The sequence below is a fragment of the Psychromonas marina genome, assembly GCF_030161115.1.
Classification (GTDB): Bacteria; Pseudomonadota; Gammaproteobacteria; order Enterobacterales; family Psychromonadaceae; genus Psychromonas; species Psychromonas marina.
Genome location: NZ_BSPQ01000002.1, coordinates 387,003 through 444,673, shown reverse-complemented (window position 1 = coordinate 444,673; position 57,671 = coordinate 387,003). Strand labels below are relative to the sequence as shown.

Below are 57,671 nucleotides of genomic sequence, written 5' to 3'. Positions count from 1 at the left end.
TTTAAAATGATCAATATCGATAATGATTAAACTAATGGACGCTTTTGATTCGATGACCTCTTGCCACTTTCCTTTTAAAAATGAGTCATAAAATCTTCTATTGGGAAGACCCGTTAACGGGTCTAAATTAGCGTTTTTACTTAATAGGTTATTGGCGACTTGCAGTTTGGTTTCGACATCTTTTCTGCGCATTATCTCCATCACAGAAAATTGCAGCAGTTTATATCTTGTTCTCGCTAACAATGCACTAATAAAGGAGCCTATGATCATTGTAAAAACAAAATGCGTAAAAGCAGGGTCTGAAGTCAAATTAAAAAACCAGACAATCGCTAACCATGAGCAATTAATAAAAATGAGAAAAATCAGAAAGGCACGTATTGAGAAACCTACCGCGGACAGTGCGACACAAATAAACAGTACATTAGTGCTCTGAAGTAAATCCGTTGTCAGTACCAAGTGCAAAAAAGTATTCGCGATGGCTAAAATAGCCATGGTACAAATAACAACGACAATATTCTTTTCTGATAACTGTTGGTCTTTGTGCCTTACATAAACAGAACAGAGCATAAAAATAATAGCTGAAATACCAGAGATAAGACTCATCGACCATTGATGGGGAGGTGGAACAAAAAAAGGATGAGCGCAGGCCAAAATAGCATAAAAGCAAAACAGCGCCTTCGAAAAAGAAGGTAATGTTTTTCGCATCTGTTTTTGGTGTTCCCGAAAAAACAACTCATTAAAATTATGCAAAAACAGCTCTCCTTAGCGATTATTTGCTAGTTTATTATTTAAAATTAACATGCTACTAACATCGCAATATAATATGTTTCAACCTAACGGTATTTTTAAAGCATTTAAAAACGAAGTATTAATATTGATTAAAGCGCTTTCATTGCAGGTAGTTAATAAAGCGAGCAACTAAATGCATTTTTAAACGCTGATCAAATATCAAAATAGTTTTATTGTTCACACAAGCAATTGAAAAATCAAGCTAATTTACATAACCTTATAAAAATAGTAGTTAATACTTGTTCAAGTAGACTAAAATGAAGAATTATGATGTTGAGGGACGGAACTTAAGCCAATGCATAAATTCCGTTTTTAAATCTTGTTATTCACGTAACATTCACGAAGGTTGGTCCGATCCAAAAGCAAATCGCTTGGCTTCAATAATCACATCGACTATTGAATAGGACAACATAATAAACGCAGAAATGGGGATACAGGAATAGAGTACCCACTGTTTAATTTGAAACGCAGTGGTTACCTGATGGGTTCTTAAGGTTAACTTTAGTGAATACCAAAATAATATAGCCATAAAGGTGGCAGAGATGAGCAGAATCACCAAAGTATAAAAATGCTTTAAACGTTCATTTTTAATACGCGGGCTTATCCAATCTCCAACTGAAAAATGAAGTTTTGCACACCACAACCCTGCTGCCCCATAAAAAACCAACGCAGCAAAACTGAGTTCGATAATCTCATCAAACCAATAAAAAGAGTTAATGGTCACCACGCTTTGAATTAAGTTAGCCATGCCATCCAAGCCATGGCCAAGTAAAAATTGAACAAAATCATTAATCAGGCGCAATGAAATATTAGCAATCAATAAAAGAGCCAGTACCGCAAACATGGTCATGGCGATATAACGAAGTATCCTTTGCACCCAAATATCAATCGTTTTTAGTAGAGTAATCATTACACTTCTCCCATCACAAGGTTTGGTAAAAACAGCGCAATATTGGGTACAAATGCAATCAGTAATGTGATTAAAAATATCATTAACAGGTAAGGCCATACGCGCTTAGCTAAGGCAGGCATGCCAACTTTTGCAAAACTATCTACGGCAAACAAACACATGCCAACGGGTGGTGTTAAGTTACCAATCATAATCAGTAATACCATCACCACACCAAAATTAACTAAATCAATGTCGAACATCGTCGCGATTGGCATGAACAATGGCAATGTAATCAGGAAGATAGCATTCCCTTCTAAAAATAATCCCATGGTCAATACGATACCGATAACAATCCACATCACAATCGACTGCGTCGCACCATAACCAACCAATGTTTCGATAATACTGTCTGGCAGTTTCTGATGGATAATTAACCAGCCAAAAAAGTTGGCTGCCGAGATAATAAATAATAGGCTCACCGATTGAGTAATAGATTTATAAATAATGCCAGGTACTTCTTTTAGTTTTAAATCTTTGTAGAAAAAACCCAACATTGCAGCGTATACACACACCACAACGGATGCTTCGGTGGGAGTGAAAAAACCACTCATAATGCCACCAACAATAATCACGGGCGCCATCAATGGCCAAAATGCACCATTAAATGCGGATAAGCGCTCTCTAAATGGGGCTTTACTTTCAGCACGAGGATAATTTTTACGTTTAGCAATAATGCCTAGCGCAATCATCATACCAAGAGCCATCATCACACCAGGGACAAAACCGGCTAAGAATAAACGCGCTACCGACACACTAGTAATTGAACCATAAAGTACAAAGGGGATACTCGGGGGAATAACCGGTCCAATGACCGAAGACGCAGCCACAAGTGTTGCAGAATCTGCAGGATCATAACCTTGGTCCACCATTGCTTTGTGTTCTATCTGCCCTAGGCCAGCCGCATCTGCAACCGCCGATCCAGACATACCCGAGAAAATAACACTAGCAACAATGTTAACCTGACCAATACCACCAGAAATATGCCCTACCATCGATTGTGCGAACCGGAAAATACGATCCGTAATACCGCCGGTATTCATTAGGTTTCCCGCCAAAATAAAAAATGGGATCGCCAATAATGTAAAACCTGTGGTGCCGTAATACATACGATGGGGCAGCATTGCTAAAAGGCGTGCATCACCAAGGCCAACAAAAAACATCACAGAAGTGAGTCCTATCGCAACCACAACAGGAACATTAATTAAAAGTAGGAAAATGAGAACGCCGAATATAGCTAAGGTCAACATAAGAGGCACCACCTGTTATAACGAAAGGTTTCGCCTTTAGAAGGCGAAACCAAGGGTAATGAAATATCTAAATCGTGGGTTTATTTAACCGACTCAGTCATCTCAATCCATTTATCGAAATTATCAACACCTACTTTCTTCTTAATTTGATCGTATGCAGGGCCCATCATTGCTTGGAAAGGTGCAAGATCAGGTTCATCAATTACAATACCTTTCGCACGCATATCTGCAATTTGTTTCACTTCTTCAGCGCGTGATAGTTTACGCATTAACAAACGTGCCGAGTCAGATTCTTCACGAACTATTTTTTGTTGTTCAGGTGTTAAACGACTCCAAGCATCTTTAGAAACAACATGCACCATTGAGCTATACAAGTAGTTGATAATTGAAATGTATTTTTGAGATTCATAGAGATTCAGATTGTAAATAACACCAATCGGATTCTCTTGACCATCAACAACACCTTGACGCATTGCCATAACAAGTTCACTAAACGAAATGGTTTGTACATTTGCACCTATCGCTTGCATCGCAGCTTGATAAGTCATTGCAGGTGGCGTTCGAATTTTTAAGCCTTTAATATCGGCAGGCGATAAAATAGGACGCACAGAGTTGGTTAACTGACGGAAGCCCCAATCCCAGCTAGATAAGTAAACAAGCCCTACTTTATCCAGTTCAGGCGCAGCCCATTCTTTAAAGGGACCATCTAAAACACGGTCAGCATGCTCTGCATTACTCAGTGAAAAAGGAATACTAACGGTGTCAAATAAAGGAACATGTTTCGCAAGTTGATCTTGTCCTGAAAGGCTCATATCAACCACGCCCATGATCACCTGTTCAAGGACTTCTGGTGGACTACCCAAGGCATTATTAGGGTACAGTTCAACCTCAACTTCCCCCTTAGTACGTGCTTCAACTTGTTTCGCAAACTGCATAGCAGCAATGTGGGATGGGTGGTTTTCAGATCCAAAGTGACCGAGTTTAAATTCAACAGCAGAATAAGCAGTAGATGCCCACGCCAAACATAATGCCGACGCTAAACCTTTTTTCAAACTAGAACGCATAGTTAACTCCTAATAGATTATAAGTTTTCTTGCTTTGTTTTGAATGTTTTAATAACTTAAAACATTCGAAATGCACATCTACTTGAAATAATAAACATGCAAATTTTGTAGTCTCTCCCTGCAGCAAAACAGCAATGCTAAAGGGATGGAATTTGTAAGTGGGAAACATAATCTCATGAATAAAAATCCACATTTACGATGCCCCACTGTTTTAAAAATATCATTACAACTAAACAAAAAACACTTCAAATATACTTTTAGGCATCATTAACCCGAAAAATGTAAAACTAGAAATAAAAATATATTCATGAAATAGGTAAATACAACTGAATAAAAATAAATCACAATTAACAGCATGTTAAATCAATTAACAACCACCCATAAACGCAAAGAAAGCCAACAAATACCTTACCCACAAGTAAATAAAACAAAAATAATGCTTACGAATTAATTAGAAACCCGTCTGTTGTATTACAATAATATAACAATAAAGAAACATAAAAATCGCAGTGTTAGCTCTCACTTTTTGTCTAAATTTCATACACAGCGATAACAAATGCCATAACTAAGACTCAAAACAATAAATTAACTAATATCAACAATGCGTCTATCGAATTCAATCACCATCCATTTTTGACGTAACTCAAATCCTGCAGATAAACCTTCCTTCAATAAACAAAAATCATACAAAAAAACAAACCCACAAACGATAATGGATATCACTTCGATTTGACTTGTGAGTATGTTTATTTCTATATAGTATGAAATAAAGAGGGTGACGCAGCCTCCTTTCATTTAATGACAACAACGGAGAAATACGATGAAAAATAAATCCACTCCCCACGGTCTAATTGAAGGTACCATTGTCGAACGTATTAATTGGACTGAGCGCCTGTTTAGCCTAAAAATGAAAGTAAATATATTACCTTTTAAAGCAGGACAATTTACTAAATTAGCCCTGCCAACAGAAACAGGCGAATGGCCTCGAAGAGCGTACTCACTTGTTAACGCACCTCACGATGAATTATTGGAATTTTTGTTAGTGACGGTACCCGATGGTGAATTATCGCCACGCCTAAGTACGTTACAGCAAGGCGATAGCATTTATGTCGGTGAGGATCCTGCCGGTTTCATGACGATAGATGAAATACCTGATACTGCCCGTGACCTCTGGATGTTATCAACGGGAACAGCAATTGGACCTTTTCTTTCAATGCTTGCAGATCCGCAATCGTTAACACACTTTGACCACTTAGTATTAGTGCATGCAGTACGTCAAGAAACTGAATTAGTTTATCGAGATCGTATTGCGGCGATACAAAAAAGACTGGGGCCACGTTTTCATTACATCCCCATCGTATCTCGTGAAACGGTCCCCTATGCACTAACGGGGAGAATCCCTGCCCTATTATCATCAAACGCGTTAGCAGAAGTCTGTAACGTGAAGCTAGATCCTTCACACAGTTTCTTTTTGATTTGTGGCAATCCAGAGATGGTACGAGATAGTCGAAAGACATTAGAAGAGATGGGGTATAGAAAACACTTACGCCGTCAGGCAGGACATTTTACCTCAGAGAATTACTGGTAAAAGTACCGAACAGACAAATAATATCCACTACCGGGCTCAATGCAGAGCCCAGACCAGAGTAAAACATAATGAACATACACCCTGAATACTTTATCTATGGTTTTGGTAACTGCATGGGTTGCGAACTAGCCAAAACACTGTGCGATAACAATGATAAGCAATATGTTTTTATTAACATTAAAGAAGATAAAAAAGCCAAGCAGTTATTAGGCAAGCTCAGTAAAAGCAGAGGTTGGAAAATGGGAGAGATCCAAATACCCGCTGTTTATAAACGATCGTTATTAACAGATGGTAATAGCTTTACCTTTGAGTACATTGGTAACCATCAAAGCCTGTAACAACTGTTCGATCATTAGCTTTTACGCAGAAAAATGCAACAGGCCAGACAAACGCACAGTCCTCGCTAATATTACGTATTATCCAGATCCATCAACAACACAGGTCAGTATCTATTCTCTTTTTCAACAACTGATGGTGCTTTTACTTTTTAGTGGAAAATAGGTCACTTTTTATTGTGAAATGAAAAACATATTTGACCACAGAGTCGCTACGCTTAGATGAAAATAGTTGGGCGACAAAAGAAATGATTAAATAGGATTGTGGTTCTACAGGTTAACGATAAGCATTTATGCTGCTCGTTAAAGCGCCCTTAACTTGATTATTAATTTTGATACAAGAACAACTTAACTTACCTCTGCACCGCTACAAGATAGGTAGTAGATAGCTAGTATATAGGTGCTAGATATGTCTGTTCTTATTTCGTTTACGCTCATTAAATGTGTTCATTTTGATCAACAGCACGAGCCGTAAATATAAATGGTTTAGGTAATGATCAAGCGATTGGCACAATAACCATCAATGATAAAACCGAAAAAGAGATGATGGCTACCCAACGAAATAGAGGACTTAATTCTGACATGTTATACTCCTACTTAAGAAAACTTAATGATATTGATTATCATTAAGTTTAGATTAATAAATACTAAAGAGCAACACTTATAGGCAATGTTTCAGTAATAAAAAGCCCTTCTTGTCGACCGTAAAATGAATACCATTCCATTATTCACTTAATACCTAGTTTAAAGACAATGAGCACAACTTAAAGAGTAACAAAGAGGAAGCAACACAACATTAACACCCTTCGTTGACGATAATTAACCCATATTCCGTTGTTGATACCGCACCTGTCCCACCGGGTTCACTGTAGCGAACATAACAACCGGTGTCCTCTGTCGTATCAAATCCAATTTTCACCCTAGAGCTATTACCCGAGACACAGCCTGTGCTGTAACAGACTTCAAGCTCTTCACTTATCTCAATTAAATCGAGGATATCGCCTGCATCAGATCCTTCTGCATAGGCCTCAGGATAGCCATATTTTAATTCCATTGACTGACCATTAATAATGACTTCAGGTAAATTGGATGATGAACTACGCGGATTTTTTTCAGCACCGACAATACTCGCCTTAAGTCTGGCATGATCAGCAGCTGTTCTGATTGATGCAGACAAACCATCTAATACAGCAATGCGTGCATCTGAAGATAGGTTAATAAATTTTGGTAACGCGACTGCTGAGAGTATGCCCAAAATAATAATAACAATGACCAACTCTATTAATGTAAAACCTTTTTGTTTAAACAATTCGATAACCTCATCAGATATTAATAACCGAGCAGAGAATAACTAACACCTCTTTCAGAGGCAATAAGACAGTGAGCTAAAATAGACAAAAACATGACCTAAGTAACTGTTTTATTTTTTGTTTAACACTCTTAATAGATATATGTTTACACCTTGAATATTTTATCGTTTTCATCTTGTTCAGGTGCTTCAAAAAAACCATCAAAAAATAACACATCTTTCTCTTCAATTTTAAAAGAATGTTGGTCGTCAGCTGCATTTCGTTTGCGGTTTCTTTCATGCCTGACAGCTAAAGGAATATCAAAGTAGTATTGATAAACTACTATCCCTTCATTTTCAAAAAAAGTGCGGATCTCTTTACGTGCCGATTTTTGCCAAAAACCCCAGTCTAAATAAACATCGATTCCTTCATTGATGAGTTTAATCGCTAAACGTTTTTGATATTCGCAACAGCCCGCATAACTGCTATCAAGCTGTTCTCTTGCTGGAACGTCACCAAAGACAGAAAGTTGAAGTTCATCAAGTGAGAGAAAGATTGCCCTTTGTTGTTTTTCCATTTTTCTCGCGTAGGTAGTTTTCCCACAGGCGACTTTTCCTATTAATAGGACAATTTTTCCAACGGTATTTGTTCGCGACATAATGGCAAGCACCTCTATTTATTGTTATCAGTGATGATACCGATTATAAAATTAAGGCAACGTGAACAGACAAACATTATTGACTTTAATAAGACACGAAACGCCCAGAAGCAAGGTTTGATAGCAGTACAATAAGTTTCGCGAGTAATTAATGAAGAAAAAATAATGCACCCTATTCGTTCTTTGAAAATGATGCGCTTATCAAACCAGTATGCTCAATCTAAAGCTATATCGACAAACCAAAGAGCGAATTCAGTGACTGTGTAGCAACAGGTATTGTCGATAATGCCCCGCCGACAAGAATCACATATAAACCGACTTTCACCATCATTGAAACGGGATTGCCTTCATTCGCCCTTTTACGAGTAAACCAAAGAACAATCGCCAAACACATCACAGCTTCTAGCAGCATCCCAGCGACAGGCGCGTTACTGTATAACGCAAACCCAATTGGTGCAGTGTCTGTACCAAATACGAAGTGTTCAAAACCAACGATAAAATCACACAGCTCATGAAAAACGATCAAGCCAACACACCATAATGCAACGACTGGTTTCTTTGTGATCCCCCAGACAACAAGGCCAAACAACACCGCCCAACCTATTACAGGGATAAGATCATGGCTGACAAACATATTGGTGGTTATTGTTGAAAATGATGCTTCAAAAAAATTAGGGGGATTAAAGCTCTCGATATTGACCGATATTAACAAAAGCATCAACACATCTAAAAATTGAGCAGCAAGTAAGAAAAGCCAAAAGCCGACACGTTGTTCCTTTCTCGTTAGCTCATAGGGTATAAGCGCCGTGGCATAATGTCCTGTTAGCATTATTTATCCTCTTGGGCGACTAGCCATATTAATGCAATAAAAAGTGGTACATATAAGCACCACAAAACAATCGTTGTTGGCATTGTGTTTTCCTAAAGTGATTTTAACGTTACTAGAGACCTTAGTAACAACGCCTATTTTGTCAAGGCGTCGCATCAATATAACGTCTGCTAGCCTTTGTTTTATAACACCTTAAAAGAGTGCCTAGAATATGGGTGTGTACAGGAGGGAGGAGTCTAGTCGCAAGTCACATAATATCCGCTTCATTAAACGGTTATACGCTTCCTTCTGATTCAACCACTAAAATTCTCGCTTCACCACGAGGATGCGCAACATGTTCAGTACCAATAGAAGCATAAAATATATCCCCTATTTCAAGCATCACTGATTGCTCAATACCATTTTTCTTAAATAACATATCAACGATGCCATCTAAAACAACAAACACCTCTTCGCCGTCATTTACATGCCATTTATATGGTTGATCGGTCCAATGTAGGCGCGTCGTAATGCCATTCATATTAGCGATATCTCTTGCGCCCCAAGCGCGTTCAGACTTAAACGCTTTACTTCTGATGATGTCCATATCATTTCCCAATTATAAAGAATAAAAATAATCCGCACTAAGCGGACAAAAAATTGTTGTTTAAATGTGTGTAACGCATCGAAACATAGCCACTGACTATTATTTACTCAACGCTATCTTTGCACCTAACGCGATTAAAATAGTGCCAGATACTCCCTCAAGGACTCTTGAGTATTTCAAGGCTTTGGGGCTGCTAAATAAAAACGATCCTAAACTGGCATAGAATAAGTTGCAACAGGTTGCCAACGCGCTAAATAATAAACCTAAGGTAAGTAAATCAGTTGTTGCATCCAGTGCATTTGGGTTAATAAACTGCGGCAGAAAAGCTAAAAAGAACATCGCAACTTTTGGATTTAACACACTAACAATGACACCTTGCTTGAAAACATTATGTTGTTTTGAATCTGTGTTTTCAATGCATATTTTCGATTGGTTTTTATAACAATTAAGCAGTGATTGAACACCAAGATAGAGCAAATAAATAGCGCCTAAATATTTTATAACCGTAAACAAAAATGCAGAACTTAAAATCAACGCAGATAGGCCAAAAACAGCCCCTAAGGTATGAATTAAATAACCAACACCCAGCCCCAATGACGCTTTAATGCCAGACTTCATCTTTCCTTTCATTGTGTTAGTCACAATATAAATCACATCAGGCCCAGGGATCAGGTTGATAGATAACGCAGCAATAACAAACAATATTAATGTATTCATTTCCATTATTAGTCGACTCCAGTAGGTATAACCTCCACATTAAGTGGATCATAATGATTGCTGCTAGTTGTATTAAACATCGACATAGAGCCAACCACCTATTCCGTTTAACTCACCCGTTAGAGGCTATTTCCCACTATACGTAGATCTTACCTTTCAGATATAACACACCTTTACCAGAAACAATAACCTGCTGCTCCGATACCACACATTTGAGCACGCCACCTCGCGTCGAAGCCTGATAAGCCAGTAAACTACTTTTATCTAACTTTTCAGCCCAATAGGGCGCTAATCCGGCGTGAATTGAACCCGTCACAGGATCTTCATCACCCCCGTTTGCAGGCCAAAAATAACGAGAAACGAAATCGTATTGACTAGACGCTGAAGTCACAACCACATCTAAGGGAGCAAGTTGCTTAAGTTGTTCAGAATCATAATTAACGTCGATGACATCTTGCTCACTGTTGAAGACGACAACATAAGCTTGTCTATTTTTTAATACTTCAACGGGTGCTTTAGACAGCCCTGCGAGTAATTGCGCAGGGACAACAGTGACTAAATCCGGCTTTTGAGATGGGAATGTCATTTCGATTTCACCTTGCTCGTTCAGTAAAACACGTAAACGCCCCACCTCGGTTGTAATAAATTCGATCTCTTTATTGAGCCCAAACTCATGAAACAATACATGAGCGGATGCCAATGTTGCATGACCACAAAAATCAATTTCAGTTAACGGTGAAAACCACCTAATTTCATATTGATTGCTACCGACACACTTCAAGAATGCAGTTTCAGAAAGATTATTCTCTGCAGCGATATTTTGCATTAAGGCATCAGAGAGCCAATCATTAACGGGAACAACTGCCGCTGAGTTTCCTTTAAATTGCTGATCTGTAAATGCATCAACAACGAATATATCCATTTCCAATGTGTAAACTCCTTTTACCTAATTAGTTAATGCCTAATACTTAATGCTTAATGCTTTGGCTAACATGTGTTAACAGAGCGAAAAAAAACAATAGCATTTCCTCTGAACGCTTTCTTGTATTCCTGACCTTAAAAACCAGCATTCTCTTGCTTGAGAAATTCGATCTCTTATTCGGTAGAGACACGACCTAAAATAACATTGCGATGTGGATAATGCCCAAATTGATCAATAAGGCTTTTGTGCTTATGCTCAAAATACAATCACCTCACTGAATGCATTTAATTATACCAATGGAATTTAATAGGTGATCAGAGTTTGCGTAGGAAAAATTATTACTAATAAGGCGTGAGTTGCAGGAGATAGTTGTTCTCACTTCAAAACTCACAACGCAGTTAGGGATAATTTTAACTAGCAAGAATGATCACTTTATTAATTCCTTTGGTATTAGTCAGCACACGCCATCAAAGCGACGCTTAGGCAAACAGGCTTTGCAGTAAAAACAATGCAAAAAATGTCACCAATTTAGTGAATGCCACCACCCAAATACAATCGATCATATCCGCATCTGTGGCTTTCATTAATAAATAAACAAATAAAATGATACCAAAAATCCAGCCAACTGTTGGTATCATCGCAACAACTGACACAATAGCCACAATCGCTAATAAAGGTTTCAGATCCGCTTTCACAAAAGAGAGCGAAGTTGCAACGTACATACACAATGAAGTGATGATCACGTCTATAAAAAAGATGATTGCATAGCTACCCACTTTCTATACTCCTAAGGTTCATGTTCATGTTCATGTTCATTGCAAAGCATAAAATCACTGTACCACTACAATAGTGATTAATAACGATGCTTTGCATTTAAAAGTTGTCATACCGTCTCGTTAAAACTACAAGCTACAGGTTCCTGCCTTAGCTAAATGACTCTTTAATACTTCTTCTTTCCCTATTTTTTCATCTACTGCTTGTAGACCTGCTCCCCCAACAAATGCCCCCATCTTTATGTATTGCTCTACAAAATAGAGTTGCCCACTTTCAGCATTGATAACCAAATCATTATTAGAAAATTCAGATTCTGTCGAAATCGTATGCGGTTTATTCCCAGCAACTTCTTGATAAAAGAATATTCCTGGCGCAGTTTCGCCAATACATGCACCATCAATGAAGACATCTTTCTTTAAAGCAGCACCTACCATTGTATTTTTACGGTAGACATAAATACCAGAGTTCTCTACAGAAGGGACGCTAAAGGATTGTGCGGATTGAGTGAGTTCCTTTGATTCCATTGGCACAGAAGAACAGCCAGATAAAATGACCGAGGTGACGATGGTAGCGAGTAATACTTTTTTCATTTTTATTCCTTTAAAAATTGAGAAGATATCAATTACCTTCCGTGGTAAATTTTATTGCCTAATAGCGAAACGGATAGTGTTCGTTACTAGGCAATAATAATCAGTTAAAAATATTCAATTTAAGTGTCTGTTAGTTATTTGTAGGTGTAATCGCTCTCGTTTCACCCACTTTCATTATCCAAAGATCCTTGTCAGAAAATCCACTATCACCTCCCGCCTTCATAAAGCGTACCGGAGGTTCAAATAATGGCTCATCTGATAGACTAGAAAGGGTTCCCCAGTGAGATGCGATCAATGTTTTTGCACGAACATCAGTTCCGATAGAAACAGCTTCTTCGGGTGTCGTGTGCGACATCCACAACAACTCCCTTGGTTCGTAGGCTCCGATAGGTAAAATAGCAATATCAAAGGCGCCATATTTATCGCCAATAACATTGAAGAGTGTGTCTGAATATCCCGTATCGCCAATAAAAATAATACGCTGCTTGGCGCTTTCAATAACCCAAGAAGCCCATAGCGTATCATTATGATCAGAGGTACTGCGTGCAGAATCATGAACAGAAGGCTCTGCGGTCACCTCAATCCCTTCCACAGTGACTGACTGCCCCCAATCTAACTCAGTGACTTTGCTATAACCTCGCTCGATAAAAAAATCTTTCAGACCTAAAGGAACGACCACATGAATCTCATTTTTATTGTCTAATTCCCTGACCGTTTTATCATCCAAGTGGTCATAGTGATTATGTGACACAATCACAATATCGATCGGTGGTAATTCATTGATAGCGATGGGTAAATCAACAAATCGTTTTGGTCCTGCCCATGAAACAGGACTGGCAAATGTTGATAAAAAAGGGTCTGTTAAAATGGTCACGTCGGAGGTTGTTATCAAAAAACTGGCATGTCCCAACCAAGTCACACGATCGCCGTCAATTGAGTTTAAAAGTTGCATCGATTGTAACGCGGTTAGCTGATGGCCATCAGGGATGTCAGGAACAAATATCGAATCCCATGCTCTTCGAATATAAAAAGAGATCGGTTTTGATGCCGCCGTTTCTACAAAGGGATGGTTCTGATATCCGCTATGCGTATGATGTATAGGTTTACCATCTAATGAAGCTTGCTTTGTCTGTTGCGGCGAGGTTGAGGAGCACGCAGCTAATAGCGAGAATAATAAAAAGGTACTCATAAATATTTTTATATAGCTCATCACTTTCCCCTCTCAAATCAACGTGGCATTAAGCAGACTGCAATGGGCTAACATGCGCAGCGAACACTGACCCACTGTTGACGTTACGTTTAAACCTGCTTGACGGTGTTTAGCTTCAATGTAAAAACATATATCACCGTGCTTTGCGCCAGCAAAGAGAATGCCATTGAAAACTCATACCAATTATTATAAAAAACGTCAGCGTCATTGCCCAATAACCCAGTCGCTTTAATAAGATGAAGCGGCCAAACACAATATAAGTTTGATAAGCCACTATCTAAAATAACCAATATAAATAATGTGATAACTGAAAAAATAAATGAAATTGTAAATACTTTCACTAGTAATACCTCATGTTGACTCAAACACCGCGTTAAGCGGACTAAAATTATTGGTAATAATGATGCTGCAGAGCGAAACAGCCCATTGTTTTGGTTGCGTTTAAACTGCGTTTTAAATGGCAACACTACATAAAATAGCAGATCAATATAAACTACTCTTTATCGAAACTATCAACAACGATAGCCCCCATTGAAGCAGGCATAGTAATGACTATAATTCTCTTTAATGACGTTATTGGATCTTCAACTAATGGCAATTTATTTAGGCATAACAACACTTAAGTGGTCTAAAATTGTTGCTTATAATGTCCTGAAAAGCAAAATATAACCAACTGTTTTAGTTATGATTAAACGCCTTGTATGATTAATCCTACGCTAGGAATGCAAACCCTAAACCTACCGCAATCATCGCAACACCTATTTGCACTCCAACACTAATAGCAGCAAGTACAAAGCCTGTAACAGTATTCGTTTTAAACAAACCAGAAAAGAAAAAACCAGTAATTATTAAAGCGACAAAACTCGGAAAGAATCCCTCACCAATAAAGCCAGTAGCTAAGGCATTAGCAAGAACTGAAAGTAGTACTGCTACAAAGCAGATACCCAAAGTCGCGCCTTCAATTTTCAAAATATTAGCCCCAACTTTAACTGGGACAACTGTAAATACAAAAAGTATTACAACAACGATTAATATATCCATATATACCTACTCCTTGAGACCTATCGCCCACTTTAGCGGACAGAAATTGTTGGCTAAAATTGTTGGCTAAAATAGTGTAGAGAAGCGAAACATAGCCAACTGTTTATGATGATCCGTTTAAAATTCTTGTTAGGACTTTTCGGAAAACAATTGGATATCAGTCTATCACCCAATGTACTGACTTAGCTGTGGCAAGTTTATTACCATCTTTATCTTCGACCGTTGCTTCAAAAAACAATTGCCGTTTCTTTTTCTCAATAAACTTGGCTATTACATAAATATATTCAAGATCGGGGCTGATGACTTTTCCATATTTTACTTCCATGTTACGTGTAAAGTTAGGTGCTGAAACCAACATACTAAGCGGGCCGATAGTATTATCAATTGCGGCAGAGACTATGCCTCCCTGCATATTTCCATATGGATTCAAGTGTTCTGTTAATATAGGAAATCTATTTACTAATACATTTTTTTCAACAGAATAATTCACAAACTCCCCTTTCATTGTATCAAATACAGGAGGTGGAACACTGATACCCTCACTTCGACCTTGGAGCTTATCTTCAAATATAGCGAGAAGCTCTTTGGGGATTCTACCTTTATCGATCATCTATGATTTCCTTAGAGGCCAACGCCTCGTTAAGCGATAAAAATGGTTGGTTAAAATCGCGTCGCGAAGCGAAACCTAACCCGCTGTTTTAGTTGAATTTTAAGCGCCTTGTCATGTATTTTTGTATACGAATTCACGATGATATTTAAGATATTTTCCGTGCTCAGGTTGAAGTTTGAGTTTCATATCAGTACTAATGCCAGCCATATGATAATCATTAAATAAAGGAGAAATTATGATTTCTCCTGTAGAAGCAAAGGTAATCAAACCAGAATCAAAAGCTTTATCGATATTAGCAATTAATAAGAAACCATTAAATACATCTAAGCGTTCATTACCATTAGACTTACTCCACGGTTGTATATGGCTAGCTATTAGCAACTCTTTTGTCGTAACTCCCGTAACTGCACAACCACCCCACATTATAAATAAATTTCTTCTAAACACACCTTGACCAATACGTGCCTTAACAAGGCACTCTTTATCGGTTGCTGTGGTTGTCGAATCTAGTATTATTTCAGCTAGATCATATTCTATTGCCGATGAGATCTCGTTTTCATAAATAAAGTCAATTTGGTTTGCTAAGCTTTGTGCATTTGATTCAGGAAATTCTTCGCTAGTTGCATAGACGCTACGTTTCTCCTTATAGCCAGCTAGAAAGCCAAATGTTTTTAGCGTACGGCCTTGAACCAAATCTCCTTTCTTAAATATATGTTCGAAACGAATTTTATTCGTCTTTCTTACAACTTTAACAGCATCATCCATTTGATAAAAAGTATATTCAGGTTTTTCACCATTTACTGATTGAGGCCTAATATAAGAGTAACTTTCATTCATAATTCCACCCACAAAATAACGCCCACTTAAGCGGACAGAAATAGTTGGCTAAAATTGTGTAGCGAAGCGAAACATAGCCAACTGTTTATGTTCCGTTTAAAGTTCTTGTTAGCAATATTATTCAAGAGGTTGGATTCGTTCAATATCAAGAGAGACTCTTTCTAATGACATGCACATCGACGCAAATAATAGATCAAATGAAAGTCGCACACCTATTAGGGAAATTAGGTTTTTATTGTCTTTAATAATTTCATTTTCAATAAATGCGTCATTTATGCTTTCTACAAAAGCCTCTTCAATATCAGGCGTTCTATTTATGATCTCTTGCATTCGTCCTTTATTTTGTTCGCTACTTAACTGAGCATCGGTAATTCGATGTGCAAAGTCATTTCTAATTTTTTTAAACAATTGTAATTGTTCTAAAACTCGAGGTCTTATTAACCCGAGTCTATAACTCATTTCTATTTTTGCGGAGAAACTACCAAGCGGAGCGTAAGCGCCATTTATTAGTTTGTCTTCTTTTTTAATAGAAGGAAGTAGATATGAAGCTATTAACGTTTCTAGAGCGACATCTAAAATAGACCCAGCCAAAATAACAGCTCCCCTATCGCTTTCCTCTGAAATGAGTTTGTGGTATTTCTTGAACGTATCAGCAGCTTCTATTCCACCAAGACTCGACATAAATTCACCTATAGTGTTAACAACTTATTAGACAGAACTATTCCGCCTTTAGCTTAACAATACGGAATATATAAATTTGTTAATATTGCCATTACAATACGCTATTAAAACATCAAATCAACATCTTAACAGCAAACATCAAAACTAAATCACAAACATTAAGTCGCATCGTTCCTGATTACCAACAACGCTTTACATCTTGGTTGCTGTCGTTGTTAGGATGGTTGTTTGTTAAGCATAACCAACAGCATCAACGTTGAGGAAGTTCTGCTTATTAAGGAACATCAAAAGGCGATGCGAAGCGACTCGCTTTTACTTAACGACTCTATGTACTGAGTAACCGTTCATTGCTAACGCTCATGACTCTCTTTTATTCTTTCAACTAAAAAGTCCACGGCGGCTTTTACTTTGGGGACTAAATAGCGCTGTTTTTGATACAACAGATACACCGCCAAATCCGCCTGTTGAGTAATCGATAACGGTTGCTCAAAATGAAGTTCTTGTAACACCCCAGATTCAAGGTAAGACCCTAACGCCCATCGCGTTGACATTAAAATACCTTCTCCGTTACAGGCTTTTTTTGCGAGCCATGGTCCGTTATTAGAGATCGCCACCGCAGGGCCTGAAACATCATGCCACTGACCATCGATATGACATAACCAAGGAGTTGGGCCTAAGGGCATTTTAAAATAAAGACCTTTATGCTGCTTTAATTCCATCGCACAACTAGGCACGCCATATTTCGCAAGATAACAAGGTGAAGCAACAGGAATAAAAGCATTGTCCATTAGCCTTATTGCTAATACACGCTCATTCGGTGCATACCCACCACGAATCGCAATATCGACATCGTCACGCCCGAGGGTTGATAACTCATCACTTAAACTAACATCTAATACAATTTCTGGGTATAACGCGCTGAATTCATCTAATAAAGGCAGCAATATCCGTTCACCAAAGCCGACCATCGAGCTGATACGTAAACGCCCCATCGGGGTGGTTTGGTAGCTACGTACGGTTTCGTTGCTTTGCGCGAGTTGATTCAAGATTTGTTGCATATCGTTATAATAAATTTGCCCAACTTCGGTCAATTTAACGATCCGAGTCGAACGTTTTAGTAGCGTCGCCCCCAAACTCTTTTCTAAATCAGCAACACGCCTCGATAGCGATGACGGCGGCACATTAAACGCACTTGCGGCTTTGGTGAAGCTGCCCGTTTCAACGACTTTGCTGAAGTAGCGAATTGCGCGGAGTTGATCCATTAGTTTCTCCATTAAATGAATAGTTGTGTTTATTTGCTCTATTATTGTCTTAAAAGCAATAGTGATTCGCATTTTCCCTTATATATAAGCGAATTAAAACAAGTAATAATAGACTCAACCTAAACATTGCAACATTAAGCTTGTTGCCGCGTGAGTTAGAGCGTCTTCCTTCACGAATTTAATGGAACTGATTTATGATTATTTTGCACGGTTTTGCAGCGAGTAACTATTACAACCTAGTGAAACACTTGCTGTTACACAAACAACTGCCTTTCCAAGAGAATCTTCTTTACGGTGGTAGCGACCAGTTACTTGCTATCAGTCCTGTTGGCAAAGTACCGGCGATCACAACACCAGAAGGGTTAAACCTGTCGGAGTCGAGTGTGATTTGTGATTTTATCGAAGAGACTTACCCGTCATTAACGTTTCCGCCGCTCTATCCTGAGGATTCCTCACAACGCGCAGTGGTACGTCAGATTATGAAAATAGCAGAGCTCTATTTTGAACTGCCAAGCAGACGACTTATCGGTTATGCCTTTACAGGAAAAGCAGTACCTGAAGTGGTTGCCGCTGAAGTGCGTCAAGTATTAACGCGAGGCATTACCGCCTTAAATCGCTTATGTCAGTTTTCACCTTGGGTTGCAGGCGAACATTTTACGATGGCCGATATCTACCTGTATTACGTGAACCAAGTGGCGATTAAATTTGTTGCTAGCCAACTAGACTGGGACCTATTTGCAGAAGTACCCGGAATGAAAGCGTGGCACGAAACAATGAGTCAATCTGAGATCGCGCAACGCGTGGAAGCCGATCGTCAGCTAAATATGCCTGACTTTATGCAAAAGCTAAACGTCCAGTTTCAAGCCGCGAAGGCCAATAAATAGTTAGCAACAAAAACAAATAAAAGAACAGACTAAGTAAACACAATATATTACTCATAAATTTAATTTTTCAGGAGCAAAGCACATGACAGCGTCAAATATCCAACTTACTTCAACTATCAGTGAAGACAATACATTAACACTGGCTTTACAAGATATCGATATGCCTCAACCTGCTACGGATGAAGTGGTTATTCGCATCGAAGCTGCACCATTAAATCCCTCTGATCTAGCGGTTCTGTTCAGCGCAGCGGATATGACAACAGCGACACAATCAGGCACAGCGCAACGCCCTGTTTTGACTGCTGACGTGCCAGCGCAATACATGCCATCGCTTAAAACCCGTGTGGGTAAAGCAACACCTGTCGGTAATGAAGGTGCAGGTACGGTTGTTGCAGCAGGCTCATCGCCAGCAGCACAAGCGTTAATGGGTAAAATGGTTGCAGTGATTGGTGGCGGTACTTATCGTCAATATATCGCAGCGAATGTGCAAAGCTGTTTACCCCTAAAAACAGGCACTACAGCGAAACAAGGTGCCTCTTCATTTGTTAACCCGCTTACTGCATTAGCAATGGTCGCAACGATGCGTGCTGAAGGCCATAAAGCGATTGTTCATGCTGCGGCTGCCTCTAATCTTGGGCAAATGCTAAACCGTATCTGTATTACCGATGGCGTCGATTTAGTGAATATTGTACGCAAAGAAGAACAGGCAACACTGTTACGTGAAATGGGTGCTAAATATATTGTTAACTCAAGCAGTGAAACGTTCCTTGCTGATTTAACGGCGGCCATTATTGAGACGGGTGCAACGATTGCGTTCGACCCAATCGGTGGTGGTCAGTTAACCAGTGATATTCTTAACTGTATGGAAGCCGCAGTTTCTCGCGACATGAAAGAGCACAGTGTGTATGGCTCAGATACCTTCAAACAAGTGTACATTTATGGCGCATTAAACCGTGGCCCTATTACATTAAACCGTAACTTTGGTTTCGCGTGGGGCATTAATGGATTCTTATTATTCAATGCACTCGGCAAACTAGGCACTGAAACGGTCGTTGCTATGCGTCAACGTGTTGCTGATGAAATCACCACAACATTTGCTAGCCACTACACACATGAAGTGTCATTAGCAGAAGTATTACAATTACAATCGGTAGCCGGTTACGCTAAACAAGCAACAGGTGAGAAATACTTAATCACAGCGCAAAAATAGTTAAGCTTCAATAATAACAACCTATTATCAGATTGAAAAAGGCAGCGTCTAACCAGTAGACTCAGCCTTTTTAGTTGCTTATTGATCAAGGGATATGTTCCGCTTCAACGCAGGTATTTGAACCTGTTGCACCACCTTAGTGCAACGCACTTTCTACCTCACCTACTTTTAGCCGAAAAACAACCCAACAAGCGTCTTTTTTATACAAATTGTTGAATATTAACTATTGGTCTAATTATTGCTATTGTACTGCTATTCCAACACATACTATTAGGCTTGTTATGTCTACAAAATCCGTGCAACACACCTTATTTGAAGATGCTCAAGGTATACTTATCGGTACACTGCTTGCGGCACTGGGGATTACGTTTTTCAAATCAACGGGGTTACTTATTGGTGGCACTGCGGGCTTAGCATTTCTCGGACAATACGCGACAACCTTTTCATTTAGTGAAGTATTTTTTGCGATTAATCTCCCCTTTTATTATTTGTCATATAGACAACTCGGTTTAGCGTTTACCTTAAAAACATTTATCTCTGTTTTTCTGCTGTCTGTTTTTGTTGAATATGCCCCTTCATTCATGCAATTTGAACAATTGGATCCGATATATGCAGCACTTATCGGCGGACTGTTGGTTGGGTCTGGTTTACTGGGATTATTTAGACATCAAGCGAGCTTAGGTGGGCTGAGTATTCTCGCGCAATATGTAGCGCAAAAGTACGGAATATCGATTGGTAAGTTTCAAATGGCTGTGGATTGTGTGGTACTTTTTCTGGCCATTTTCATTGTTGATTGGCAAGCGATCCTGTTATCTATCGTTGGTGCTATCTCCTATAACCTGATACTGGTGATCAATCATAAACCAGGCAGATATAGTGCAAGATAAAGCAACCCTGTTTTAATCGTGTTTCAATCGTATAGATGGGCTTATTCAGTAAAAAATCTCACTGAATAGCCTAACTAAGTTAACCAACTAAAGCTACGCTTTAAAAAAGCGTGTGCGTCTTGCTCAACAATAATACCGTGCGACATGATCACCATCTTAGGTTGCCAAGCAAAGATGATTGATAGTTGCTGACGCGCTTGCGATTTAGCAAACATAAAGCTTAATCGCCAATCCAGCGGCATTTTTCCATGTGGTGCTAATATACCCACCATTTTTGCGACCATTCGCTGCCAATAGTTAAAATCATTGCCGCTAAAATTTTCAATTAAATCCGTTACGATCAACACCCGTTCCGCTCGATGAAAAAACACGCACTCTTGCATTAACGGCGAACCTGAAAACAGTACTTGTTGTATATTTTCATCCCAAGGCCATGGCTTGTCTTTATTCAGTGAGGCATCAAAGGTGATATCGTCACGTTTTTTAATCACCTCATCGGTGCCATAACTGCTGGCTTGTGGATACATTCGTTGCCACTCAGCTAAAAAAAGATGATGCAGATGATTTGGAGCAATGAGGTATTTAACATTGCCTAAGGATTGTATTTGCGCTTGAATCGTTACCGTTAATTTAATCGGACTATGAACCCATAACTCATCATTTGAGAGTTTAATAACGGTCATTCTAGTGGTAAATGGGAAGCCTAAAAAAGGCACAGATTCGCCCTCAAAAATCCAAATATTTGTCGCTAAATTTCGCATTCCCCCTCCATGCAGGTTAGGTAAATATCGGGGTTTTCTTGGCTGTAATTAGGCTGTGCAGCACCGATAACTATTTAAAAATCGATAAACAAACGTGACAACTAGATTGGTATAAATCGCCACGATTGGATTTAATCGACTAAATTACTTATTTTCTACTACATCGTCGGTAAAGTCAGTTGGCCAAAATTTATAGCCTTGCACTGTCGCTTGCGCTGCTGCTCCCCATAAAGCTGACTGATAGATTGTTACCCCATCAACATCATAAGAAGTATTCGCTGCGGTTTGACCACCATCGTCATCATTTCTGGCGCTCGCTTCTGCTCTTGCGCCTGCATCCCAACCTTCCTCTTTAAAACGTCGTAGCGCATCTGCACTGCTATAGGCATAAACAAAAGCGGCTTTTTTAAAGCCAATACCCGCCCCTACACCCAGTGAAGCAAAACGATAAAATTCAGATGTCCCGTTGCTATTCAAAACACAAATACCCCCTCCCGTTGAAGCGGCAAATAAATAACTGTCGCTGCCAGTACACACTAAATAAGCTAGGCTTTTATTCACGGTTGATTGGGCACTAGGATGATCTTCATAGATTTGAGCCAATGCTTCAGAGGTATCAGCTACCGCATTTTTCTTTTTTATCGCAGGTGTTGAGCCTGTCGCACAACCAACTAATAAACTACAAACAACGCCTGATATTGCAATATTTTTCACTGTCATTATTTACTCCTTTACCTATTTGTCATGAATTATGTTTCCTAAGTAAACACTTAATATAGGCACAATTGATCAATAAAAATATTTTTCACCTGACATTATTTTACAAATGGTCAATTGATAACGCTGCGTTACCGAAATAAAACCTTAAGCTTAGGGTAACGGTTTTTATGGTGTAGGTTGTTAAATAGCGGTACTCACTTCACAACGCAGTAAGTGATAATTTTAACCAGTAAGAATGATAACTTTATTAATTCCTTTGGTATAACTATGTAGCCACTCTAGCGGCCAAGTATAGTTAATAGTTAAGGGGCTGATTTGTTGCAGTGCTGTATTGCAATAAGTCGCTTAGATGTGAAGTGGCACAGTGATTATGGCCACTAATTTAAAGTGAAAACATTCAAATTTTATCAGATAGGTTTATGACCGAAAGCAAGCTAGAAAAACAACTTATATAATGTCTGCTTTAGGCTCTGCGCAGCCGTAAATAATTCGACGTATTGCGGCAGGAAGTCCACACCGTCAGTGCAGATTAAGTGTCGATTGCAGGCTAGCTACCATTGTTTGATATCTTTTAGTTTACGGGCATTGCTCTGTTTCATATTGTGGTATTAACAAATCCTAGATAAGTGCATGACAGGATGGTTGAAAACACCACTAAATTAATTTTTATATACTTACACATTAAAAATAAATGCCTATTAAGAATAAATTAATGGACAGTATCTTTATCAGCACCTTCAATTAATAGTCTAAACCTTTCAATTGATTCAACTAGACTAGCCAATAAGCCGACTGTTTCATCAAAAGAACAATTGTAAGGCCTATTAATAGCGGTATTAATATTATTAACCGCATTTAACATGATTTGTTTTTGATCTACGACTTCAACGTGTTGCAGACCATCCAAAAGAAGCACTAAGCGAGTTCTGTCTTGATCGAAAACCGTAATTGACTTGCTAAGCTCTAGCGTCAAATAGCTTGTGTCTATTTGTTTACCGATCATGCTCAATTTTGAATCGAGAGATTTAACTCTCCTTAAACATGCACCAGGTAACGATCCCACCAAATTGATTCTATTAGCGACTTCTTTATCTAAGATGCGGTTAACTTCCTGAATAACATATGGTCTTTCTTCAATTACATTTTGCATCATTACTCCTTAGCTTGACGTAAGATTATATTAATGTGAATTTATGAATCAGCCATAAAAATACCACTAATTAGGTAGTTAAGTTGAAGGGATATGTAACAATATGATATGTGTTAAAAATTCAACAATACAAACTAATAAAAGAAAGATGCAGATCGATATTTTTACTTTCTTACTGAGTATTTCCACTGCATAACAACAACAAAAAACAGCACTAAATATTTTAATAATCAATTACATGGCTATTAATAATCATTGCAGTTGCAGGCTAATTAAGTTCTGACATTCTATCTTATTTCTCTTTAATTTAGAGAGTGCTTCGCCCCTAGTTTCCTAGTCAAAAACTTAATTAAACCAGTCCACATCAATCAATAACAGCCTGTTCCTTTAATAAACCTTTACCTTACCCTTAGGGTAAAGGTTATTATATAGATAGGTTGTTTTATCAAGGGTTGCTTATGTCTACTTTAAATACATTATCACTGCCAGTTTATGGCATGAACTGCGCAGGTTGTGCGAGTAAGTTACAGACTGCATTAAATGAGATAGAGGGAGTAACCAGTGAGGTTAATTTTACGCTTGAAAAAGCACAAATAAACTTTACTGGCACCAGTGAACGCAACGAAATTCTGGCGCAGGTGATTAACTTATTAGAAGCAAAAAACTACCAGACAGACCTGCAAACATTCAGCTTTGATGTCGTTGGCTGGAGTTGTGCTAACTGCGCTAAAAAAACCGTTAAAAGCTTAGCAAACCACCCTTTCACCTTTAATGTAAACAGTAACTTTGCAACTGAAACGGTACAGTTTCAAACCATTGATGGTGCATTTAACAAGCAGCAATTAAAAGCGTTAGTCGATTCTATTAGTTACGAACTCACCGAGAAGCAGCACAAAAATTTCGCACAGCAACAAAACAGCAAACAGCTTGCACAGCAAAAACGCGATAAAAAAGTGCTTACTCTGTTAAGCATCTCGGTACTGCTTAGTATTCCGTTTATGATCTCGATGGTGATGATGTTGATTACCGGATCTCACCACTTTCTGCCACGCACCTTAGAGTTTCTGTTAGCAACCCCTGTACAATTTTATATTGGTGCCCGTTTCTATAAAGGCGCTTGGAATAGCCTTAAAGATAAAGCCGCGAACATGGATCTACTGGTTGCATTGGGTACCAGCGCGGCCTATTTCTATAGTTTATCTATTTTAATTTCAGGTTTAGATCATCCGCTTTATTTTGAATCGAGTACGCTAGTGATTACCCTTGTCACGCTGGGTAAATATTTAGAGCATCGTGCAAAACAGAGCACCAGCAGTGCGATTAATGCCTTAATGGCACTTCGTCCAGACAACGCGCGTATTAAAAAGGGCAAACAGTTTGTAACGGTTAATATCGATGATGTTCAGGTCGGCGATATTGTACAACTCGCTATTGGTGAAAAAGTGCCTGTCGATGGCGTGGTGGTTGAAGGGACAAGCTATCTAGATGAGTCACTGTTAACCGGAGAAAGTAAACCGATCTTAAAAGAGATACAAGAAAAAGTGATTGCAGGCAGTATTAATGGCGAGGGGGTATTACTGATAAAAACCACTGCAGTCGGAGACTCAACAAGCTTAAGTAAAATTATTCATTTAGTTGAAAATGCACAGATGAGTAAAGCGCCTATTATGCAATTAGTGGATAAAATAAGTGCGATTTTTGTGCCGGTTGTATTAGTTATCGCCGCCCTTACCTTCTCAATTTGGTATTTCACCACTGGCGATTTTCAACATGCGTTAATTAATTCGGTAGCGGTACTCGTGATCGCTTGCCCCTGTGCGCTCGGGCTTGCAACGCCTACTGCGGTTGTTGTCGGAACAGGTGTAGCAGCACAACAAGGCATATTAATTAAAGATATTAAAACGTTGCAACAAGCGTTTCGTTTACAAACGATTGTGTTTGATAAAACCGGCACATTAACCAAAGGTAAAGGCGCGATTAGTCACTGCTACAGCACAGATAATCAAAACAGCGTAATGCTCGCTGAACTTGCCGCAATACAAATGGGTAGCCAACACCCAATTGCAACGACGATCAAAGATCACTGTCTAGCTGAAAATATTACTGTTGCATCAGCAAGTGATATCAACGCGGTGAACGGTGAAGGGATCCACGGCATTGTAGAGGATAAACAGATCATTGCGGGTAACCTCAAAATGATGCAGCGATTCGCTATCTCCATTCCAACTGATTTAAACTTTTCGGCGAGTGAAAGTGTGGTTTATGTTGCCAAAGAAAATGAATTTTGGGGACTATTAAGCATCACCGATACATTACGTGAGAGCAGTATTGAAGCAGTTACCGAACTCAAACTGCGTGGCTTAAAAACCATTATCTTAAGTGGTGATAAACACAGTGTTGTGACTGATATTGCACATAAATTACAGGTTGATGATAGCTACAGCGAGCTCAAACCAGAGCAGAAATTAGCGAAACTGATTGAGTTACAACAGGGTAACCATATCGCGATGGTCGGTGATGGGGTGAACGATGCGCCAGCCCTTGCCCAAGCTGATATTAGTATCGCCATGGGAACGGGTAGTGATGCGGCAAAAGAGAGCGCATCAATCACCTTAATGCGTAACGACCCACGTTTAGTTGCGCTTGCTATCGATATATCTCGTGCGACATGGCATAAGATTCAACAGAATCTATTTTGGGCCTTTATATTTAATACCATTGCGATACCTGCCGCCGCATTGGGTTATTTAAGCCCTGCGATTGCCGGTGCTGCGATGGCACTCTCTAGTATCACGGTATTAACCAATTCATTATTGTTAAAACGTATCAAAATTAAGGATCTTTCATAATGTTATCTATTAGCCAGGCGGCAAAAGAAACGGGCTTATCTATCAAATCTATTCGCCATTATGAGCAGATAGGATTAATCAGTGCACCACCGAGAAGTGAAAATGAGTACCGCTATTATCCTGAATCTTTAATTAAGCAACTGCATTTTATTAAAAGTACCAAGGATGCAGGTTTTAATTTAAAGGAGAGCCGCGCTTTATTGGAGCTCTCTAAAGACAACCAGCGCAGTAGTAGTGATGTAAAAGAGATTGCATTACAAAAAATAACCGAGCTAGAAGAGCGAATTAAGCAACAACAAGCCCTGCTTGAGAGTTTAAAAGCATTAGCGGAGCAATGTCATGGCGATACGCAAGCAGCCTGCCCGATTATTGATGCCTTTGGGAAATGATGGACAGTTATTAACAGTTAGCGATCAGCGGTTAGTAAATTGGTGTTTTGATTCGGTGTTTTTTTAGGATCGGAAGATTGTCGGGCTAAAGCCACGACCTACAAAGGAGTCATGATTGTCGGGCTAAAGCCGCGACCTACAAAGGAGTGGTGAATTTCGTAGGTTGGTCTTCAGGCCAACGGTAATGATTGTCGGGCTGAAGCCACGACCTACAAAGGAGTGGTAAATTTCGTAGGTTGGTCTTCATACCAACAATAATGATTGTCGGGCTGAAGCCGCGACCTACAAGGGAGTGGTGAATTTCGTAGGTTGGTCTTCAGGCCAACAGTCATGATTGTCGGGCTGAAGCCGTGATCTACAGAGCAACATTGTGGGTTGGTCTTCAGGCCAACAGTAATGATTGTCGGGCTAAAGCCGCGACCTGCAAGGGAGTGGTGAATTTCGTAGGTTGGTTTTCAGGCCAACAGTAATGATTGTCGTGCTGAAGCCACGACCTACAGATCAATATTGTGGGTTGGTCTTCAGGTCAACAGTAATGATTGTCGGGCTAAAGCCGCGACCTATAAAGAGATATTGTAAGTTGGTCTTCAGGCCAACAGTAATGATTGTCGGGCTAAAGCCGCGACCTACAAGGGAGTGGTGAATTTCGTAGGTTGGTCTTCAGGCCAACAGTCATGATTGTCGGGTTAAAGCCACGACCTACAAAGGAGTGGTGAATTTCGTAGGTTGGTCTTCAGGCCAACAGTAATGATTGTCGGGCCGAAGCCGCAATCTACAGAGAGATATTGTAAGTTGGTCTTCAGGCCAACAGTCATGATTGTCGGGCTAAAGCCGCGACCTACAGGCAACGGTTTGGGTGTTTGGGCAATTTAATCCGTTAACTCAAAATCTTGCGTTGCCATTTTCACACCGTTTACAATGATGCTTATCTGATGTGCACCGAGGTAATATTTACGTGTTGATATGGCTTTAAAACTAAACTGTTTAGTGAACGATTTGGTGTTGCTGGTTATCTCTGATTCTGAAATTTTAAATATTTTGTCTGCTTGTTTACCATTGCTTTTCATAAAGCTAATCGCAAACTCTAAACGGCATTTTCCTAACGCTTTTGAACTGTCTAAAATAAAAGAGAAAGACAACTTCTCGCCTAAACAGACCTTTTCATCCACCACTAACTGCTGCAAGGTGATATCTGTTGGTGGGCTATAACCAAACAGCGCTAATACCGCTGGTTCTGCACTTTTTAATAACCCACGGCAGCCATGTTTAACTAACCAACGTCTATTTTTTGTGGGTTTATCCTGTAACCAACGTTGGGCAAGTTTAACCACTAATTGTGGGTTATCTTTACTGATATCATTGAGGTTATTAGCCACACTGCGGTACACATAATCCTCATTATCATCTTTTAGTTTTTCAAGAATTGGGATAATCGCGCTTGGATCTTTTTTAAACGCGGGTAACGCACACGCCCAAGGTAATCGAGGACGACAGCCCTCACTGGCTAATCGGCGCACATGCACATTATCGTCACCTGCCCAAATCAGCATCTGGGCGATCATCTGTTCAGGGTAGTTAATAATGAAAGGTCGCACCGCAAACTCAGCGCTTGAAAATTGTGTTAAAACAGCCAATGTTTCAATTGAGGTTTGGTAGTCATCAAGCCCATACAGTTCGACAAAAGCGGGGAAAAACATTGCTTCGTAACTACCAAAAAAAGGCGCAACCTGTTTTAAAATATTAGTACTTTTTTGAAAATCTTGAGGTAAAAATTGATGCAGGGTTTGTGCGATAAAAGTCAGGCGCGCTTTGAGTTCTTTTTGCTGCCACTGCGCATCAAAAATGGTGTCGACAAAAGACTGTTTTTTAAAGCTTGGATAAGCAATCTTAAATTGTGTTGCGACTGAATCAATAAAAGCGGGACTATAAACATCTTTCAGTAATTCAGCCATATTAACTATCCTTTATTTATAAAACGCGCTCACCAAAATGGAATACGCTAAACTCACCTTCACCCATTTTGTTCCACTGTTCATCGCTTGTCAGTGGACGAGTTGCAATCACAGTCACCACATCACTGTCCGAGGTTTCTTCACAGAAGTCCACGATCATATCTTCATCGATTAACTGAGCTTTACCAAAAGGAGCACGACGCGTTATCCAGTGTAGGTTATTAGTACAGTAACACATCACGTATTCGCCATTGCTGAGCAACATGTTAAACACACCTAACTGACGAAGTTCGTCGGCATAACCGGCGATCTCTTTAAACATCGTCAACATATCTTCTGGTGCAGTTTGGTAACTTTGATGTAACTTATCAATGATCCAACAAAAAGCGCGCTCACTGTCGGTTTGCCCAACGGGGTGTGCATGACCTAATGGTAAGTCTTCATAACCGGTCAACTGCCCATTATGTGCATAGGTCCAGTTTTGTCCCCATAATTCACGAATAAATGGATGGGTATTTTCTAATGAAACACCGCCTCGATTTGCTTGACGAATATGACTGATCACCGATTTACTTTTTATAGGATAATCTTTTACTAATTCCGCTACGCGTGAGTCACAACTCGGTTTAGGATCTTTAAAACTACGACATCCTTTGCCTTCGTAAAATGTGATTCCCCATCCATCTTTATGGGGGCCTGTCTCACCACCTCGCTTTACCAAACCGCTAAAACTAAAACAGATATCCGTTGGTACATTGGCACTCATGCCTAAAAGCTCACACATTTATTCCGTTATCCTATGCCATTTTTTTTTCTATTAATAAAATCAAAATATGAATGATTTTAATATGTATCTCTTGAATACGATCTGCATATCCAAAATGGGGAACGCGAATTTCTACATCAGCAAGACCCGCCATTTTTCCGCCATCTTTGCCTGTTAATGCAATGACTTTGATGCCTTTCTGTTGCGCCACTTCAATCGCTTTAAGGATATTAGCGGAATTACCACTGGTTGAAAGACAAAACAGTACATCACCTTTACGACCAACGCCTTCAAGGTAACGTGCAAAAATAGCATCAAAACCATAATCATTACCAACACAAGAGATATGACTTGCATCTGAAATCGCGATCGCTGGGTAGGATGGGCGATGTTCACGGTAACGTCCGGTTAATTCTTCCGCAAAATGCATCGCATCACAGTGAGAACCACCATTACCACAAGCAAGTACTTTGCCTTCTAGCTTAAATGCATCTGATAGCAGACAAGCCGCTTTTTCAATATTCTCTAAATTTTCTTGATCGCTAAAAAATGCCTGTAATACTTTTTCAGCTTCTAATAATTCATCTTTAATAATATTAAGATTCATCGTGTTTCGACCTATTTTCATCTACATGAGAAGGTCTATTTTTACATAGTTACTAGCAGGAGAATAGAGCTGAAGAGATAAAATGGGGAGATTAAGTGATTTATAGACACAAAAAAGCGGAGACTACACGACTGTATAATCTCCGCTTTTTAGTTGTTACCCTTAAAAGGTAACGAATTGCTTACTTATTACGCTTTATCAAGCGTACAAGTTAGTTCTTCTTTAACTTGACCAGCTTCAATTGCATCGATCGCTTTTTGATCGTGTGCATTTGGTGGGCAACCACAAGCGTGCTCGCTTGTTGCGTGTAAACGAGCTTGCTCTAAATGCCACTGTGCTACTTTAATATGTTGATCAACGTTCATGGTTATATTCCTTTAGTAAGTAAAATTGATATAAATCAATGTGGTCTATTATAAACATTCCATTAACACAATCTAGTATTAAACTTCATATTTTTTAATATTTTCATTACAACACTAAAATTTTAATGCTGAATAGATTTCATAACTCCGTCACTGGGTCGATAAAGGAATATTTATGCACTTAATAATCAAAGCATTATCAATATTGTGCTTATCATTTAATGTTGTTGCAGAAGTGCTACAAGTGAGTAAAGTTTGCCCTGTGACTCAGTCAGATAATCAACCACTTGGATTATTGGTACTGTCGGAGTTTTGGTTTCACAGTGGCCGCAGTAATGCCTCTTATATTGCTAATGATGACGCAACCGGTATTGGTGTTGAAATTCATTTTTTTAGTAATGATAACGGCCAGCTCGACAAGTCTAATTTTGCACAATGCGATCAATACAGAATCCTACAAGTGCGTAAAACCAATAGCCTATTAAATCAGGGTGAACTACCTGTGCAGATAGATATCCCGCCTTTTTTTGAACAACCTTTTTATGATAACCGCCCTTTAGAGCATGGCTACAATACCCATTTCACACCAATTGATAGCAGTGATAAACCTTGGCTTACTCAGACCAGTCGCGCATCAACCCTTGCCATCTACGATACTCCATATGTCTCTGATGCTTATGGCCTTGATGGTGAAGATATTCGTGTGGAGTTTGAAACCTGCGTAGTGTGTCAGCGCCAACTTGGTTTCGATCAACTGCTTTCTTGTGCAACCTGGGGTTACCAACGTGATTATTTAGATGAGGAAACAGGTTGGACGGAGCCTGAGGTTATTGCCCCACAATGCCTGTCGCAAGCGAGTGAGTTATTTAAAGATACCTTGGAAGGTAATCTGGTGGTGGAGTATCGATATTGGTTAGACTGGCGCTAATCGTTTCCTATTAATATCAGCATTAATAGTGTCTTTACGAGTTGTACCAAACTACATTCACTATCGATAGTACATAGCTAAATGAATAAAAAGCGCGTTTGTGATACTGATTTAAGTATCACAAAAACGCCAATAAACTTAAAACTATTTACTAAACGTTAAATAGTTAAGGTTAAATAAATAACCTTGCCCACCTCCAAAATTGGTACGGAGTATTTGCTCACCTGCCGACAATGTTACTGTCGTACTGATTGTTTGCCAAGCTTGCCATCCACCCGTATTTGATACAGTTAACGTACCGACACTAGTCGCACCGATAATTACATCAATATCACCACCGCTTGTATTACTCGCGACACGTGCCTCTAGGGTATAAGTACCCGCTTGCTCAACATTGATAGCAAACTCTAAATAGTCACCATTTTGAATATAACCAACATTTAAACCGCCATTAGTATCATTGGTATTTTCAGTTTGTGTACCACTTTCGCTTGTGTAATCTTCTGCTTGTAAAGTACCCGGTACAGCGGCACCATTGCTTGGTGTTGTACCACCGTCACCCGGTTCAGTTGAACCATTACCACTAAAGATTTTAAACCAATCTAACAATGTATCATTTTGACCCACATCAGATTCGAGCACAAAGCTAATTTCATTTGCAGAACTTGTTAAAGTGAATGCCACCGTTTGTACAACGCGGGTCGTGCCACTGAAACTTGTTTCGCCCACTTTATTACCATCGATATAAATACTAATACCTGCTGCAGAGGCGTTGCTAGAGCTACCATTTATTTCTAGCGAATAATCTCCTGCAGATAAATTAGTCGCAAATGCAACGGCTTCATTATTACCATACAGAATGACACCTGCGTATGGGTTATTGATAGGTTGACGGTATGATGGGGAAATAGCGCCTGATTCCATCTCTTCAAATACTAACTCTTCACCTGGCGTTGGATCTGGATCAGTTGTGCCATTTTCATTTATCGTCACAGTTACCGTGGCATTATTACTATTTTTACTGCCATCAGTAACCACATAATAAAAGTTATCTGTGCCAGTAAAACCAGCATTAGGTATATACGTTAGATTATCCCCATTTTGGCTAACGGAACCGTTACCCGCTTGGGTATAAGATAAGATGTTTAAAATATCATTATCAGCATCGGTATCGTTATTAACAACATTTATTGTCGCCGTATTACCTTCAATGATGGTAACTGAATCATTATTCGCAACCGGTGCGCGGTTTACAGGATCAGGTGCTGGTCCTGATATTTGATCACATTCATTATTTGGACAATAAATGCGGTAGTTACCACTCATTGCTAACATACCAAACATGTATAAAGAGCCATCGTAATAACGCCATTTACCCGTGGGTACCTCAGTATTCCAAAATGCATCAACAAACTCCCAAGCATCTTGACTATCAGAAGCTAAACTTGCAATCGCATTCATGGCCACTAAACCAGGTGAATGATCTTTGTTGTTCTCATATCGCGTACCGTCTAACTCGTATAAGCTAGCATATGATTCCATGCCTTCACTTTTAAAGAAAGATTGTAAACGTTTCGCTTGTGTTACTTGCCATTCATCTTTTTTCCACCAAGCATAATCCATCGCAACATTACTAATCACACGCCAAGCGTCATATTGAAAAGTATCTTTCCAATGTTGGAAGTCACCGTGTGGTGACCCATCAAAATATGCATAATCAGGTGTTAAACCTGTTGTTGGATCTGCTGCGTCTTTAAAGTGTTGGCGAGAAACATCAGCTAACTCAGCCCAAAAAGCGTTGTTATTATCAGCCCATTTTGCCCATAACTCATAAAAAGCCGGCAAATGATAAGAAGTATCTGTCCAGTTCCGATCTGTGGGGGTTGAAGGAGAGAATACAATCTGTTTATTTTCATGATTGAACAAACTATATTCTTCTAATTCGCCACTGTTGTTATAACGTGTTTCACCATTACCAAACATATCTTTTAATATTTGATTGGCTTGTGCTTCATAATTGTAGATCCCTTCACCATTACCCCAGCGGTTCGCGGCAAAAAATAGTGCAGTAACAAAGTATTCTTCACCGTCTGGCGCTGGCGCAGCATCTAATGTGACACCTGAAGTGCTCACTTGCCAAGCAAAGTAACCTTTGTTATTGCCTGATTTATTTAATGAATAAGTACTTGCCCATTTCCATAATTTGTTAAAGTCATCTTGACGGTTCATCTGTAACGCCATCATCATGCCGTAAGACATCCCCTCTGAACGCACATCATTATTACCAACATCCCAAATGTATCCCATATCATCGCCCACAGGGATAAATAACGCTTTATTAGCAGTATCCGTTGAATGAAATAATTGGTCATAAACTTCATTTAAACGTGTATCAACCTGTGCCGCACTATAACCAAGTTCTTGGAACATATTACGGTAGACGCCCGATTCATATGAACCTTGGTCTGGAAGCACCGGAGCATCGGGAAGAGCAGGTATATCACCCGTGCGATGTAATTCATATGAATCTAAAAGTGTATCATTACTGCCATTATCAGTTTCTAATACAAACCTAAGCTCTGAACTACTTGGTGAATTCTCCAAATTAAAGCTAATGCTAGAAATTGCTGACGTTGTGCCACTAAAGCTCGTTGCACCAATTTTCTTATCACCAAGATAAACGCTAATGCCGGCTGCACTCGAGGCAGTACTTGCCCCGCGTATATCTAACCGAAACAGTCCTGGGACACCACTTATTTGTGTATCGATTTTGACACCGTCACCATCCGCATAAGCAGCAACACCATTGAATGGGGTTGAGATAACCCCAGAGTATCCAGGTAATAATGAACCGTTCTCTAGTTCGTCACCCGCTAATTGTTGTGCATAACAGCCGTTCGCTAATATACCAAGCCCTAAAACTGGTAGTAATAGTTTATTTAAATTCATACATATTCCATTTTTATGAGTTAAAGTTTTGAATCCGATTTTCGAATTCGTGTTAACCATATGTTAAAAAAATAATTCAACATTTATAAAAACTTATTTTGGAATTATGATTTTTTACTTTTTAGAGAGCGATATCGTCTTTAATATTTTTTATGTGATCAATATTTATTACTGACAAAACTGAAATGCTTTTTCATATTTGAGGCGTGTTTAAACAACAATAACAGTGAACAGGATTCTCAAGAGAATAAAAATCACGCTAAGGGAAGTTGATTTTCAGCGTTTATTTTTGCAACGATTTAAGCAGATAGCTATTATCTCGTGTGGTTATTCTAGGTAAACAAGAGATAAATACTGTGCATATTCCGTCGATTTCACCTTATGAGGTTTTGCTATGTGCAGGACAAATTTTGTTTAGATGATTAGCTCACGGTCTACCTTAAAACGCCCCGATAAAAAAATTTAAGCGGCAAAGTTCAACAGATCCTATTATTTCGATAAGTACTCAGGAAGCTTCATTTATAACAACATATCAATGGTAGCTAATGACTTACTCTAATTACAAAATTGGAAGTAAAGTACATAATTACCTCGATAGAATCGGAGAACACGTAGGTTACAAGCACAATGCTTATCTGAAACGAGTTTTTTAAGCATACCTTGGTAGAATCTGGTGGTGGAAGATAGAGATTGGTAGACAGGCACTAATCGTTCGCCCTTACGCACGGGTGCAGTACAATAAAATAGTCAATCCGATTAGCGATCGCTTAATTGGATTGACTATTATGTTGATTCAATCAACGCTATTTGTTTTTTGGCAACGCGACATTTACTTCTAAAACAGAGATATCATCTTCGGCTTTATCAGAAAATTCACAGGTTACATCCTGTGCAGAAATATCCATGTATTTACGGATAACAGCAACGATTTCACGTTGTAGTTCCGGTAAATAAGAAGGACTTGCAGCGCTTGAATGCTCATGAGCAACAATGATTTGTAAACGATCCTTCGCTAATTTTGCACTACCTTTTTTAGGCGCTTCCTTTCTAAAATACTGTAAAAGTCCCATCTTAGGCTCCAAATAAACGGCTTAAAAAACCTTTCTTTTCAAATTTAACAAAACGTAATTCACGCTCAATACCCATTAAGCGATCTACCGCATCTTGGTAGGCTTTACCCGCATCGCTGTCTGTATTTAAAATGACCGGTTCACCCATGTTAGAAGCATTCAATACTTCCTGTGATTCAGGGATAACACCCACTAAATCAATGCCTAACAAATCATCAATATCCTCAATACTTAACATCTCTTCACGTTGAACTCGCTCTGGGCAATAACGTGTAATCAATAGATGTACTTTTACCGGGCTAAGCTGTTGCTCTGAACGCAGTGACTTACTTGATAACATGCCTGTTATTCTATCTGAGTCGCGTACTGATGAAACTTCTGGGTTAGTTGTTACAATCGCTTCATCTGCAAAATATAGCGCCATCATTGCGCCCTGCTCAATACCAGCAGGAGAATCACAAATGATATATTCAAAACCATCGGCTTTAAGATCAGTAATGACTTTTTCAACACCCTCTTTGGTCAGCGCGTCTTTATTACGTGTCTGTGAAGCGGGCAATATGAAAAGCCCTGGTGTGCGTTTATCTTTCACTAATGCTTGCTGAAGGTTTGCTTCACCATTAATCACGTTAATCAAATCGTAAACAACGCGACGTTCGCATCCCATGATCAGATCCAGATTACGTAAACCGATATCAAAATCAATAACTACTGTCTTTGCACCACTTAGTGCAAGTCCTGTTCCTATTGCTGCGCTGCTGGTCGTTTTACCAACACCGCCCTTTCCTGATGTGACAACAATTACTTTTGCCATTATTTTTCCTTAGTTGTACTTATTATTTAGTTCAAAGTTTCTATCACAGGTTGTCCATTGCGTAACGACACAATGCAACTTTTGCCAAGATGCTCATGAGGTAAGCCCTCACTTAATTTAAATACACCTGCAATAGAGACTAGTTCAGGTGCTAATACACGGCAAAAAACAGAAGCTGTTTGATCGCCCATCGCTCCAGCGATTGCACGACCGCGTAACGTACCATAAATATGTATGTTTCCATCTGCTATAATTTCTGCGCCAGCACTAACATCACCATTGATCACCAAATCACACTCTTTAGCGTAAATTTGCTGTCCGGAACGAACTCGTCCGGTGACAATTTTAGTTTTTACTTCATTAGCAATAAATGTAGCTGTTTCTGCGACCTCTTCTGGCACTACTTCGGCAGGTTTGTCTTCAACAACAACCTCCTTACTAGCCTGTCTTTTAGATCGTCTTAAAATAGCTATCTTATCAGCATGCAGCGCCTCTTTTTGTGAGTCAGATAACTCACCCGAAACACCAGCTAAAATAAATCCATTTTCCGTTACAATCTCTCTTATACGCAAAAAATCTAAATTCGCGGTGTCATTTTCAACATGCACAACAACGGGTGCATATTGGAAAAAATCTGGGGCCATTATACGTCTTTTGTTTAACTCATCAGCTAACTGAGAAAGATCTTCAGTTTCAACAGCTACCACTAATAAGGAAAAATTTAACGATTTTAGTGTCATAACACCTCTATCTCTCTAAAGAAAACTATTTTTGATGTAAAATTCAGCCAATTTCTATAAAATTTAAAGCAGATTGCATGTTATAGTCTGAACTCTTATTAGGCAAGTAAAGGGCTACATTAGTATTATGTTATGTGCTGTATATAAAAGTATTCGTAAATCACAAACTTATCTTTTTATTGAGAAAAGAGATGAATTTGATCCCGTTCCAGACCCATTACTCACTCAATTTGGACCTCCACAACTGGTGAGTCTATTAAATATCAAGCCAGATACTAAGCTCGCAATGACCGATGCTAATAGTGTGATTGCAGCGATACAAAAAAATGGCTATTTTTTGCAACTTCCTCCTCCTCCTGTGGACTTCCTAAAAGAACACAAAACGTGGCGAAAAAATCAATTAGAGGCATTTAATGAAACTGACTAAAATTTTTACTCTCTCTACACTTTTATTCACCTCTTTTACGGTGACCGCAAACAGTGAAGAGACCAAGATTCCTTTTGATCAATATGTCACTAACTTAAAGGGTGAAGCAATTGAATTAGGTATTGATCCAACCGTTGTAAATAATGCGTTTGAAAGCGTTGAGTTTTTACAACGCAGTGTAAAATCAGATAAAGAACAGCCAGAGTTTAAACTGACCTTAGATACTTATATTCCACGTGCGGTACCTGATTGGAAAATTGAACAAGCGCGTGAAGCTTATAAAAAGCATTATCATCTATTGCATAAAGTCGGTAAAGAGTATGGTGTTCAACCACGCTTTATTGTGGCACTTTGGGGAATTGAAACTAATTTCGGACGTTTGACCGGCCGTAATTATATTATTTCTTCATTAACAACGATGGCTTATGAAGGACGTCGTGAAGCATTATTTAAAAAACAGCTATTTGCTGCATTAACTATCTTAGAAGAAGGCCATATTGAACAAGATAAATTTATCGGTTCATGGGCTGGTGCAATGGGACAAGTTCAATTCATGCCAACCTCTTACCTCAACTACGCAGTCGATTTTGATGGTGATGGTAAGAAAGATATCTGGAATAATTACGCCGACGTATTTGCTTCTGCTGCTAACTACTTAAAAACAGAAGGCTGGGATGATAGCGAAACATGGGGTAGACAAGTATTAATTCCTGATGATTTTGATATTGAATTAGCAGGTATTAAAAAACGTAAAACATTAGATGAGTGGCAAGCATTAGGTGTGCGTCGCTTTGATGGCACAGACTTACCTAAAGTAGATATGAATGCATCCATCGTTATTCCAGATGATGCTTCGGGTCGAGTTTATCTTGCATACAATAATTATCGTGTTTTAATGCACTGGAATCGTTCTTACTACTTCGCAACAGCGGTAAGTTACCTTTCTGAACGTATTAAATATCCACGTATTACACCACCAAGTAAATAAAGAGTAGTTATAAGATGAGCAATTTTTGGGAAGAGAAAACATTATCACAAATGAGCCAATCAGAGTGGGAATCTCTGTGCGATGGGTGTGGCAAATGCTGCCTGAATAAAATCATTGATGATGATACAGAAGAACTACATTTTACCAATGTTGCTTGTCATCTTTTACATACTAAAACCTGCCAGTGTCGTAAGTATGAGCAGCGTTTTAAAATTGTAAAAGATTGCGTAAAAGTATCACTTGATGATATTGACCAATTCCATTGGTTGCCGGGGAACTGTGCGTATCGTTTACTGGTAGAAAGTAAACCGTTACCAGAGTGGCACCCATTGATTACAGGGAGCAAATCCGCAATGCATAAAGGTGGTTTTTCTATTCGTGGAAAAATTATCTCTGAAACGGCGATAGACCCTGAAAACTTAGAAGATTACATTGCAATTTGGCCCGCTGAATAAAGGATTAAACATGACTGACATTACTATTTTTCATAATACACGCTGCTCTAAAAGCCGTGCAACTTTAGCCCTGATCGAAGATAAAACTGATAACCTAACGATTGTTGATTACTTAAAAAATCCACCAACATTAGCTGAGTTAAGCAATATTATTGCGTTATTAGGCTTTACCTCTGCGCGTCAATTGATGCGCACTGGAGAAGCAGTGTATAAAGAGTTACAACTGTCTGAAGAGCAAGATGAAAAACAGTTATTGCAGGCAATGCTTGATAACCCAAAACTGATTGAGCGCCCTATTGTACTGGCTAATGGCAAGGCCAAAATCGGACGTCCGCCAGAATCTGTATTAACGATACTGTAGTCATTCGATGAAAACTGAAGATTATAAACTAGTCGCAAGAGTTGGGTATTTCTCTCTTGTGTTACTTATTCCAATATGGCACCTATGGTTATCGCCACCGCCACTTGGATTAAACCCTTGGTTTATTACATCGATATGGTTAATTCCTATTTTATTTCCTCTGCGAGGCATTATTAAAGGAAACCCGTATACCTTTGCCTGGTGTGGTTTTTTAGCACTACTCTATATCGTACATTCAACTGTTGTTCTTTATACAGCCTACCTTGAATGTATTCGTATGGAGATATTAATGGCAAGTCTTGAGCTCATATTTGCAAGTCTATTTTTAATGGGCTGCATTTACTTTGCAAAGTATCGAGGTCGAGAACTGGGATTAAGTATTCGTAAAAAGAAAGTGACAGAAGAAGTTAAGTAACTCTTTCTTGGAAATACAGATAACAAAGGCTACTAAATTAGTGGCCTTTTTACTTAGCGTCGTCAATTAATAAACACTCATTACAATTTAGTTATTTTATTTCCCTATCGAATTAATGGTTTACTAAAATAGCACTTCAAAATAGATTTTTCTTTTTCCCATAAGCTTAAAATAAAATCACTTATCAACCTAGACGATGGTTTCTATCCCACACCTCTTGATAACAAAAAATTATTAAAATGATTTCATTTGATAATTTTATCTCAGAATCTTTTCTCCCTATACTTCTCCCATCAAAACAAACAAGCAACTAATTAAAAGAGAGATTATTATGAAAATGAGTCATGTAGGTATTATGGTTGGCGATATGGATCAAGCGGTAGAGTTTTATACTAAAGCACTTGGCCTTGATATTGTAATGGGCAACTCTAAAGTGATTGAAGAGAAACAAACAGCTATCGGCAGAATGTGTATCGAAGTATTTGGTGAAGGCTTTAAAGGCTTTAACATCGCTCACCTAGTAACATCAGATGGTATCGGTTTTGAACTTTTTGAAATGGTTGATCGTGAACAACGCCATGTTGTTGATTTCACTAAAGTTGGTATCTTCCATTACGCATTAGAGACAGACGACTTTGAAGGCGTGATTGAGAAAGTGACACAGTTTGGCGGTAAAGCACGCATGGATACAATGCGCTACCACCCTGAAGATGAAAACCGTCCTTACAAAATGGTTTACTTAGAAGACCCGTTTGGTAACTTACTTGAGCTTTACTCACATACTTACTCTGAAACATACTCTTCAGAATACGAATAAAGCACCAGTAATAACAGAGTTAATCTGTGCTAAAACCTATAAAAAAGGCGAAAATATTTTTCGCCTTTTTTCGTTCATTACTGATAATTAACGCTGTCTTTTTAAGACGCTATTATCTGTATGCTCAAACTCGTTACCGTAAATATCTAACATCATCGTTTGTGAATAACTCAGTGTATCTTCAGTTACTTTTACCTGCTGTACGTAAGATTTCAGTTTCGCATTTTTAGTCATAAATGGGCTTTGGATAATTTGCCAGTCTTGCTCATCAATCGCAGCGCTCACATTTAAAATGTCTTCATCTGCTGATTGTTCAACATCGCCCGACGCTAGCACACACATGCCTCTTGGGATAGTCAATGAATGCATGACTGTATTACTGCCCTGCTCCCATAACCAATAACCTGTTTCATGGTGAATTTGATTACCATTGGTGGTTCTGCGTACTTCTTGGACGTAATGTACAACACTTAATAATTGTGATTCTGCATTTTCTGTCTCACCAACGCCTTTGAAAATAAGGCTATCTTTATAACTGTTTTCTTCTGTTCCATTTGGCTCTGGGGCAATATCTTCCCCCTTGTTACCCAGCCAAGTACCAATTAATTTAGTCAGTGGACCATAATTTGTTTCATCAATTGTATTCATTTAGTTACCTTTTTAAGTAAACCACTGAGGTGTGGCTTCCAACATGAGAAAGCGATAAGGAAAGTATTAAAATAATATTACTGTTCGGCTTACCAATCAACCGTGTAAATGGGGCATTTTTGATCCAAAATATGTTCTTTGCGACTAATTGATAATTAGTCTTTTAAAATCAATCACTTTAGATAAAAAAATAGACAGTAAAAACTGTCTATTTATATAGCTGGGAGCTATTAGCTTAATAATTTTGCAACTTCTTTAACTAAACCCTGTGGTTTACTTAAATGGCGTGCATGATCTAACAAAAGTGCATTATCACCATACGTTAGAAGCAGAGCAGGAAATGCGGTGGTTTGCATAAATTCTTGTAACTCTTGAATATCTGATTGTTGATATTGCGCTTCATTACTTAATTCATCTTTAAACACTTTGTTTGATGGCGATAATTTAAACTGCTCAATCAATGCTTTAAAATCATTTTTACAACCAAACGGGTTCCCTTCAACAAAATGCTCTATTTGTAGTGCGTTTAATACTGATAATGCTTTCTCAGGTTGCTTACCTTGTAACCAGGTCATAAAGTTTGCAGCTAGCGTACTGTTTTTCGGGCTATCTGCATAGCGAACATGCTCTTGTCCAAACTTTTGCTTGCTCTGTTTTTCAACTTCTTTAATTTGTAAGAATCCAGGGCTATCACTGCCATTATAGTGTGCACAATGCCAATGGTGGATTTCCATTTCCGGAAAGCTTTCACTCAGTGCATTAACGAGTGGTGTTGTTGCATAACTCCACGGACAGTGTGAATCGTAAATAAAATAGAGTTCTGGGTGCATAGTTTAACCTTTTAATTTTGCTGAACATTCAAACCGTTAAATATATTAAAGCGATAAAATGTCACAACACTAATTTTATAAATACCTATATTTAAAGGGTATTTGATCATTGTTATTATAAGAAGCAAACACAAACTGCGTGTTTAGCTGTTAGCTGATTATCCGTCTTGCTTAATAAACCCGTATCCACATCTCTTTTAAAAACACAGAGCTGTTCACTGTTTTGATGCGCAACTAATAACCATTGCTGATTCGGTGACAATGCAAAATGACGCAGAAATAAACCACCCGTTTTTACATAATCGAGCGGTTTTAATAAACCACTTTTTTGATCAACGCTATATATTGCAATACTATCATGCCCGCGGTTGCTGACGTAGAGATAACAGCCATCTTTGCTTAATGTTATTTCTGCAATGTAGCTTTGCTGCTTGCTCGGGGCTGATTTTTGGCTGCTGATAAAAGTATTGGGTAAGCTACTAATACGCTGCTGCTGTGTAAGTTCGCCACTTTGTTGGTTAAAATTAAACACAACCACATCGGAGCTTAGTTCGTTAGCTAAATATAATCTATCACCAACAGAATTAAAGACGAGGTGGCGAGGCCCATCACCACCAGCAAGTACAGCGGTAAATACTAACGTAAGTTGTTTTTCAGCGACCAAATAGACCTTAAGCGCATCAATGCCTAAATCAGCAACGACTAAAAAGCGCTCATCTCGGCTTAGTTGACTCGCGTGTACGTGTGCACTTTTTTGTCGGTCTAAGTTAACACTCTGACCTTGATGCTGAATCGAACTATATGCGGGTAATAATTGTTCTTCTATCAGTGAGAAAGCACTTAAGTTGCCACTCACATAATTACTCACAAAGAGTTTTTCAGCTGTTAAACTGATGTGGCAAGGTGCACCACCTAAACTGCTCTGTTTGTTAATAAAAATAGGGGTGCGTGGGTTTTGTATATCAAAGCACCCGAGCTCCCCTTGTCTTTCATCTTCACTCACAGCAAATAATGTTTGTTTGTCTTTGCTAACGGCTAAAAAACTAGTATTTGGCAGGTCTGCAATACAATTAATCTCAGTAAGCTGACCGGTCTGATTATCAAACTCGACCACCTTAATACCTGCGCCTGCCTCAGGGGTGTAGCAACCAACGTATAATATTTGTTGTTCCATTCTCTCTCAACTTATTTCAGTGTCAATAATACGGTGCAGCCACTTTCTAGGGAACCGCTAATACTGCGCAGTTACACAGATCATCACTTTCGAATTGGGTAAGATCGCCCACTTTTAAACCAGGAACAGGAAACAGACGTACCGTCAGCGGTTTATTTAGGCGAAATGCCATGGTGCCAGTATCAGCCATCAAAGCGGCTATTTTTTCAGGTGCTGTATCACCAGGAATCGGCACCGTATCTAAACCAATACCACATACTGCACTATAGGTAAGCAGTGAACGTATATCGTAATCACTATCAATCGTGCCCTGAGCAAGACCTCTGTCTTCAGTGACCGCTAACATCAAACCAGAAAAGCCCACCAGCGGTAGTTCGGTAATCGATTTAAAGACACGTGTTAATAATGCAGACGCTTCAACCGTACCCGATGCACCAAAGAAAGGAACACCAAGCTGTTTATAAACATCAACCATGCTAGCGCAATCTTTAGAGGGCGCAGCAGAGCTGTCGATACCAGAAAAAAGAAACTGATTTTGCTCACTGTTATTCTCAAATTTTTCAATGATCTTTGCGACCTGTGAAACATGGTATTTTAATGCTTGCGACATCAATATTTGTTGTTGGTTAAGTGTCTGCTGTGCGCTAAGACCATGTTCAGATTGATTGAAATCGCTTAATACTTTAACTAACAGGTCTGGCGTTTCAAAGCCAACAACATAACGATTTCCTAACGCGCTATCGTGGTAACTGGCAGGAAAATAAGGAATTAAAGGCTGACAATTAAAGTTCACGGTAAAGTTAAAGTTACCCTCACCACGCTCTGTTATCTGCGCTATCTGCTCAACCGCTTTAACCGATGCATCGATTAAGGGTTTGTTTAACACCATAAAGTCGTCAATTGGAATGTTAACGCAGGCATTACAAAGATCACCAAACTCTTTAATCAACTCAGGTAACAAGGTTATCTCATGTGCTGTTTTAGCTTCACCAATGGCAAAGCGAATACGTAATCCATCGGACTTGATCTCATTTAATAGGGAGCGGATAAACTGCAGATCTTGTTTAGCCGTTTCTACGTTAGTGGTATCAAGGTATTCAGAAAAAGCATTAGTGACGATACGGATCGATTGAACTTGATAATTATGTTCGGAAAATTGAGCGGATAATCGCAGACAGAAATCAGAGGCTTTTAGAATCTCTTGCTGCCACAAAGCACGATTTTTATCCAACACTAAAAAGGTGGTGATGGTACGAAGTTTACACAGTGCTTTATCTTGAAAGTTCATTATATTCCTTTATTAATATATTGGTTTTATATCCTGATGTGAAACCGTCGGTATTTATGCCGACACGCCAACCGCGATACTTTGTATTTTCGCTACTCATCACTCGCAGCACCAAGCTTAAAACCCGTCGGGTAAAGCCGCGACCTACAATAGATTCTGATTCATTGTAGGTCGGTATTTATGCCGACACGCCAACCGCGATACTTTGTATTTTCACAGTTCAAAGCTTGAAACCCTTCGGGCTAAAGCCGCGACCTACAATAGATTATGCTTCACATGTAGATACTCTGTTTAAGTGCAGCTATTTATGCTGACACGCCAACCGCGATGCTTTTTATTTTCGCCGCTCATCACTCGCAACTCGAAGCATAAAACCCGTCGGGCTGAAGCCGCGACCTACAATAGATTCTGATTCACATGTAGGTACTCTGTTTAAGTGCAGCTATTTTATGCCGACACGCCAACCGCGATGCTTTGTATTTTCGCAGCTCATCACTCGCAACTCGAAGCTTGAAACCCGTCGGGCTAAAGCCGCGATCTACAAAACATTCAGCTCCACCTGTATGGCGTGCTTAATACCTTTCAGCTTTCCAATTTTGGCACAACACCATTCCTAACCAGACTGCGGCGTACGTTTTTACACAGTTTCGCTAGCTTATCTATCTCATTGAAATCTGGCACTTCACCACACTCAAGCTTATATTCCCAATCAATCAGCTCGGTGTCCACCAGCTCTAGTAATTTTTTAGGACAACCCACACAGGTATCCCCACAAATTTGGCTTTCTGGCGCATAAAAGGGGAAATCATCACGTACGAGATTGATGATATTTAACATTGCGGTAGGACGATCGGGTTTCTTATTCATAGGTAAGCTACATGCTGAAGTGAAAAAGTGTTTGAGATCACATAATACATAAAAATGCTGATTTTTAGAACGAAATAATAAAATAACCCAACGAAATATAAACGATGGGTTATTTGTAATAATAATATATCTTAACTATCACACTCAATACAATGAGCTACAGCTCCATCGCCGTAGTCAAACGTTCTGATATTTCCGCTTCTAGCGTTTCAGTTGTCTGCTTTGTTGGTTGTTCGCTGGTCTCCGCAACGTTTTCCTCAACGTTATTTTCGCTTTCAACCGCGCTATCCTGTTTTGTTGTGACCTTTGTTAATTGCTCAACATATTGTTGCATCTCCTGCTCTGCTTGTCGTTTAGCAAGTTGAAGCGCCTTTTGATGGCTTGCTTGCTGCTGCATCTGTTTATTATATTGTTCCGCTAATACGGTAATCTCGGCTTGATAAGGATGCAGCTCAACACGACGCTCATTACGATTGTTTTCAATACTACGCTCACTATTGAGCGGGGTACTTGCACCTAATGAAACCACGCTAAGTTGTTCTTCCGCGACACCTTTATCAACCAGATAAGCAGCTACTTTTTGTGCGCGTTTGTTAGCAAGCTTGCCGTTATAAACACGATTACCCGACTGATCAGCATAACCGATAACCTGCCAAACCGTGTTGCTTTCATTATCTGAATTTTGCATGTATTCAGCAGTTTCATTGAGGGCTTCGAAATATTCAGGACTTATTTCACTTGAATCAAAAGAAAACAGCAATGGTGTTTCCATGATCACAGCATCAGATTGTTGTTCAACTAACGGCTCACTTATTAGCGTCACTTCATTAAAGTCATTGACCTCACCCGGTTCAAATCCATCATCCTGCGTGGTAAAAGTTTCAGCACTTTGTAGAGCTTGTGCATCGATCTCTGCATCTAAATCTGACACCATGTGATCTTCTGCAATACGTGCAAGGACATCACTATCAATATTAACCATGTTTTGGCTAACCAAATCTTCTTGTAAAGCATCGCTGTTTTCATAAAATGCTTTCATTGCAGGGGTTTCTGAACGCGGCATATAGTCCTCCCATGGAATAAATGAACCTGCAATCGCAGTTACTACGAAAAAGCCTAATACCGATTTTTTGAATGTTGTGTTTGTTTTAGTTTTCATCATTTTTTTCCTTTTAAAAAATTAAGTTGTTTTGCTTGAGTTGTATTTAAACAAACGCTTATGTTTTTTTTGGGGAGACAAAATGGCAATCTGCTGATCAATTATGTTCAAAAAAAGGCAATGTTACTCACATACTATTTCCGCGCCTAATTTCCGTTATACTGCTGCTATAGAGTTAACTAGGAAAAAAGATGAAACGTATTGCTATCGTTGAAGATGAAAAAAATATTCGTGAAAACTATATGGACTTGATGACTAAGCATGGTTATCACGTTGAAGCATACGATAACCGAATAGATGCCATTGCAGCCTTTGAAGTGCGTTTACCGGATCTCGCTATTATCGACATTGGCTTGGGCGATGAATACGATGGTGGCTTTCTACTTTGCCAAGCATTGCGTCAACTTTCTGCAACGGTGCCTATTATCTTTTTAACTGCACGCGATAATGACTTCGATACGATCTCGGGTTTACGTTTAGGTGCAGATGATTACCTAACCAAAAATATTGGCTTAGAGCATCTAATGGTGCGCATTAGTGCCCTGTTTCGTCGTATTGACCTACTGCAGAAACCGGTACAAACCAGTAACCTCATTAGCCGTGGTTCACTGATTATCGACAGTGATCGAATGCAGATATCCTGGAAAAAACAAACACTGGACTTTACCATTACCGAATTTTGGATTGTGCATGCACTAGCAAACCGTGCAGGCATTGTGCGTAATCGCCAGCAATTAATGAGCGATGCGAATATGTTGGTCGACGATAATACCATTACTTCACACGTTAAACGTATTCGCAAAAAATTTGTTAAATTAGATGCAAATTTTAACGAGATCACTGCGGTATATGGCATGGGTTATCGCTGGGATATCAGTGAGATGGAACAGTAACCATGGCTATATCACGCACCGTCAAAGGCTTCTTTTTATCGCTAAAAATGTCACTAGGTCTGCGCGCTAAAATGATTTTACTCGCGAGCTTTTTGTTGGTGCTGCCACTACTCGGTTACCAATATATTGTTGAGATGGAAAGCTTTCTACGCCAAGGGCAAGAGCAAACATTAGTGGGCACAACACGTGCCGTTGCAACCGCGCTGCATGAACGCCCGACACTATTTAATGCCCAAGCGAGCTTTTTAAACCGGGTTGAAGATGGCAAAGATCTGTATGCCTATGAGCTACAAAAGCCCATCACCATCGACGGTAACTTAGCGGATTGGCAAGCCGATTTAAGTAAGAGTTTAGTTTACGACAAACAGCATGCGGTTTATCGACAACATGATGATGCTAACATACCAGATCCTAATCCGATTTCATTTCGCCAGATGGTAGGCACGCGAGGGGAGTATCTGTATGGTTACCTACAAGTCACCGATAAATTTCCTACCTTTCGTGCTACTGGCAGTCGTTTTTTAGACAAAAATGATCACCTCATTATTGCCCTCAGCTCACCACAAAATAGCTTACAACGTTATATTATCTCAGTGCAAAAGAGCGGTTGGTTTAATGCCTATAATCTCACAGATAAAAACAATAACGATTTACCGCTGCAACGTGAAAAACGCATACATGGCTATTGGCAACAAACAGAGACGGGTTATAACATTGAGTTTCGTTTACCTGTTGCTATGCTAGGTGACAAACTCGGTTTTGCCCTTCATACCACCTCAAGCACCACCGCCCCGAGTAGCGTCAGCAATATTGAAAGTATTATCGCGACATCTAATACTAATAACCTTGCACAACTGGGCACAATTCTTGTTCCTTCACCTGAGATAGATAAAATTCTTAATGGCCTAAGCCATACTCAATCTCGCCTTTGGGTCGTTGATAGGCATCAACGTGTATTAGCGACTGCCGGTGATATTCACCAGGCTCAGGGAGTGTGGGGTAGTGATCAAAATAGTAACAAGTCAACCTGGTGGCAACACATTGAAAATACCTTATTAAAGCCTGTTTATGGGTTATTCTTCAACAAACCCAACAGTAACTTTGTTGATGAATTAGCAGGACTCACACAGCTTGATAGTGACTTCATAAATCAGGCACTCTCAGGGCAATCACAATCAAGTTGGCGTTTAACCAGCGATCATCAAGCGATGATATTATCAGCCGCAAGTCCCATTTTTGTCGGAGATAAAGTGATGGGTATGGTGGTTGCAGAGGAGACAACCAATGGTATTCGTACCCTGCGTAATCAAGCCTTAACCAAACTATTTAATGTATTGATTGCTGTGATTGTTATCGCGACCCTAGTACTGTTTTTATTCACCGCCAATATTGCTACTCGCGTCAGAAAATTACGTGACCAAGCTGAGCAGGCGATTGATGAGCAAGGTAGAATCAGTGCTGCTTTAACTCCCTCGACTTCAAAGGATGAGATCGGCGATCTTTCTCGTAGTCTTGCAGAGATGGTCGACCGTTTAGGCGAGTATCATCGTTATCTTGAGAAGTTGCCCTCTCGCCTTTCTCATGAACTGGGTACCCCTGTTGCGGTAGTGTGTAGCTCACTAGAGAATTTGGCGATGCAACCACAGGACGAAGAGAGCAAAAAGTATATTGAACGTTCGCAAACTGGCATTTTACGCCTCAATCGCATATTAACGAATATGAGCGAAGCAACACGCCTTGAGCAGAGTTTACAATCCGGTGAGAATATTACGCTGTGCTTAAATGAATTATTAAATGGCTGCGTACAGGGTTATCAGATGACCTATAGCGAACAGACATTTATATTTAACAGCGCTAGCAAAAACAACATTAATATCAACGCTGATCCTGATTTTATGGTGCAATGTTTAGATAAACTAATTAATAATGCAGTGGAATTTAATACACCGCCTGATGCGATTAACATCAGGCTGAGTTGCGAACAAAAGATTGCGCTGATAGAGGTTGAAAATAGTGGACCAGTTTTACCTGCTGATATGAGTGATGAACTGCTTAACTCAATGGTCTCGGTTAGGGCTAAAAACACCCCCGATAAAACCCATCTAGGGTTAGGTTTATTTATCGCTAAGATGATTTGTGATTACCACCACGGTTCAATTAACATTAATAATAATCAAGATAATAGTGGTGTGATTGTCAGTTTACGTTTTCCCCTTATTTAACACCTATTTTATTTTACAAAGTGAAAAGAAACTTATTATGAGAAAAGAAGCTACATCTGAAAATGCCATTCATGCCCTCGCAATGTTATCAAATGCACAACGCTATTTTGTAGATCAACTAAGTGTGCTTTGTCAGCAGCACCAACAAGCGGATAAATTTACACCTCAACAGTGGTTACGTGATAGTGGACAACATGGAGGTGGCCTGCGCTTTGAAGCGCCACAACATAGTTTGTTTAATCAGGCATCAGTTAATGTTTCTCAAGTTCAATATGAAGATAGACCCGATAAAGCGTTTATCTCAGCAACGGCGCTTTCAACCATTATTCATCCGATTAACCCAATGGCGCCCTCGGTGCACATCCATGTTAGTTGGACAGAATTACGCTCCGGTAAAAACTATTGGCGTTTAATGGCTGATCTTAACCCCGCTATTGTTTGTGAGAACGATAAAAATCAGTTTAACGAAACCTTACAAAGCGTTGCTGGCGACTATTTTGAGCAAGCGACAGAGCAAGGTAATAACTACTTTTATATTCCTGCACTAGAAGCACATCGTGGTATTAGCCATTTTTATTTAGAAGGTTTTAATCCAGAAAACGTCGATACCAAAACCTTTGCACACCGCTTTGTGTATGCCGTGATCGATAGTTATATCGCTATTTTAAAAGCTAAATTAGACAACATTTCTGTTGAACAAAAGCCATCAGAGACACAGCAGCTATCACAGCTGGATTATCACACGCTGTATTTCTATCAGGTATTAACCCTTGATAAAGGCACCACCGCAGGTTTATTAGTGCACGCTCAAAATGATGTTGGCACGTTAGGCTCCCTGCCACGTTTTATCAATCGTGAACTACTCGCTCAATGGATAAACAAAACACCCGCCCCACGACATAAATTAGTCAGTGATCTGGTTGCCCTATTTCCTGATAGTAAGCGCTGTGAAGTCACTACCGAGATAAAAGTACTTATCGCTCAGACAATTAGATCCCATTATCATAATTACCCCTTATCGTAAAAATGTACACTGCATAAATACAGTGTCGATCTATATCCTAAAAATAGGATAAATATATTAACTAATCTCAACCTTAAGGCTTTCTTAACAAGTGAAATTAATTATAAAAAGTTGTAACATAACGGAAATTTTAAGGAGAGTATCAAATGACTAAATTAACTATTACCCGTCCAGATGACTGGCATGTACATTTACGTGACGGCGACGTTTTAAAAGATACAGTGCGTGATACTAGCCGTTATATGGGCAGAGCGATTATTATGCCTAACCTTGTGCCACCAGTGACCACCACTGAACTGGCAGAAGCTTACCAAGCACGTATCATGGCAGCTCAACCAGAATCTACGTTCAAGCCATTAATGGTGCTTTACCTGACCGATAAAACCACTGCTGATGAGATCAAAAAAGCGAAAGCATCGGGCTTAGTTTATGCCGCTAAGTTATACCCAGCAGGCGCAACCACTAACTCTGATTCTGGCGTGACATCAACTGCGAATATTCGTGAGGCGTTAGTGGCAATGCAGGAAGTAGGCATGCTGTTACTGGTACATGGTGAAGTAACCACCAATGATATCGATATTTTTGACCGTGAAGAGCAGTTCTTAACAACGGTACTGGCTCCACTTGTTGCTGAATATCCAGATCTTAAAATTGTGTTAGAGCATATCACTACTAAAAATGCAGCTGAATTTGTGGCAAATGCAGGTCCTAACGTAGCAGCAACGATCACCGTTCATCACCTAATGTACAACCGTAACCATATGCTAGTAGGTGGTATCAAACCACACTTCTACTGCTTACCGATCCTGAAGCGTAATATCCACCAGCAAGCATTGATAGAAGCTGCAACAAGTGGTTCGAACAAGTTTTTCTTAGGTACCGATTCTGCTCCACATACAAAACAGAGCAAAGAATCTGGTTGTGGTTGCGCGGGTTCATATACAGCCTTTGCTGCACTAGAGCTATACGCAGAAGTATTTGAAGAAGCAGGTGCACTGGATAAATTAGAAGCCTTTACTAGTTTCAATGGACCAGATTTTTATAATCTACCACGTAATACAGATACACTTGAGTTACAAAAAGTATCCTGGGATGTACCTGCAACACTGACGTTTGGTAGTAATGAAGTAGTACCAATCAAGGCAGGTGAAGCGATTAACTGGAAAGTTATTTAGTCGTTAGTTTATTAACTATAAATAATTAGCGCTAAATATGAAAAGTCAGCCTGTGATTAAACCATTAATTGCAGGCTGACTTTTTTATTGGCTACGTTTTATTGCTCGTTATGCTTTTTACTGTACCAATTGGCGAGAGGTTGTGCGCTTAAGCCATGTGCGACAATACTCATTAACACAGTGACCGTAACCACTGCATAAACAGTTTCAAATCCCTCAATGCCACCCACTTCATGGGCAACGATCAGTACATACAAAATAGAGGCTATTCCTCTGGGTCCAAACCATGCGATAAAAGCCATCGTTGCAAAGTCGATTTTTTTATTATCAAGGCGTGCCCCAATTAAACAGATAATAACCGGTATCATGCGTAGTACAGTCAAACTAAGTAGGGAATACAGTACGACGTTGAGGTTGATAAAGGCAAAGGTGACAGGCACAAAAGCAAGTCCAAACAAGAAAAAGCTAATCAGTACTAATAGCTCACCTTCACTTTCTGCAAACTCTTCGATATGTTCACGCATCGGTTGACTTGTATTACCAGCATACAATCCAGCAAAAAAGGCAGCAATAAAGCCATTTCCGTGAAATTCTTCAGCTAAAAAGAAAGCAACAACTGCTAATGCAATTGGGATAAGATTTTGATAACTATGCTGCATCCAATTATGTTTAATTGAAAGTTGGGTCAGTTTCGCACCCACATAACCAACAAAAGCGCCAACTAAAGCCCCAAATAGCACCTGCTCAAATACATAACCGAGCCAGCCACTATCACCTTCTCCATTAACACCACTGACGATAATTGCGACTACGGTGATCACGATAGGGAAGACAATGCCATCATTCAAACCACTTTCTACATTGATTGTTGAACGTATTTTTGCAGGCACACTTGGGTCAGAAACCACCGCTTTACCCAATGCGGCATCTGTTGGCGTTAATAACAGTGCGAGTAAGAGCATATAAATAGCAGGTTCATTAGGAAATACGATTTGCGCAACAAATGTACCCAAAATAATGGTGAGTGGTAGACCAATCAGCAAGAGGCGCGCAGGTAATTTCCAAGATTGACGAAGCAGTTTCAAATCTAATAACGCAGCATCGCTAAATAATACCAATACCAATGCTAATTCGACAATAATGGTGACAAATTCGGCATCTATTTGTAGGGTTGAAAGGTTTAAAACAAGGGGGGATATTAATAACCCTAAGCCAGTAAAAACCATCGGACCAGAGATATTAAAACGTGATAATGCTTTGGAGATATAACCATATGTGAGCACTAATATGGCAATGGTTAGAATCACAATATGATCTGCCAAGGCTTGCTCCTTTAGAAAATTAAGAAAACAGAGCGAATAAATTAATTCGCCCTGTTATCGATGACACTATATTAATGGAATGGGAAGAAGTAGCTCATCCATGACGACATACGTAAAATAATCTTACGCATAATAGCAACATGAGTAAAACTATCTGAGTAGATAGCACTTTGTCCGTAGGAACCACCTCTTACATGCTCTTTTAGGTCAGCAAAACGAGGATCGGTAATATTAATTTGAACTGGAATTCGTCCAGGTACATTTGCGCCTAGCCCCAGTCGAATCATACTGCCGTTCGCTTGTACTTCACCTTCAGCCATGACAGGTAATACGCGTACTACCTCACCACTGAAAACTTTACCCGGTAATGCATCAAAGGCGATTTCAGCTTCAAAACCAGCTTGTAAACGCACCGCACTGTTTTGGCGATACCAACCGATATAAGCAAACGAGTCAGACTGTACAAACACCATCGCAGGGCGAAGGGGCATTGGCACTACATACAAACCTGGGTACACCAACATTTGTGTCACGTAACCATCACTCTCAGCACGTACCTCAGTACGATCTAAATTATACTGTGCATCGTTTAATAGTGCCGTTAACTCATCCACTTTGGCTTTAGTAATATCAACATCACGTTGCTTACCAATCTTTCTTTTTAGCAGCTCAAGTGCACGTTGATAATCTGAATCGGCAGAGATTAGCTGTGCCGTTAACGCATCCACTTTATTTTGAAAAGGGATAGGATCAATAGAGAATAATAGATGCCCTTGCTTAACCGGGACATTAGGCTCTACATTCACTGAAATAACTCGACCACGTACCGCCGGTACAACTGGAGTAGAAACAAAATATTCACGTGATGTTTCAGAGTAAGGATGATTATAATTCATCAACATGATCAGCGTACCAATCAAAACAATACCGCCTAATACAGCTGTCGGTACTGTCCATTTGTTGAGTGGAATCTTAAATATTTTAAAAATAGCAACACAGATTGCGGTGTAGGTTAATACCAGTATTAGATCCATTATTTAGTTCCCTCTTGATCGGCAATAATACTGCTCTCGATATCAGTAAATGAATCATGCGATAGCTTTTGTTCAATCACCTCCTCTTCATGATTCGCATACAATTTTTTCTCTAATAGATCGATACGTTGATGAAGTTCAGAAAACTTCTGTTCTGTTTCTTTACTTTCACGTTTGTCATTAGGATCGCCAAATCCCCAACCTCTATCTTCACGATACAGGGTTGCCCAGATCCATAAAAATGGCCATAACACATGAAGGGTAAATAAACTGATCCAGCCAGCAACATGCAATGCATCTTGCTGTGGATGATTACGATGTTTCGCAATCTCATAGGGAATATCGTGAATGACAATAATGCCATAGAAAAGGGTAAGTGCGACAAACACTAAAATGCCAAGTGCTACGTATTCGAGCATATTGAACTCCATGTAAAATAAATGTTAAGTTCAATTATGGCAGATATAAAAAAACCCATCTTGAGGTTTATATTATTTTTATAATATAAATCACAAAATAGGCTTTAAAAACAATAAATTGTTTAACAAGTATTGTTAATTAATCTTCAAATAATGGCATTTTTTTCAGGTAGGTCGTTAAAAGTACAATACGTACGCCATTAACACGCCCTTCTATTTGCTCAGGGTTGTCTAAAATAGAGATATTACGTACCGGTGTGCCACGTTTAGCCGTAAAACCAGCACCTTTAACATCAAGATCTTTAATCAATGTTACGTTGTCGCCAGCGACTAATACCGTGCCATTAGAGTCACGTGTTGGGGCAACTTCTTCGATGTTATCAGCAGCAACGCCATATTCAGCCCACGCTTTCGTCTCATCTTCCATATAAAACATATCAAGAAGATCCTGTGCCCAGCCTTCTGTTTTAGCTAATCGTGTTAGCAAACGGAATGCAGTTACTTGAACAGCAGGAACTTGACTCCACATGCTGTCATTCAGACAACGCCAGTGGTTGTTATCCATCTCAACTTCTTTATCTAGTTGTGATTGACATGTTTTACATACTAAGACTGATTTGTCTGAATTAGGCTCTTTTACAGGTGGTACTTCAAAAATTGAAAGTTCATCTGTAGAAGCACAAAGTTCACATGCTGAATTGTTACGTTCTTTAAGAGCGGCTAAAATTGGCATAACTTAATACCTTAAGAATAGTGAGTGATAAAAAAGACGACATTATGCGCCTCTTTTAAATTACTGGCAAACGCTAACTTCATTGCCTAAAACCGTTTCATTAATTACATTCAGTAATGAGTATTCACTGTAATCTAAATCATCATTGTTACGCGCATAAACGTCTTGCTCTAGTGATCTCATCATCATGCCACCCGCATTGCTGAGTGCATAATCAGTTTTATCTATAATGGTTGGAATACCGTTATAGTCTCGACCTCTACTATTATCAACACACACATAATCAAGATCATCACGAAGTAAATAATCATAGCTACGCGTCGTGCTTCCCACTGAATAAAAAGGCACACCAAGCACTAATTTATTTTTGATTAGGCAACGATCAGTCCAATACTCAATCGCATCTTTAGCATCCTGCAGCGAGGCGTTAAAATCATCACTGTCGACCTCATCAAAAACGATTACATTAACGAAATCAACATAATCAAAAAGATCACTAGAAATTCGATTAGCCGTTTTATAATCTTCACCAGAAGGCACTGTCATGCTCAAAAATTTACCCTCTTTGACTAACTCTTTAGAAAGCGCTTTAAGCAATTTTTCAAATTCATCGGATTCATCATCGGACTCAATGGTTTGCCAATGAATATCGACCCCTTCAAGCTCATAATCATCAAGAAAATCGATAACATTGTCTACGAAAGTATCGGTTAACGTAGTACTGCCTGCAATGGTATTAAAATTACTATCATTCGAGCTAACCCACTCACCTAATGAAACAGCAGTTTTAACACTATAGGGTTGTGCATAGGTAACAAGATCCTCAAGTAATTCCTCATCATCGTCTTCAAGCATTACCAAACTAGCATCAGCATTCACAATAATAGAAGAATAAATAATGTGGGTCAGCATTGAGAAATCAACTAACTCAATATTATCACTATCATCAGGCGTCCAATAAGCAACCTGTTTAAAATTCACTGTGGTGCTATCTTCTTCACAAACTTCTGGATCTTTAATCCAGTTGTCATCAATAATTTTAGTAAATTGGTTATCACAGCCCACTAAGGCAACTAATAACAGCAGTGGTAAACGTTTAAAAATGAAGTACACAAAAATCTCCTGAAGAATAAGTATATGTCCATGATATTTAGCGGCACACAATCAAATTATGCATACATTAAGCTGACATATTTATATTATTAAAGATATTACTTACCTAATAAGATGAAGCAAGCTAAAATAGAGGATTACCCCCTTTTACCCTAATTTTAGGCAGATTCTATGAACGAACTATTTACAATCGCAGAACAAAACTTAGTTTTGCACCGTCATCCAAGACATAAAAAAGAAACATTACAAGCATGGGATTCTGCAGATGAGTATTTAATTAACCATTTTACTGAAAATGAGCTTGAAAAACAGCTAGGTGAAGATGGTCAATTACTTATTATTAATGATGGTTTTGGTGCATTAAGCTGCTTTTTCGAAAATATTAAGCGCACCACGATCACTGACTCATATCTTTCACTAAGCTCTATTAAATTAAATATGCAGCGCAATAACTGTAGTGAAGACAATATTTTATTACAGGACTGCCTACAAGCATTTCCTGAAAATGTAAAAGTGGTATTAATTAAAGTACCTAAAACAAACTCGTATTTAGAATACCTACTACAGCAATTACGTGCTGTTGTTGGTCCAGACACGATTATTGTCGCGGCAGGCAAAGTAAACATGATCCATAACTCTACATTGGATCTTTTTGAAAAATACATTGGTAGCACTAAGACGTCACTAGCGAAAAAGAAATCTCGTCTTATCTTTAGCCTAGTAGAACGTCAAAACGTACCTGAAGATGAAATTGCAGTGACTTGGGAACTTGAGAAGCAAGAGTGGAAAATTCATAACCACGCGAACGTATTCTCACGTAATCACCTTGATATCGGTGGTCGTTACCTAATGGAGAACCTACCTAAAGGTGATTTCACTAAAGTGGTAGATTTAGGCTGTGGTAATGGTGTTGTTGGTATGACCGCAATGGAAACTTACCCTGAAGCACATGTTACTTTTATCGATGAGTCATACATGGCTGTCGATTCTGCACGTATTAACGTGATTAAAAACTTCGAAGAAGAAAGAAGTGATAACGCACGTTTTGTCGTAAACAATGGTCTTCTTGGTTTTAAAGGCGGCAGCTACGACCTTATTCTTTGTAACCCTCCATTCCACCAGCAGCAAGCAATTACAGACCATATCGCTTGGAGCATGTTTAATGAAGCACGTTTCGCATTAGCTGAAAATGGTGAATTAGTGATTGTTGGTAACCGTCACCTTGACTACCAAGATAAACTAGAGCGTATCTTTGGTAACTGTGAATTAGTTACTGAAAACAAAA

The 57,671-nt window shown here is 39.2% G+C and carries 61 protein-coding genes and 1 pseudogene (2 of these 62 cut by a window edge); 19 read left to right on the top strand and 43 right to left on the bottom strand.

Annotated elements, in window-relative coordinates:
• The 4 genes from QQK09_RS06180 to QQK09_RS06165 form a co-directional block, all read right to left on the bottom strand.
• On the bottom strand, positions 1 to 750 hold the 5' portion of the coding sequence (locus tag QQK09_RS06180) for a GGDEF domain-containing protein (RefSeq protein WP_284203241.1). Its footprint begins 369 nt before the window's first position; the window shows 750 of its 1,119 coding nt (coding positions 1-750); it begins with the start codon at positions 748 to 750; its stop codon lies beyond the left edge, outside the window.
• A 376-nt stretch (positions 751 to 1,126) separates the two neighbouring features.
• Complete coding sequence (locus QQK09_RS06175) at positions 1,127 to 1,699, bottom strand: TRAP transporter small permease (protein ID WP_284203240.1); 573 nt, start codon at positions 1,697 to 1,699, stop codon at positions 1,127 to 1,129.
• On the bottom strand, positions 1,699 to 2,988 hold the full coding sequence (locus QQK09_RS06170) for a TRAP transporter large permease (protein WP_284203239.1): 1,290 nt from the start codon (positions 2,986 to 2,988) through the stop codon (positions 1,699 to 1,701). Before QQK09_RS06170 ends, QQK09_RS06175 begins: the two co-directional genes overlap by 1 nt.
• Positions 2,989 to 3,068: 80 nt before the next feature.
• Positions 3,069 to 4,052: a TRAP transporter substrate-binding protein gene (locus QQK09_RS06165; protein WP_284203238.1), complete on the bottom strand. Its 984-nt coding sequence runs from the start codon at positions 4,050 to 4,052 to the stop codon at positions 3,069 to 3,071.
• Positions 4,053 to 4,872: 820 nt separating this feature from the next.
• Here QQK09_RS06165 and QQK09_RS06160 point away from each other — a divergent pair.
• Together QQK09_RS06160 and QQK09_RS06155 are read left to right on the top strand one after the other, a co-directional pair.
• Positions 4,873 to 5,640 carry a ferredoxin--NADP reductase gene (locus QQK09_RS06160; RefSeq protein ID WP_284203237.1) on the top strand — a complete coding sequence of 256 codons (768 nt, stop codon included), beginning with the start codon at positions 4,873 to 4,875 and terminating at the stop codon, positions 5,638 to 5,640.
• Positions 5,641 to 5,708: 68 nt separating this feature from the next.
• Complete coding sequence (locus tag QQK09_RS06155; RefSeq protein WP_284203236.1) at positions 5,709 to 5,978, top strand: thioredoxin domain-containing protein; 270 nt, start codon at positions 5,709 to 5,711, stop codon at positions 5,976 to 5,978.
• 793 nt (positions 5,979 to 6,771) lie between these two features.
• Here QQK09_RS06155 and QQK09_RS06150 read toward each other — a convergent pair.
• From QQK09_RS06150 to QQK09_RS06070, 17 genes and pseudogenes are all read right to left on the bottom strand, one after another.
• Positions 6,772 to 7,284, bottom strand: coding sequence for a prepilin-type N-terminal cleavage/methylation domain-containing protein (locus QQK09_RS06150; RefSeq protein ID WP_284203235.1), 513 nt, complete (start codon positions 7,282 to 7,284; stop codon positions 6,772 to 6,774).
• A 146-nt stretch (positions 7,285 to 7,430) separates the two neighbouring features.
• Positions 7,431 to 7,922 (bottom strand): P-loop nucleotide/nucleoside kinase family protein, encoded by a 492-nt coding sequence (locus QQK09_RS06145; protein WP_284203234.1) that lies wholly within the window; start codon positions 7,920 to 7,922, stop codon positions 7,431 to 7,433.
• 226 nt (positions 7,923 to 8,148) lie between these two features.
• Positions 8,149 to 8,751: a hypothetical protein gene (locus QQK09_RS06140; RefSeq protein WP_284203233.1), complete on the bottom strand. Its 603-nt coding sequence runs from the start codon at positions 8,749 to 8,751 to the stop codon at positions 8,149 to 8,151.
• Between the two features lie 274 nt (positions 8,752 to 9,025).
• Entirely contained in the window at positions 9,026 to 9,337 is a 312-nt protein-coding gene (locus tag QQK09_RS06135) for a cupin domain-containing protein (RefSeq protein WP_284203232.1), read from the bottom strand.
• 99 nt (positions 9,338 to 9,436) lie between these two features.
• Positions 9,437 to 10,060 (bottom strand): LysE family translocator, encoded by a 624-nt coding sequence (locus QQK09_RS06130; RefSeq protein ID WP_284203231.1) that lies wholly within the window; start codon positions 10,058 to 10,060, stop codon positions 9,437 to 9,439.
• A gap of 130 nt (positions 10,061 to 10,190) precedes the next feature.
• A complete protein-coding gene (locus tag QQK09_RS06125) occupies positions 10,191 to 10,982 on the bottom strand; it encodes a PhzF family phenazine biosynthesis protein (protein WP_284203230.1) in 792 nt (263 codons plus the stop codon).
• Between the two features lie 167 nt (positions 10,983 to 11,149).
• Positions 11,150 to 11,242 (bottom strand): DUF924 family protein, encoded by a 93-nt coding sequence (locus QQK09_RS06120; protein WP_284203229.1) that lies wholly within the window; start codon positions 11,240 to 11,242, stop codon positions 11,150 to 11,152.
• Positions 11,243 to 11,455: 213 nt separating this feature from the next.
• Entirely contained in the window at positions 11,456 to 11,752 is a 297-nt protein-coding gene (locus QQK09_RS06115; RefSeq protein ID WP_284203228.1) for a hypothetical protein, read from the bottom strand.
• A gap of 126 nt (positions 11,753 to 11,878) precedes the next feature.
• Positions 11,879 to 12,340, bottom strand: coding sequence for a DUF2846 domain-containing protein (locus QQK09_RS06110; protein WP_284203227.1), 462 nt, complete (start codon positions 12,338 to 12,340; stop codon positions 11,879 to 11,881).
• A gap of 130 nt (positions 12,341 to 12,470) precedes the next feature.
• Positions 12,471 to 13,550, bottom strand: a complete 1,080-nt coding sequence (locus tag QQK09_RS06105; protein ID WP_284203226.1) for an MBL fold metallo-hydrolase — start codon at positions 13,548 to 13,550, stop codon at positions 12,471 to 12,473.
• Between the two features lie 89 nt (positions 13,551 to 13,639).
• Positions 13,640 to 13,891 (bottom strand): hypothetical protein, encoded by a 252-nt coding sequence (locus QQK09_RS06100; protein ID WP_284203225.1) that lies wholly within the window; start codon positions 13,889 to 13,891, stop codon positions 13,640 to 13,642.
• Between the two features lie 152 nt (positions 13,892 to 14,043).
• A pseudogene (locus tag QQK09_RS06095) lies at positions 14,044 to 14,169 on the bottom strand (DUF2391 family protein); the annotation flags it as partial.
• Positions 14,170 to 14,261: 92 nt separating this feature from the next.
• Positions 14,262 to 14,591, bottom strand: coding sequence for a hypothetical protein (locus QQK09_RS06090; protein ID WP_284203224.1), 330 nt, complete (start codon positions 14,589 to 14,591; stop codon positions 14,262 to 14,264).
• A gap of 157 nt (positions 14,592 to 14,748) precedes the next feature.
• Positions 14,749 to 15,201 (bottom strand): PaaI family thioesterase, encoded by a 453-nt coding sequence (locus QQK09_RS06085; protein WP_284203223.1) that lies wholly within the window; start codon positions 15,199 to 15,201, stop codon positions 14,749 to 14,751.
• 111 nt (positions 15,202 to 15,312) lie between these two features.
• Entirely contained in the window at positions 15,313 to 16,038 is a 726-nt protein-coding gene (locus tag QQK09_RS06080; RefSeq protein ID WP_284203222.1) for an HNH endonuclease, read from the bottom strand.
• A gap of 117 nt (positions 16,039 to 16,155) precedes the next feature.
• Positions 16,156 to 16,719, bottom strand: a complete 564-nt coding sequence (locus tag QQK09_RS06075; RefSeq protein WP_284203221.1) for a hypothetical protein — start codon at positions 16,717 to 16,719, stop codon at positions 16,156 to 16,158.
• Positions 16,720 to 17,069: 350 nt separating this feature from the next.
• The gene (locus QQK09_RS06070) at positions 17,070 to 17,981 is read right to left on the bottom strand and encodes a LysR family transcriptional regulator (RefSeq protein WP_284203220.1); all 912 of its coding nucleotides are present in this window, start codon (positions 17,979 to 17,981) and stop codon (positions 17,070 to 17,072) included.
• A gap of 194 nt (positions 17,982 to 18,175) precedes the next feature.
• On the opposite strand from QQK09_RS06070, the gene QQK09_RS06065 reads away from it, so the two are divergent.
• The 3 genes from QQK09_RS06065 to QQK09_RS06055 all read left to right on the top strand — a co-directional run bounded on the left by QQK09_RS06065 (position 18,176) and on the right by QQK09_RS06055 (position 20,962).
• Entirely contained in the window at positions 18,176 to 18,865 is a 690-nt protein-coding gene (locus tag QQK09_RS06065) for a glutathione S-transferase family protein (RefSeq protein ID WP_284203219.1), read from the top strand.
• An 82-nt stretch (positions 18,866 to 18,947) separates the two neighbouring features.
• Complete coding sequence (locus QQK09_RS06060; RefSeq protein ID WP_284203218.1) at positions 18,948 to 20,075, top strand: zinc-binding dehydrogenase; 1,128 nt, start codon at positions 18,948 to 18,950, stop codon at positions 20,073 to 20,075.
• A 281-nt stretch (positions 20,076 to 20,356) separates the two neighbouring features.
• Positions 20,357 to 20,962, top strand: a complete 606-nt coding sequence (locus QQK09_RS06055; protein WP_284203217.1) for a YitT family protein — start codon at positions 20,357 to 20,359, stop codon at positions 20,960 to 20,962.
• A gap of 74 nt (positions 20,963 to 21,036) precedes the next feature.
• Here QQK09_RS06055 and QQK09_RS06050 read toward each other — a convergent pair whose 3' ends face one another.
• The 3 genes from QQK09_RS06050 to QQK09_RS06040 all read right to left on the bottom strand — a co-directional run bounded on the left by QQK09_RS06050 (position 21,037) and on the right by QQK09_RS06040 (position 23,593).
• Positions 21,037 to 21,723 carry a DUF4336 domain-containing protein gene (locus tag QQK09_RS06050; protein ID WP_284203216.1) on the bottom strand — a complete coding sequence of 229 codons (687 nt, stop codon included), beginning with the start codon at positions 21,721 to 21,723 and terminating at the stop codon, positions 21,037 to 21,039.
• Between the two features lie 144 nt (positions 21,724 to 21,867).
• The gene (locus tag QQK09_RS06045; protein WP_284203215.1) at positions 21,868 to 22,443 is read right to left on the bottom strand and encodes a lipid-binding SYLF domain-containing protein; all 576 of its coding nucleotides are present in this window, start codon (positions 22,441 to 22,443) and stop codon (positions 21,868 to 21,870) included.
• Positions 22,444 to 23,152: 709 nt separating this feature from the next.
• A complete protein-coding gene (locus tag QQK09_RS06040) occupies positions 23,153 to 23,593 on the bottom strand; it encodes a hypothetical protein (RefSeq protein WP_284203214.1) in 441 nt (146 codons plus the stop codon).
• Between the two features lie 458 nt (positions 23,594 to 24,051).
• Between QQK09_RS06040 and QQK09_RS06035 the strand changes: the two genes are divergently transcribed.
• Positions 24,052 to 26,442 (top strand): heavy metal translocating P-type ATPase, encoded by a 2,391-nt coding sequence (locus tag QQK09_RS06035; RefSeq protein ID WP_284203213.1) that lies wholly within the window; start codon positions 24,052 to 24,054, stop codon positions 26,440 to 26,442.
• The gene (cueR, locus tag QQK09_RS06030) at positions 26,442 to 26,831 is read left to right on the top strand and encodes a Cu(I)-responsive transcriptional regulator (RefSeq protein WP_284203212.1); all 390 of its coding nucleotides are present in this window, start codon (positions 26,442 to 26,444) and stop codon (positions 26,829 to 26,831) included. Before QQK09_RS06035 ends, cueR begins: the two co-directional genes overlap by 1 nt.
• Positions 26,832 to 27,700: 869 nt before the next feature.
• Here the strand turns inward: cueR and QQK09_RS06025 are convergent.
• From QQK09_RS06025 to QQK09_RS06010, 4 genes are all read right to left on the bottom strand, one after another.
• Positions 27,701 to 28,783 carry a DNA alkylation repair protein gene (locus QQK09_RS06025; protein ID WP_284203211.1) on the bottom strand — a complete coding sequence of 361 codons (1,083 nt, stop codon included), beginning with the start codon at positions 28,781 to 28,783 and terminating at the stop codon, positions 27,701 to 27,703.
• A gap of 16 nt (positions 28,784 to 28,799) precedes the next feature.
• Entirely contained in the window at positions 28,800 to 29,567 is a 768-nt protein-coding gene (locus QQK09_RS06020) for a class II glutamine amidotransferase (protein ID WP_284203210.1), read from the bottom strand.
• Between the two features lie 13 nt (positions 29,568 to 29,580).
• Positions 29,581 to 30,156 carry a D-sedoheptulose 7-phosphate isomerase gene (gene lpcA / locus QQK09_RS06015; RefSeq protein WP_284203209.1) on the bottom strand — a complete coding sequence of 192 codons (576 nt, stop codon included), beginning with the start codon at positions 30,154 to 30,156 and terminating at the stop codon, positions 29,581 to 29,583.
• Positions 30,157 to 30,344: 188 nt separating this feature from the next.
• Positions 30,345 to 30,521: a hypothetical protein gene (locus QQK09_RS06010; protein WP_284203208.1), complete on the bottom strand. Its 177-nt coding sequence runs from the start codon at positions 30,519 to 30,521 to the stop codon at positions 30,345 to 30,347.
• Between the two features lie 175 nt (positions 30,522 to 30,696).
• Between QQK09_RS06010 and QQK09_RS06005 the strand changes: the two genes are divergently transcribed.
• Complete coding sequence (locus QQK09_RS06005; protein WP_284203207.1) at positions 30,697 to 31,449, top strand: hypothetical protein; 753 nt, start codon at positions 30,697 to 30,699, stop codon at positions 31,447 to 31,449.
• Between the two features lie 144 nt (positions 31,450 to 31,593).
• On the opposite strand, the gene QQK09_RS06000 is transcribed toward QQK09_RS06005, so the two are convergent.
• The 4 genes from QQK09_RS06000 to minC all read right to left on the bottom strand — a co-directional run bounded on the left by QQK09_RS06000 (position 31,594) and on the right by minC (position 37,022).
• A complete protein-coding gene (locus QQK09_RS06000) occupies positions 31,594 to 34,398 on the bottom strand; it encodes a glycosyl hydrolase family 8 (protein WP_284203206.1) in 2,805 nt (934 codons plus the stop codon).
• Positions 34,399 to 35,201: 803 nt separating this feature from the next.
• Positions 35,202 to 35,468 (bottom strand): cell division topological specificity factor MinE, encoded by a 267-nt coding sequence (minE, locus tag QQK09_RS05995; protein WP_284203205.1) that lies wholly within the window; start codon positions 35,466 to 35,468, stop codon positions 35,202 to 35,204.
• 1 nt (position 35,469) lies between these two features.
• Positions 35,470 to 36,282, bottom strand: coding sequence for a septum site-determining protein MinD (gene minD / locus QQK09_RS05990; protein WP_284203204.1), 813 nt, complete (start codon positions 36,280 to 36,282; stop codon positions 35,470 to 35,472).
• Positions 36,283 to 36,308: 26 nt separating this feature from the next.
• A complete protein-coding gene (minC, locus tag QQK09_RS05985; RefSeq protein WP_284203203.1) occupies positions 36,309 to 37,022 on the bottom strand; it encodes a septum site-determining protein MinC in 714 nt (237 codons plus the stop codon).
• A gap of 127 nt (positions 37,023 to 37,149) precedes the next feature.
• Here minC and QQK09_RS05980 point away from each other — a divergent pair, with 127 nt between their 5' ends.
• The 6 genes from QQK09_RS05980 (at position 37,150) to QQK09_RS05955 (ending at position 40,485) form a co-directional block, all read left to right on the top strand.
• Complete coding sequence (locus QQK09_RS05980) at positions 37,150 to 37,449, top strand: YcgL domain-containing protein (RefSeq protein ID WP_284203202.1); 300 nt, start codon at positions 37,150 to 37,152, stop codon at positions 37,447 to 37,449.
• On the top strand, positions 37,436 to 38,437 hold the full coding sequence (locus QQK09_RS05975; RefSeq protein WP_284203201.1) for a lytic murein transglycosylase: 1,002 nt from the start codon (positions 37,436 to 37,438) through the stop codon (positions 38,435 to 38,437). The genes QQK09_RS05980 and QQK09_RS05975 overlap by 14 nt, the downstream gene beginning before the upstream one ends.
• 14 nt (positions 38,438 to 38,451) lie before the next feature.
• Positions 38,452 to 38,892, top strand: a complete 441-nt coding sequence (locus tag QQK09_RS05970) for a YcgN family cysteine cluster protein (protein WP_284203200.1) — start codon at positions 38,452 to 38,454, stop codon at positions 38,890 to 38,892.
• A gap of 10 nt (positions 38,893 to 38,902) precedes the next feature.
• Positions 38,903 to 39,253 (top strand): arsenate reductase (glutaredoxin), encoded by a 351-nt coding sequence (gene arsC / locus QQK09_RS05965; RefSeq protein ID WP_284203199.1) that lies wholly within the window; start codon positions 38,903 to 38,905, stop codon positions 39,251 to 39,253.
• Between the two features lie 7 nt (positions 39,254 to 39,260).
• Entirely contained in the window at positions 39,261 to 39,668 is a 408-nt protein-coding gene (locus QQK09_RS05960) for a DUF2069 domain-containing protein (protein ID WP_284203198.1), read from the top strand.
• A 331-nt stretch (positions 39,669 to 39,999) separates the two neighbouring features.
• Positions 40,000 to 40,485: a VOC family protein gene (locus tag QQK09_RS05955; RefSeq protein ID WP_284203197.1), complete on the top strand. Its 486-nt coding sequence runs from the start codon at positions 40,000 to 40,002 to the stop codon at positions 40,483 to 40,485.
• A gap of 87 nt (positions 40,486 to 40,572) precedes the next feature.
• Here the strand turns inward: QQK09_RS05955 and QQK09_RS05950 are convergent, their stop codons facing one another.
• The 6 genes from QQK09_RS05950 to QQK09_RS05925 form a co-directional block, all read right to left on the bottom strand.
• The gene (locus QQK09_RS05950; RefSeq protein ID WP_284203196.1) at positions 40,573 to 41,133 is read right to left on the bottom strand and encodes a heme-binding beta-barrel domain-containing protein; all 561 of its coding nucleotides are present in this window, start codon (positions 41,131 to 41,133) and stop codon (positions 40,573 to 40,575) included.
• A gap of 230 nt (positions 41,134 to 41,363) precedes the next feature.
• Positions 41,364 to 41,963 (bottom strand): thioredoxin domain-containing protein, encoded by a 600-nt coding sequence (locus QQK09_RS05945; protein ID WP_284203195.1) that lies wholly within the window; start codon positions 41,961 to 41,963, stop codon positions 41,364 to 41,366.
• 115 nt (positions 41,964 to 42,078) lie between these two features.
• Positions 42,079 to 43,137: a lactonase family protein gene (locus tag QQK09_RS05940; protein WP_284203194.1), complete on the bottom strand. Its 1,059-nt coding sequence runs from the start codon at positions 43,135 to 43,137 to the stop codon at positions 42,079 to 42,081.
• Between the two features lie 46 nt (positions 43,138 to 43,183).
• Positions 43,184 to 44,425, bottom strand: a complete 1,242-nt coding sequence (locus tag QQK09_RS05935) for a DUF711 family protein (protein WP_284203193.1) — start codon at positions 44,423 to 44,425, stop codon at positions 43,184 to 43,186.
• A 582-nt stretch (positions 44,426 to 45,007) separates the two neighbouring features.
• Positions 45,008 to 45,292 (bottom strand): hypothetical protein, encoded by a 285-nt coding sequence (locus tag QQK09_RS05930; protein ID WP_284203192.1) that lies wholly within the window; start codon positions 45,290 to 45,292, stop codon positions 45,008 to 45,010.
• 157 nt (positions 45,293 to 45,449) lie between these two features.
• Positions 45,450 to 46,454: an OmpA family protein gene (locus tag QQK09_RS05925; protein WP_284203191.1), complete on the bottom strand. Its 1,005-nt coding sequence runs from the start codon at positions 46,452 to 46,454 to the stop codon at positions 45,450 to 45,452.
• A gap of 188 nt (positions 46,455 to 46,642) precedes the next feature.
• Here QQK09_RS05925 and pdsR point away from each other — a divergent pair, with 188 nt between their 5' ends.
• From pdsR to pyrC, 4 genes are all read left to right on the top strand, one after another.
• Positions 46,643 to 47,344: a proteobacterial dedicated sortase system response regulator gene (gene pdsR, locus QQK09_RS05920; protein ID WP_284203190.1), complete on the top strand. Its 702-nt coding sequence runs from the start codon at positions 46,643 to 46,645 to the stop codon at positions 47,342 to 47,344.
• A 2-nt stretch (positions 47,345 to 47,346) separates the two neighbouring features.
• Positions 47,347 to 49,566 (top strand): proteobacterial dedicated sortase system histidine kinase, encoded by a 2,220-nt coding sequence (gene pdsS / locus QQK09_RS05915; RefSeq protein WP_284203189.1) that lies wholly within the window; start codon positions 47,347 to 47,349, stop codon positions 49,564 to 49,566.
• A gap of 37 nt (positions 49,567 to 49,603) precedes the next feature.
• Entirely contained in the window at positions 49,604 to 50,590 is a 987-nt protein-coding gene (locus QQK09_RS05910) for a coproporphyrinogen III oxidase (RefSeq protein WP_284203188.1), read from the top strand.
• Positions 50,591 to 50,736: 146 nt separating this feature from the next.
• Positions 50,737 to 51,765 (top strand): dihydroorotase, encoded by a 1,029-nt coding sequence (gene pyrC / locus QQK09_RS05905; RefSeq protein WP_284203187.1) that lies wholly within the window; start codon positions 50,737 to 50,739, stop codon positions 51,763 to 51,765.
• Positions 51,766 to 51,863: 98 nt separating this feature from the next.
• On the opposite strand, the gene QQK09_RS05900 is transcribed toward pyrC, so the two are convergent.
• The 5 genes from QQK09_RS05900 to QQK09_RS05880 form a co-directional block, all read right to left on the bottom strand.
• Positions 51,864 to 53,087, bottom strand: coding sequence for a cation:proton antiporter (locus QQK09_RS05900; protein WP_284203186.1), 1,224 nt, complete (start codon positions 53,085 to 53,087; stop codon positions 51,864 to 51,866).
• A 71-nt stretch (positions 53,088 to 53,158) separates the two neighbouring features.
• A complete protein-coding gene (locus tag QQK09_RS05895) occupies positions 53,159 to 54,121 on the bottom strand; it encodes an HlyD family secretion protein (RefSeq protein WP_284203185.1) in 963 nt (320 codons plus the stop codon).
• Positions 54,121 to 54,540, bottom strand: a complete 420-nt coding sequence (locus QQK09_RS05890; protein ID WP_284203184.1) for a DUF3302 domain-containing protein — start codon at positions 54,538 to 54,540, stop codon at positions 54,121 to 54,123. The genes QQK09_RS05895 and QQK09_RS05890 overlap by 1 nt, the downstream gene beginning before the upstream one ends.
• 139 nt (positions 54,541 to 54,679) lie before the next feature.
• Positions 54,680 to 55,273: a PhnA domain-containing protein gene (locus QQK09_RS05885; RefSeq protein ID WP_284203183.1), complete on the bottom strand. Its 594-nt coding sequence runs from the start codon at positions 55,271 to 55,273 to the stop codon at positions 54,680 to 54,682.
• A gap of 60 nt (positions 55,274 to 55,333) precedes the next feature.
• Positions 55,334 to 56,386, bottom strand: a complete 1,053-nt coding sequence (locus QQK09_RS05880) for a glycosyl hydrolase family 18 protein (protein ID WP_284203182.1) — start codon at positions 56,384 to 56,386, stop codon at positions 55,334 to 55,336.
• A 171-nt stretch (positions 56,387 to 56,557) separates the two neighbouring features.
• Between QQK09_RS05880 and QQK09_RS05875 the strand changes: the two genes are divergently transcribed.
• Positions 56,558 to 57,671: the 5' portion of a methyltransferase gene (locus tag QQK09_RS05875; RefSeq protein ID WP_284203181.1), read on the top strand. Its footprint extends 35 nt past the window's final position; 1,114 of the gene's 1,149 nt are visible here — the first part of the coding sequence; its start codon is at positions 56,558 to 56,560; the stop codon falls past the right edge of the window.

What these genes read in the sequence shown, in the direction of transcription:
- QQK09_RS06155 (WP_284203236.1), top strand. Translation starts at nt 5,709, where the DNA reads ATGAACATACACCCTGAATACTTTATCTATGGTTTTGGTAACTGCATG.
- QQK09_RS05925 (WP_284203191.1), bottom strand. Translation starts at nt 46,454, where the DNA reads ATGATGAAAACTAAAACAAACACAACATTCAAAAAATCGGTATTAGGC.
- QQK09_RS05975 (WP_284203201.1), top strand. Translation starts at nt 37,436, where the DNA reads ATGAAACTGACTAAAATTTTTACTCTCTCTACACTTTTATTCACCTCT.
- QQK09_RS06040 (WP_284203214.1), bottom strand. Translation starts at nt 23,593, where the DNA reads ATGCAAAATGTAATTGAAGAAAGACCATATGTTATTCAGGAAGTTAAC.
- QQK09_RS06085 (WP_284203223.1), bottom strand. Translation starts at nt 15,201, where the DNA reads ATGATCGATAAAGGTAGAATCCCCAAAGAGCTTCTCGCTATATTTGAA.
- QQK09_RS06165 (WP_284203238.1), bottom strand. Translation starts at nt 4,052, where the DNA reads ATGCGTTCTAGTTTGAAAAAAGGTTTAGCGTCGGCATTATGTTTGGCG.
- QQK09_RS05895 (WP_284203185.1), bottom strand. Translation starts at nt 54,121, where the DNA reads ATGGATCTAATACTGGTATTAACCTACACCGCAATCTGTGTTGCTATT.
- QQK09_RS06110 (WP_284203227.1), bottom strand. Translation starts at nt 12,340, where the DNA reads ATGAAAAAAGTATTACTCGCTACCATCGTCACCTCGGTCATTTTATCT.
- QQK09_RS06025 (WP_284203211.1), bottom strand. Translation starts at nt 28,783, where the DNA reads ATGGCTGAATTACTGAAAGATGTTTATAGTCCCGCTTTTATTGATTCA.
- QQK09_RS06060 (WP_284203218.1), top strand. Translation starts at nt 18,948, where the DNA reads ATGACAGCGTCAAATATCCAACTTACTTCAACTATCAGTGAAGACAAT.
- QQK09_RS06055 (WP_284203217.1), top strand. Translation starts at nt 20,357, where the DNA reads ATGTCTACAAAATCCGTGCAACACACCTTATTTGAAGATGCTCAAGGT.
- QQK09_RS05930 (WP_284203192.1), bottom strand. Translation starts at nt 45,292, where the DNA reads ATGAATAAGAAACCCGATCGTCCTACCGCAATGTTAAATATCATCAAT.
- QQK09_RS06130 (WP_284203231.1), bottom strand. Translation starts at nt 10,060, where the DNA reads ATGGAAATGAATACATTAATATTGTTTGTTATTGCTGCGTTATCTATC.
- QQK09_RS05980 (WP_284203202.1), top strand. Translation starts at nt 37,150, where the DNA reads ATGTTATGTGCTGTATATAAAAGTATTCGTAAATCACAAACTTATCTT.
- QQK09_RS05910 (WP_284203188.1), top strand. Translation starts at nt 49,604, where the DNA reads ATGAGAAAAGAAGCTACATCTGAAAATGCCATTCATGCCCTCGCAATG.
- QQK09_RS06080 (WP_284203222.1), bottom strand. Translation starts at nt 16,038, where the DNA reads ATGAATGAAAGTTACTCTTATATTAGGCCTCAATCAGTAAATGGTGAA.
- QQK09_RS06000 (WP_284203206.1), bottom strand. Translation starts at nt 34,398, where the DNA reads ATGAATTTAAATAAACTATTACTACCAGTTTTAGGGCTTGGTATATTA.
- QQK09_RS06035 (WP_284203213.1), top strand. Translation starts at nt 24,052, where the DNA reads ATGTCTACTTTAAATACATTATCACTGCCAGTTTATGGCATGAACTGC.
- QQK09_RS05955 (WP_284203197.1), top strand. Translation starts at nt 40,000, where the DNA reads ATGAAAATGAGTCATGTAGGTATTATGGTTGGCGATATGGATCAAGCG.
- QQK09_RS06075 (WP_284203221.1), bottom strand. Translation starts at nt 16,719, where the DNA reads ATGTCGAGTCTTGGTGGAATAGAAGCTGCTGATACGTTCAAGAAATAC.
- QQK09_RS05945 (WP_284203195.1), bottom strand. Translation starts at nt 41,963, where the DNA reads ATGCACCCAGAACTCTATTTTATTTACGATTCACACTGTCCGTGGAGT.
- pdsR (WP_284203190.1), top strand. Translation starts at nt 46,643, where the DNA reads ATGAAACGTATTGCTATCGTTGAAGATGAAAAAAATATTCGTGAAAAC.
- QQK09_RS05940 (WP_284203194.1), bottom strand. Translation starts at nt 43,137, where the DNA reads ATGGAACAACAAATATTATACGTTGGTTGCTACACCCCTGAGGCAGGC.
- QQK09_RS06020 (WP_284203210.1), bottom strand. Translation starts at nt 29,567, where the DNA reads ATGTGTGAGCTTTTAGGCATGAGTGCCAATGTACCAACGGATATCTGT.
- QQK09_RS06050 (WP_284203216.1), bottom strand. Translation starts at nt 21,723, where the DNA reads ATGCGAAATTTAGCGACAAATATTTGGATTTTTGAGGGCGAATCTGTG.
- pyrC (WP_284203187.1), top strand. Translation starts at nt 50,737, where the DNA reads ATGACTAAATTAACTATTACCCGTCCAGATGACTGGCATGTACATTTA.
- QQK09_RS06065 (WP_284203219.1), top strand. Translation starts at nt 18,176, where the DNA reads ATGATTATTTTGCACGGTTTTGCAGCGAGTAACTATTACAACCTAGTG.
- QQK09_RS06140 (WP_284203233.1), bottom strand. Translation starts at nt 8,751, where the DNA reads ATGCTAACAGGACATTATGCCACGGCGCTTATACCCTATGAGCTAACG.
- QQK09_RS06070 (WP_284203220.1), bottom strand. Translation starts at nt 17,981, where the DNA reads ATGGATCAACTCCGCGCAATTCGCTACTTCAGCAAAGTCGTTGAAACG.
- QQK09_RS06045 (WP_284203215.1), bottom strand. Translation starts at nt 22,443, where the DNA reads ATGACAGTGAAAAATATTGCAATATCAGGCGTTGTTTGTAGTTTATTA.
- QQK09_RS05960 (WP_284203198.1), top strand. Translation starts at nt 39,261, where the DNA reads ATGAAAACTGAAGATTATAAACTAGTCGCAAGAGTTGGGTATTTCTCT.
- QQK09_RS06105 (WP_284203226.1), bottom strand. Translation starts at nt 13,550, where the DNA reads ATGAGCTATATAAAAATATTTATGAGTACCTTTTTATTATTCTCGCTA.
- QQK09_RS06010 (WP_284203208.1), bottom strand. Translation starts at nt 30,521, where the DNA reads ATGAACGTTGATCAACATATTAAAGTAGCACAGTGGCATTTAGAGCAA.
- QQK09_RS06145 (WP_284203234.1), bottom strand. Translation starts at nt 7,922, where the DNA reads ATGTCGCGAACAAATACCGTTGGAAAAATTGTCCTATTAATAGGAAAA.
- minE (WP_284203205.1), bottom strand. Translation starts at nt 35,468, where the DNA reads ATGGGACTTTTACAGTATTTTAGAAAGGAAGCGCCTAAAAAAGGTAGT.
- cueR (WP_284203212.1), top strand. Translation starts at nt 26,442, where the DNA reads ATGTTATCTATTAGCCAGGCGGCAAAAGAAACGGGCTTATCTATCAAA.
- QQK09_RS05970 (WP_284203200.1), top strand. Translation starts at nt 38,452, where the DNA reads ATGAGCAATTTTTGGGAAGAGAAAACATTATCACAAATGAGCCAATCA.
- QQK09_RS06090 (WP_284203224.1), bottom strand. Translation starts at nt 14,591, where the DNA reads ATGGATATATTAATCGTTGTTGTAATACTTTTTGTATTTACAGTTGTC.
- QQK09_RS06170 (WP_284203239.1), bottom strand. Translation starts at nt 2,988, where the DNA reads ATGTTGACCTTAGCTATATTCGGCGTTCTCATTTTCCTACTTTTAATT.
- QQK09_RS05890 (WP_284203184.1), bottom strand. Translation starts at nt 54,540, where the DNA reads ATGCTCGAATACGTAGCACTTGGCATTTTAGTGTTTGTCGCACTTACC.
- QQK09_RS06175 (WP_284203240.1), bottom strand. Translation starts at nt 1,699, where the DNA reads ATGATTACTCTACTAAAAACGATTGATATTTGGGTGCAAAGGATACTT.
- QQK09_RS06135 (WP_284203232.1), bottom strand. Translation starts at nt 9,337, where the DNA reads ATGGACATCATCAGAAGTAAAGCGTTTAAGTCTGAACGCGCTTGGGGC.
- pdsS (WP_284203189.1), top strand. Translation starts at nt 47,347, where the DNA reads ATGGCTATATCACGCACCGTCAAAGGCTTCTTTTTATCGCTAAAAATG.
- QQK09_RS05885 (WP_284203183.1), bottom strand. Translation starts at nt 55,273, where the DNA reads ATGCCAATTTTAGCCGCTCTTAAAGAACGTAACAATTCAGCATGTGAA.
- minD (WP_284203204.1), bottom strand. Translation starts at nt 36,282, where the DNA reads ATGGCAAAAGTAATTGTTGTCACATCAGGAAAGGGCGGTGTTGGTAAA.
- arsC (WP_284203199.1), top strand. Translation starts at nt 38,903, where the DNA reads ATGACTGACATTACTATTTTTCATAATACACGCTGCTCTAAAAGCCGT.
- QQK09_RS05935 (WP_284203193.1), bottom strand. Translation starts at nt 44,425, where the DNA reads ATGAACTTTCAAGATAAAGCACTGTGTAAACTTCGTACCATCACCACC.
- QQK09_RS05950 (WP_284203196.1), bottom strand. Translation starts at nt 41,133, where the DNA reads ATGAATACAATTGATGAAACAAATTATGGTCCACTGACTAAATTAATT.
- minC (WP_284203203.1), bottom strand. Translation starts at nt 37,022, where the DNA reads ATGACACTAAAATCGTTAAATTTTTCCTTATTAGTGGTAGCTGTTGAA.
- lpcA (WP_284203209.1), bottom strand. Translation starts at nt 30,156, where the DNA reads ATGAATCTTAATATTATTAAAGATGAATTATTAGAAGCTGAAAAAGTA.
- QQK09_RS06005 (WP_284203207.1), top strand. Translation starts at nt 30,697, where the DNA reads ATGCACTTAATAATCAAAGCATTATCAATATTGTGCTTATCATTTAAT.
- QQK09_RS06160 (WP_284203237.1), top strand. Translation starts at nt 4,873, where the DNA reads ATGAAAAATAAATCCACTCCCCACGGTCTAATTGAAGGTACCATTGTC.